A 56,363-nucleotide genomic window follows, 5' to 3' on the forward strand; every position below is an offset into this window, starting at 1 on the left:
GGCTCCCACAGGTTCAGGCTGGAACACAGTATGTGTGTACCCCACAAATACTGTGAGAGCTGGCTCCAACAGGTTCAGGGTGGAACACAGTATTTGTGTACCCCTCAAATACTGTGGGAGCTGGCTCCCACAGGTTCAGGCTGGAACACAGTATTTGTGTACCCCTCAAATACTGTGGGAGCTGGCTCCCACAGGTTCAGGCTGGAACACAGTATTTGTGTACCCCACAAATACTGTGGGAGCTGGCTTGCCAGCGATGAGGCCGGCACAGGCAACACAAAAACTGGCAGCCCAACATCAATCGCCGTAGCATCCCGCCATTGATTTAGCCGAGGTGCCCATGCTCATTCCTTACGACGCCCTTGAAGTCGACACCCTCACCCGCCTGATCGAGGATTTCGTCACCCGCGACGGCACCGACAACGGCGACGACACCCCGTTGGAAACCCGCGTATTGCGCGTGCGCCAGGCGCTGACCAAAGGCCAGGCACTGATCGTCTTCGATCCGGAAAGCGAGCAGTGCCAACTGATGCTCAAACACGACGTGCCCAAGCACCTGTTCGACTGAAAGCCTCAGCGAAGCTTTTCCGTGGCTTGTTTGCGCTGGATCCGCTCATAGACCTCCGAGCGATGCACATTGACTTTTTGTGGCGCTTCGACGCCAAAGCGCACACTGGAACCGTTCACGGACAGAACGCGCAAGGTGATGTCATCACCGATTGAAATCAACTCACCAACGACACGGCTGAGCACAAGCATGAGATTCGTCCTTCAGGGTTAACGAGCCCTGAAGATGCGCGGCTTGCGGCGGCTCTACAATGCGTGGCGAGCAAATCAGTAATGCCCTACGCCGTGCAGCGCGGCCGCCCTTCAGACATTTCCTGCAAATCGTTAAACACGCGTTTTCTCACGCGGCGGAAAAGCGCGGACCAAATAGAATCACGCTGGCACCGATCACGCACAACGCCACGCCGATCCAGTCTGAGCCCAGCGGCCGAACCCGCTCGACCACCGCCAGCCAGCCAATCGAAGCCACGATGTAGATCCCGCCATAAGCGGCGTAGGCGCGACCGGCATAGGCCGCCTCGACGCGCGTCAACAACAGCGCGAACAGGGTCAAACTGAGCAGCGCAGGAATCACCCACAAGGCGCTTTTGCCCTGACGCAGCCACATGAAGAAGGCGAAACAACCGGCAATTTCAAACAGCGCCGCGAGGAAGAACCACAGGTAATTGAGCATTTGCACGTCCAGACAGGGTGACCATTGCGGCCACCCTATCGACGCCAAACGGCGGGGGCAAGTTCAGCCGTTGTTCTGCTTGGCCTTGGCACGCATCTTTTCGGCCATGGCGGTCATTTCGTTGTAGAGCAGTTGCGGATTCTTCTGTTTGATCGCCCAGGCCATGCGGCCCTGCTCGTGAGGCAAAATCATGAACTCGCCGGCCGCCACTTGCTGATAGATGTAGTCGGCGATGTCCGCAGCAGTAATCGGCGAACTTTCCAGCAACTTGCCGACCTGAGCTTTCATGGCCGGGGTCGGGCCACGGAAAGAATCGAGCAGATTGGTCTGGAAGAACGACGGGCAAACCACATGCACACCGACTTCCTGTTGCGCCAGTTCGATCAACAGACTTTCCGACAACGCCACCACGCCAGCCTTGGCCACGTTGTAGTTGCTCATCGCCGGGCCTTGCATCAGCGCGGCCATGGAGGCGATGTTGATGATCTTGCCTTTGCTTTGTTCAAGCAGCGGCAGGAACGCTTTACAGCCCTTGACCACGCCCATCAGGTTGATCGCGATCTGCCAGTCCCAGTCTTCCAGCGACAGCTCGCTGAAGAACCCGCCCGAGGCGACACCGGCGTTATTGACGATGATGTCGATGCCGCCGAGTTTCTCTTCGCAGGCCTGAGCGAACGCGGTGAGCTGGCTGTAATCACGCACATCGCAGCGCTGGATAAAACCGTCGCCGCCCGCCTCGCGGACCATTTTCAGGGTTTCCTGCAGACCGGGTTCGCTGACGTCGGACAAGGCCAGTCGCCAGCCTTCACGCGCCCAGCGCAGCGCGATTTCGCGACCCAGGCCCGAGCCTGCACCAGTGATCATCATGCGATTTTGCATAGCGGACAGCCTTGTTGTTCCGGGAAAGATGCGCCGAGTGTAGCGAAGGAACTGTGTGGGCCCACGCTCCATCAAGTTGCTGAATGGAGGATCAAAAGATCGCAGCCTGCAGCAGCTCCTACATCGATTCCTGCACGAGTTGCCGCAGGCTGCGATCTTTTGATCATTCGCTGTAAAGGAAATAAGCGAGTAATCCAAATACCTTAAAAAAACATTGAATTTTATTTCATCCGCACCGGTCGGAATTTATAAGCCGTCTGGAATTACTTAGTCTCCAGTCGCCCCTTGAACAGCAAGACTTCTCGAACACAATCAACAAGGAAATCGACATGGGCACAATTCTTATCATTATCCTGATCCTGTTGCTGATCGGTGGTCTGCCGGTCTTCCCGCACTCCAGAAGTTGGGGTTACGGTCCTTCGGGCATTATCGGCGTGGTGTTGGTCGTGCTGTTGGTACTGTTGTTACTCGGCAGGATATAAAGATTCAGGCATAAAAAAAGAGGCCCTGTTCAGGGCCTCTTTTTTATTGCGCGGATTTTGCGCTAACGAGCAATCAGTCCGGCTTGCCGTTAATCACACCGGCGGTGTTGTCCATCAGGCTCTTGGTCGCCGTTTGCAGGAACGACTCCAGCTTGAGTTTCAACTCTTCGGTGCGCGGTGCATTCGGCACGATCTCGGCGTGTGGATTGGCACCCAACTGGTACTGCCACATCTTCGGCCCCATTTCCTTGTCTTTCGGCAGCACGAGGATCTGGTCAGCGGTGACGATGGCGGTGGTCTGCTCACTGCCCGACGGCTTGATCACACCGAAACCGGTGTCGCCTTCCGGCAGGTTGAGCAGGTCACGGCCCCAGCACTGATGACGCACTTCGCCACCCAGACGACCCATGATGGTCGGCACGATGTCGATCTGCGTACCCACGGTGTGGTCACGCGTACCGAACTTCTCCTGAATGCCCGGGGCAATCATCAGCATCGGCACGTTGAAGCGGCCCAGGTCCATTTCGGTGATCTGGCGTTCGTTGCCAAAACCGTGGTCGCCGACGATGACGAACAGGGTTTCCTTGAAGTACGGCTCTTTGCGCGCCTTCTCGAAGAACTGACCCAGTGCCCAGTCGGCGTAACGCATGGCGGTCAAGTGTTCGTTGAGCGAACCGCGATCAGTTACGCGCTCGACCGGCAATGGCGTCGGCAGCGCATATGGCGTGTGGTTGGACAGGGTTTGCAGCAATGCGTAGAAAGGCTTGCCGTTTTCCCGCGCCTTGAGCTCGACCAGACCACGGTCGAACATGTCCTGGTCGGATACGCCCCACGTCGGATCGGAGAACACCGGGTTGACGAAGTCGTTACGGCCAACGAAGTTGGTCATGCCCTGGTTGCTGAAGAAACCCGACTGGTTGTCCCAGGCGAAGTCACCGTTGTAGACGTACACGTCGTCGTAGTCACGGGCACTGAGCAACTGCGGCAGACCGGACAGTTTGTGGCTGCCTTCCGGGGTCTGCATCAGGTATTCGAAACCTGGCAGGTTGGGGAAGCAGGCCATGGTCGCGAACATACCCTGGTGGGTGTGCGTACCGTTGGAGAAGAAGCGGTCGAACAGCAGGCCTTCCTTCGACAACTTGTCCAGATACGGCGTGATGTTGCCCGGTGCCCCCAATGCGCCGACCGAATGACCGGCCATGCTTTCCATCAGGATCACCACGACGTTCTTGATCGGCAGGGTCTTGTCGGCCGGCGGCGTGTACTCGCGGCGCACGGCGGCGATGTCGGCATCGACCAGTTTGTCGTCCGGCATCAGTAGCATGTCGCGCACGACTTTCTGCGCTTGTTCTTGCGGCAGCGTGGCTTTCCAGATGTTGTCGCGATCTTCGCCCATGCGGTCCTTGGCGGCGGCGATCAGCGACAGCGTACCGTTGAGGCCGAGCTGGTTGGCGAAGTTCGAGTCGGTGGTGTAGACGTCGCCCCAGCGCATTGGCGGGCCTTGGCGCAGAGTGCCACGGGCCGCGACCACGCAGATCAGCAGGCAGACCACGAATACCGCAAGGCGTGTGTACCACGGCGCCACCTGACGGGTGCTAACGCTGCCACCGCTGAACGGCCCGCGTGGACGCGTGGCACGGTCGGCACCTTTGAATGCCAGAGTCAGAATAACGGTGCCAATCACCCAGGCCAGCAGATAGCGAACCACCGGAAAACCGTACCAGAGCATGCTCATCACGGTTTTCGGGTCTTCTTTCACGTACTGGAACACCAAGCCGTTGAGGCGCTGGTGGAACTCGCGATAGAAGTCCATCTCCATCAGGCCGAGGAACAGCGCGATGCTCGAGGCGATCGTCAGCCACAGACGGAAGAAACCACGTGCAGCCATCGCCCTGGCACTGAACAGTGCCAACACCAGCGGAATGCAGACGTAGACCACCAGGCGCAGGTCGAAACGCAGGCCATTGGCGAAAGCTTCGAGGAAGGTCGAGGCCGGGGTGTCGAGGATCATCTCGCGGTTGTAGACCAGCAGCGCGAGGCGCAGCACGGAAAACATCACCATCATGACCAATGCACACAGCAGCGTGTAGGCCAGATGCGATTTGACGGTCGGTTGCAGCAGGCGAGCAGAAGATCGCTGCTGATTCAGGGCGTCCGGGTTTGCCATGTCGTTTTAGGACCCATTGGAAGTTGAAGTTGCAAAAATACAGCGGCGCCATGCCCTCTGTTGGTCATTCCAGACCCCGGGGCGTGCGCGGTGCGCAAATGTTGCACGATCACTCGCACCATTGCCATTGATTACTGCCCCGCCATCCGACACTTTCATTTAAAGCGGCGGCAGACCGGAACAGCGTGCAAACAGCGCGGGCGAATTGTCTTGAACAGGTTGTGAAAATTTCGTGCAACGCATATCTGGAAACACAATATAGATACAAAGCAAAACGCCCCGACTTGATCGGGGCGTTGTGCTGTCTGCGCGACGATTACTTTTCCGCGCGTTCTTTCAGGGCTTTCAGTGTGTTGAACGGCGCATCAACCACAAACTTGTTGGCGACCATCGCCGGGACACTGCCGCCTGGCTCGGTGTGCACTTGATAGGTCACTTCGACCTGATCGCCTTTCGGTACAAACTTCCAGAAGCCTTTGACCTGAGTGACACGGACAAAACCTTTCTCTTCCGGAATGTACTTCGGCAGACCTTCGAGGTTACGAGTGAGACTGCCATCAGCACCTTCAACCGTGGTGATGTGCAGCACCGAATCACGCGAGGTCACTGGCCACGGCGTGTTGAACTGAGTGTAGGTCCAGCTTTGATCGCCTTCGTGCTTGAGCAGCTTCTGCGACTTGCATTCGTAGATCCAGGCGCAGGCGCCGGAGACGTCTTCCTGCAAGGCGCGCAGTTTGGCAATGGTGGTCTTCATCAGGGTTACACCCTGGTAGGACTTGTAATCAGAACCCGGCACTTCGGCCAGCGAGACCTTGATGCCATCCTGCTCCTTGGCGACCTTCCAGTCCTCAGCCTGAGCGACGGACGTCGCCAGCACAGCAGTCAAACCACACAACACAGCGATACGATGCAGCGAACCCATAGTCTTATTCCTTATTGTTGAAGTTCCGTTCGTTTGACACATCACGCCGCCGTCATTTGCTCCCACCAGCCGATCAATCTGATCGCTTCTTCCGAACTGCTGCCACAGACTTCGACATCAGCAGCGAAGCCGGAACAGACTGCCGGGCGCTCCGGGCGGCCGAAAATGCTGCACAGGTTTTCGACCGAGAGTTGCACGCAACGTTCGCCGGCAGGTTTGCCATCAGGCATGCCGGGAATCGGCGAGCTGATGGAAGGGGCAATGCAGCAAGCGCCACAGCCTTCACGGCATTTCATGACGAACAATTCCTCGCGACGGGCGATGTGTAAAAGGCACGCGGAACAGAGTAACCGCTAAAACGGCTGTTTAAAATTCCCTGAACCGGGGTTTTTACGGATAAGTGAATGTGACTGACCAGTCTCCGACAAAGCGTCTGGTTCGCGGGTCACAGATGCATGGCATTTACTGCTTGAATTCAAAATCCAGCGCCGCACCTTCCACTTCCCGGCGCTCTTCGTTGCGCAGTTGCAACTGCATTTCGTTGCTGAGCAAACGGCCATTGAGCTGGAACCCACTGTTTTTCTCGCCAAAAAACTGCGGCAGGATCGGCTCGCGTTTGGGCAGGACGACGGTACCAGGCGGTTTCAGCTCCTGGACCATGTCCTTGGGCAGGCTCAAGTCCAGTTTGGCTGGCGGCAATTTGGTTTTCACCACTTCGCTGGCAGGTTTCGACTTGGAGGCAATCGGGGTGCGTTTTTTAACGGCTTTTTGCTGCGACTTCTTCGCAGGCGCAGCCTTTTCAACTGCCGCCGATTTTTTTGCTGTGGTCGTCGCTGCCGGTTTTTCCTGAGCCGCAGCCGCCATGACACCAGGCGCATGACTGATCATCAGCAAACAGAACAAAACCCCAGCGGCAGAAAAAATCGCTTTCATGGACCCAACGACACTAACGGCAGAGGGCCATATGCTCGCTTGTTGGACGCCACAAGACAAGCATGTCCGACCGCTCGTTCAGAATCCGCCGGCCGTTTCCTGACACAGTTGGGTCGCCAGCAGGCCCAGCGTCATCAACGCCCGCTCCGCCTCACGGTTCCACGGAATGCCGCAGTTCAGGCGGATACAGTGGTTGAATTGCTCGGTGTTACTGAAAATCAGTCCCGGTGCGATGCTGATGCCCTGCTGCAATGCGCGGACATGCAATTCTTGCGTATTGACTCGCCCCGGCAGACTCACCCAAAGGATGAAACCGCCCGTGGGCCGGGTCATTTGCGTACCTTCGGGGAAGTACTGCTGCACCGCCAACTGGAAGGCACTGAGGTTTTTCCGGTATTCCTGGCGGATGTACCGTAAATGCCGGTCATAACCACCGTTTTCCAGATAGGCGGCAATCGCCATCTGCGTAACGCTACACGCCGAATGCGTGCTGAAGGTCTGCAAACGCTGAATTTCCTGCTGATACTTGCCAGCAATCATCCAGCCGATGCGCACACCGGGCGACAGGGTTTTCGAGAAACTCGAGCAGTAGATCACCCGGTCCAGCCGGTCGTAGGCCTTGAGCGCTTTGGTGCGCCCCTGTTCGAACATCAACTCGCCATAGATGTCGTCCTCGACGATCTGGATATCGAAATCCGAGGCCAGGCGCAGCAGTTGTTTCTGACGCTCTTCGGGCATGGTGCCGCCCAGCGGATTGCTCAGGCGAGTGGTGAGCACCAGCGCTTTGATCGACCATTGATTGGCCGCCAGTTGCAGGGCTTCGAGGCTCATACCGGTGGCAGGATCGCTGGGGATTTCGATGACTTTCAGGCCCAACAGGTCGGCCAGTTGCAGCAGACCGTAATAGGTCGGTGATTCGGCGGCGATCAGATCGCCCGGACGGGTCAGCACTCGCAACGACATCTGCAAGGCATCGACGCAGCCGTGGGTGATCACCACTTCCGAGGGATCAACCACCACTCCGGCGTCGCGCATGCGGATCGCCACTTGTCGACGTAGCGGTTCGAAACCCGGGCTGAACATGTAGCTGAACGCACGCGGACTGTGGAAGCGCGTGACTTTGGCCAATTGCTGATGCAATGCCCGCACCGGCAAGTAATCAACACTCGGTACGGCGGCGCCCAACGGGAAGACACCTTCGCGGCGCGACTCGACCAGCACCTGTTGAATGATGCTGCTGCGCGTAACCAGCCCGGGGCGCTCGACCCGGGCGATATCCGGCGTCGGTGCCGTCAGCGCAGGCGTCTGGTGCACGTAATAACCGGACTGCGGCCGCGCACGAATCAGCCCCTGATCCTCGAGGTTGGCGTATGCCTGCAACACCGTCGCATGGCTGACGTTGAGCTGCGAACTCATTTTGCGCACCGAAGGCACGCGCTCCCCCGGTTGATAGACACCACGGCGAATGTCTCCGGCCAGTTGCTGAGCAATACGTTGGTAGAGCAAGAGATTGGTCATGACGCAGCACTCGATTTCACGGGCATTTTATTCTTGTGTGAAACAATACCGGAACAGTTTAGAAGTGTACTGGGACAGTTGTCACTCTAGTCGACCATACAGTGCAGTGTCTGCCACAACTGTATCGATTTGCGAGCTATTCGACAGACGTAAAAAAGCCCGGTACTGCATGACAGCCCGGGCTTTCCAGAGACGCAACCCTTAGCGGGCGGCGCCGAGCTGGCCTTTTTCGTCGGAGAAAACAATTTCAACGCGACGGTTCTGTGCGCGTCCACGCTCGGAAGCGTTGGCGTCCACCGGGTATTCGTCGCCGTAACCTTCGACTTGAATGCGTTTGTCGTCGATGCCCAGATCCATCAGCACATCGGCCACCGATTGCGCGCGGTCGCGGGACAGTTTGAGGTTTTCCTGTTTGCCGCCGGTGCTGTCGGTATAGCCCTCGATGCGTACCACACGCTTCGGGTTCAACTGCAGGAACTGCACGATTTTCAGGACGACACGATTGGCCGAGTTTTTCAGCTCCGCCTCACCCGTGTCGAACAACACATCACCGAGGGTCATCACCAGACCACGATCGGTCTGCGTGGTGGCCAGCGCGACGATTTGTTCTTCGAGCCATTTGCCCTGTTGCTGCACGCTTAGCAGTTTCGATTCACGCAGGGCCAGTTGCAGACGCTGACGCTCCAGTTCGAGCTTGGCAGCGCGCTCCTCGTTAAGCACCTGATTGGTATGCTCGCGGGCGATTTCGCTGTAGCGCTGGCTCAGGTAGGCGTAATGCACCACGTCCGAACCACTGCCCCAGTAAGTGGACAGGCGATCGGCACGGGCCAGGGACTCACCAGCGCGAATCACGTCTTTCGGCGCAATACGCAGCACGTTGGAGTCTTCCTTGACCTTCTGGAAATCGGCGCCAGCTTCTTGCAAAGCGGATTCGCTGTGTTGCCCGGCGCAGCCGTAAAGGCTGGCGCAACCGGCGAGGATCAGACCACCGAGAACTCTGGGCTTGAGGCTCATTGGGCGTCTCCCAACTGCTTGCGCAAACGGGCGATGCGAGTGTTGAGCACATTCACCTGTTCTTCGCTCTTTTGGGTCAGCACTTTGGCTTCGGCCAGACGCGCATCCAGTTCGGCCTGTTCCGCGCGCATGCGCGCATTGCGGTAGGACTCGTCAGCCATGTTGCCTTTGGCGCGGTTGTATTTGGTTTCGGCCAGTTTCATTTCCGGCACGTCATCAGCGGTGGCGCCTACGGCCTTGGCCTGGGCAATGGTCTGTTCGGTCAGGCGCATTTGTTCAACGGGTGCCGGATCGGTCGCGCAACCGGCCAGGGCCAGAACGGCCACAGCCGCGAAAAGAGGTCGAATACTCACTAAGAATCCCTACTGTTTTGGGGCACTGACAGGTTGTTGCGGCTGTTGCTGCTGCGCCTTCCAGCGCTCGATATTGCGTTGCAGCGCGGCTTCCGTCAGTCCGGACGCGGGCAATTCTGTCATCTTTTTGGCCAACTGTCCGCGCAACCACGGATCGTTGCACGCCGAGTTATGGGAAACCGCGAGGAACAGCCCCGGCCGATCGATGGGTTGCTCAAACGCCAGCAGGTCATTGGCCATACCCAGCGCCTGCGCGGCGGCCATGCCGGAGTAGCGGCCAGCGAGTACATATTCCACTTCACCCAACAGCAATTTCTGAAAGGCCTGAGTGAGGTTTGCTGTCCGGGTCAGGGTCAGATTCTGCTCGGCGAAAGTGCCGAATGCCTGGGTCATACGAGACTTTTCCGACAAGCCACCCGTATGACCGTGCAGGTCGCGGGCTTCACTGTAAGCCAGCGTCGAGCCCTTGCGGGTCCACACCAGATAGTCGTTTTCCAGCAGTGGCGGATGGATGTAGTCGAGATTTTCCAGCTCGGTGAAGGCCAGCGGCGCATCAGCCAGCATGTCCATGCGCCCGCTGCGCACTTCGTCGAGGGCTTGCGAGCGTTTGCCGGCGTAAAGCAACTCGACCTTTATGCCGAGGTCTTTGGCGACTTGTTGCAACAGGTCGGCGCTCGCACCGATCAGTTGTTTGGGGTTCTGCGGATCCTGCCACAGGTACGGCGGCGCGTCCGGGCTGCCGGTGACGACGAGGCGCTCGCACTTGCCGGCAGCCGCAGCCATCCCCGGCAAGAGGATCAATCCTAATAACAACCTGCGGCGCAGATCCATGGCAAAACGCTCCCGCTCAAATCCGAGTCAAAAAAAAGCCCGACCAAAAGGTCGGGCTCTTTATAAGTGAAGCCGCTGGATTAGACCAGCTTCTCCAGCTCAGGTACCGCTTCGAACAGATCAGCCACGAGACCGTAATCGGCCACCTGGAAGATCGGCGCTTCTTCGTCCTTGTTGATCGCAACGATCACTTTGGAGTCTTTCATGCCGGCCAGGTGCTGGATCGCGCCGGAGATACCGACGGCGATGTACAGCTGTGGCGCAACGATCTTGCCGGTCTGACCGACCTGCATGTCGTTCGGTACGAAACCTGCGTCGACCGCGGCGCGCGAAGCACCCACGGCAGCGCCCAGCTTGTCGGCCAGAGCGTACAGGTGTTTGAAGTTGTCGCCGTTCTGCATGCCGCGGCCGCCGGAAACGACGATCTTGGCAGCGGTCAGTTCCGGACGATCGGACTTGGCCAGTTCTTCGCCGACGAAGCTGGAGATACCAGCGTCGTGCGCAGCGCCAACGGCTTCAACAGCAGCCGAACCACCTTCAGCGGCAACCGGGTCGAAACCGGTGGCACGCACGGTGATCACCTTGATCGCAGCGGTCGATTGCACGGTAGCAATGGCGTTACCGGCGTAGATCGGGCGCTTGAAGGTGTCAGCACTTTCTACCGAGATAATCTCGGAGATCTGGTCAACGTCCAGCGCAGCGGCAACGCGCGGCAGGATGTTTTTGCCGTTAGAGGTCGCGGCAGCCAGGATGTGGCTGTAGCCCTTGCCCAACTCAGCAACCAGAGGAGCAACGTTTTCCGGCAGCTGATGCGCGTAAGCGGCATTGTCAGCGTTCAGGACTTTGCTCACACCAGCGATTTTCGCAGCAGCTTCAGCCACGGCGCCAGCGCCAAGACCTGCAACCAGAACGTGGATGTCGCCGCCGATTTTGGCAGCAGCAGCCACGGTGTTCAGTGTGGCCGGAGCCAGCACCTTGTTGTCGTGTTCAGCGATTACCAAGATAGTCATGATCAGATTACCTTCGCTTCGTTTTTCAGTTTCTCGACCAGTTCAGCCACCGACTTGACCTTGATACCTGCGCTGCGTGCAGCCGGCGCTTCGACTTTCAGGGTCTTGTTGGTGGAGGCGGTGGAAACGCCCAAAGCGTCTGGAGTCAGCACTTCGAGAGGCTTCTTCTTGGCTTTCATGATGTTTGGCAGAGACGCGTAGCGCGGCTCGTTCAAACGCAGGTCGGTGGTGACGATCGCTGGCAGTTTCAGCGAAACAGTCTGCGCGCCGCCGTCGATTTCGCGGGTCACGGCAACGCTGTCGCCCGAGACTTCGACTTTCGAAGCGAACGTGCCCTGACCGTAGCCGCTCAGTGCAGCGAGCATCTGGCCGGTCTGGTTGTTGTCGCTGTCGATGGCCTGTTTACCAAGGATCACCAGCTGAGGCTGTTCCTTGTCGACCACAGCCTTGAGCAGCTTGGCCACGGCGAGCGAGGTCAGATCTTCAGCGGATTCGACGAGGATGGCACGGTCGGCACCCAGAGCCAGTGCGGTACGCAGCTGCTCCTGAGCGGTGGTCGGGCCGATGGAGACGACGACGATTTCAGTCGCAACACCTTTCTCTTTCAGGCGTACGGCTTCTTCCACTGCGATTTCGCAGAACGGGTTCATCGACATCTTGACGTTGGCGAGATCGACGCCGGAATTGTCCGCCTTGACGCGAACCTTGACGTTGTAATCCACAACGCGTTTGACAGCTACAAGAACCTTCATGGATTCCTCGTTACTCTCCGGTGAAAAGAAAGTCGCCTAGGCGAACCTGGCGGTTGATGCTCATCAGGCTAAAAGGGCACCTCTAAAAACGCCGACATGGGTGCGGGGTGATTCACGGTGAGAGGAGCTGTGACCGTTCGTCAGTGGTGACTGACAAGTCATGGATCTTCACGCTGTGTAAACTGCGCGCCGGACCTGCGCTGCGCATCACCTTCTACTGCCTGTGCCCTGTCTTTAGAGGTGCTCTTGAAACCGCCAGTCTGCCTACGACGAGCGCAAAACCGCCCGTATCTTGACCGGAACGCCTATTCCGGTCAATACGGCAAAATGGTCGTTCATAAGCCGCGCTTCTTTGATTTCTCTGGGCTGGAGCCAATTCAAACAAACGTTTGTATTGGACGCTCGGAGTGGTGTAGATATAATGCGCCCCCTAGAGAGAAAGGTGGCTTCTCCTTTATCCCCCTTGACGTTAACGTAAAGGCATAACGGATGCGACATCAAACCTCCAAATTAGAAAAAAAACTGTTGAGCCTTGAGTAGGAGATAGCCTGTGGAACGCGAATACATGGAATTCGACGTGGTCATCGTCGGTGCCGGCCCCGCTGGCCTGTCCGCCGCCTGCCGTCTGAAGCAGAAGGCCGCCGAAGCCGGTAAGGAAATCAGCGTCTGCGTGGTCGAAAAAGGCTCCGAAGTCGGCGCACACATCCTGTCCGGTGCTGTATTCGAACCTCGTGCCCTGAACGAGTTGTTCCCGGACTGGAAAGAACTCGGCGCCCCGCTGAACACCCCGGTCACCCGCGACGACATTTTCGTGCTGAAAAACGCCGACAGTGCGCAAAAGATTCCTGACTTCTTTGTGCCCAAGACCATGCACAACGAAGGCAACTACATTATCTCCCTCGGCAACCTGTGCCGCTGGCTGGCCCAGCAGGCCGAGAACCTCGGCGTGGAAATCTACCCGGGCTTCGCCGCTCAGGAAGCATTGATCGACGAAAGCGGCATCGTGCGCGGGATCATCACCGGTGATCTGGGTGTCGACCGTGAAGGTAATCCGAAAGAAGGCCTGTACACCCCGGGCATGGAACTGCGTGGCAAATACACGCTGTTCGCCGAAGGCTGCCGTGGCCACATCGGCAAACAACTGATCAAGCGCTTCAACCTCGACAGCGATGCCGACGCTCAGCACTACGGCATCGGCCTGAAAGAAATCTGGGAAATCGACCCGGCCAAACATCAGCCAGGTCTGGTGGTACACACCGCCGGCTGGCCGCTGGACATCATGGGCACTGAAAACACCGGCGGCTCGTTCCTCTATCACCTGGAAAACAATCAGGTGGTGGTCGGTCTGATCGTTGATTTGTCCTACAGCAACACCTACCTGTCGCCGTTCGACGAATTCCAGCGCCTCAAGCATCACCCGGTGCTGGCTCAGTACCTGGAGGGCGGCAAGCGCGTCAGCTACGGCGCCCGCGCGATCTGCAAAGGTGGCCTGAACTCGCTGCCGAAAATGGTCTTCAAGGGCGGTGCGCTGATCGGTTGCGACCTGGGCACTCTGAACTTCGCCAAGATCAAAGGCAGCCACACCGCAATGAAGTCGGGCATGCTCGCCGCAGAATCTGTGGCCGACGCGCTGTTCGCCGAAAAGGATGGCACAGAAGAGCTGACCACTTACGTCGACGCGTTCAAGAAGAGCTGGCTCTACGACGAACTGTTCGCCAGCCGCAACTTCGGCCCGGCGATCCACAAGTTCGGCGCCATCGTCGGCGGTGGTTTCAACTGGCTGGACCAGAACATCTTCGGCGGTAAACTGCCGTTCACCCTGCATGACACCAAGCCGGACTACGCTTGCCTGAAGCTGGCAGCCGACTGCAAAAAGATCGACTACCCGAAACCCGACGGCAAACTCAGCTTCGACAAACTCAGCTCGGTGTTCATCTCCGGTACCAACCACGAAGAAGAGCAGCCGTGCCACTTGAAGCTGACCGACCCGAGCATCCCGATCAGCAAGAACCTGCCGCTGTACGACGAACCGGCGCAGCGCTACTGCCCGGCCGGCGTCTACGAAGTGATCACCAAGGAAGATGGCGAGAAACGCTTCCAGATCAACGCCCAGAACTGCGTGCACTGCAAGACCTGTGACATCAAGGACCCTTCGCAGAACATCACCTGGGTCACGCCGGAAGGCGCCGGCGGCCCGACTTATCCAAACATGTAAGTCGAAGCGCTGAACATCAAGGCTCCCGAAATGGGGGCCTTTTTGTTGCCTGCGGTTCAGTGCATCACATCAACACCTGTGGGAGCTGGCTTGCCAGCGATGGCGGTGGATCAAGCGACATCTATGTTGAATGTGCCGACCTCATCGCTGGCAAGCCAGCTCCCACACGGACTGTGTAAATCCTCAAGCAGCGCGCTCATCACCCGGACTGCGCTCGAAATAGCGCTTGTACTCGCGACTGAACTGCGACGTACTCTGATACCCCACACGGTGCGCCACCTGCGCCACACCGAGTCCTTCCGCTACCAACAACGTCTGCGCTTTCAACAACCGCAAACGCTTCAGATACTGCACCGGCGACAACAACGTGCTGCGTTTGAAATGCTCATGAAACGTCGAAATACTCATGTTCGCGCAACCGGCCAGGGTCTCGACGTTCAACGGCTCGGTGTAATGCGCATGCAGATGACTGATCGACGCTGCGACCCGCGCAAACTGCCCCTGCTGCTCGACCAGCGCACGCAACACATCGGCCTGCGGCCCACGCAATGCCGTAAACAGCAACTCACGCACTCGCGCCGGCCCAAGAATCTGGCATTCCAGCGGATCGTGCAGACAACTCAGCAAGCGCTCGACACAGCCGCGCATGTCATCGTCGAGCACCACCGAAGTCATCGACTCCGGCGTTTGCGCCGGGATGTGTCGCCCCGGCGCCAGCCCCATGGCCAGCACCAACTCACCGAGCAACACCCGGTCAATCGCCACCGAAACACCCAGCAACGGCGCATCCGGCAAGGCAAAGGTTTCGCACTCGAACGGCACCGGCAGCGCCTGAATCAGATAATGCCCGGCACCGTACTCCATCGTCCGAGGCCCGAGAAACGCCAGTTTGCTGCCCTGGGCGATGATCATCAGGCTCGGCTCGTAAATGTGCGGGCCACGGGCAACGTCGCAACTGGCACGCAGCACCTGCACTCCCGGCAACCCGGTCTGGCTGTAACCATCGCGCAGCGCCAGCGGTTCGATCAGCGAAACCAGCGTGGCATTGGCATCAAGGTGGCGGGTCAATTGCATCGACATGTTCTTCACAAAAATCACGGAAAAAGGGATGAAAGCATCATCGCAGATCCTCTTGCCAATGCGACCGAGCAAACCCGCATGCCGGAGGATTAGGCATGAGACCCGGAGGAATCGTCATGGCCGGACCGTCAGTCGGCGCCCAGAATGCGCCGCCTCACTTGTCACTGCTTTTGCGAGGTTCCACATGTACACCGCCATCGGCTATGCCGCCCAATCGGCCACCACGCCCCTCGCCCCGATGAAGTTCGAACGCCGCAGCCCACGGGCCGACGACGTCGCCATCGAAATCCTCTACTGCGGCGTCTGCCATTCCGACATCCACCAGGCGCGCAACGAATGGGGCATCGCAGTTTACCCGTTGATGCCAGGCCATGAGATCGTCGGTAAAGTCACCGCGATCGGTGCGAATGTCACACAACACAAGGTAGGCGATCTGGTCGGCGTTGGCTGCATGGTCGACTCCTGCCGCACCTGCGAAGCCTGCCAATCGAACCTTGAGCAATACTGCCTCGAAGGTCCGACCATGACTTACGCCACCCCGGATCGGGTCGATGGCAGCAACACCATGGGCGGCTACTCCGACAGCATCGTGGTCAGCGAGCACTTCGTCGTGCGCATTCCTGAAAAACTGGCTTTGGCCAGCGCCGCACCGATTCTCTGCGCCGGCATCACTACCTACTCGCCGCTCAAGCACTACGGCGTCAAGGCCGGCGACAAGGTCGGGATTCTCGGCATGGGCGGCCTCGGCCACATGGGCATCAAGTTCGCCAAGGCCATGGGCGCCGAAGTCACGCTGTTCACCCGTTCAGCGAGCAAGGCTGAAGAAGGTCGCCGTCAGGGTGCCGATCATGTGATCGTCTCCACCGATGCCGAGCAAATGAAAGCCGCTGCCGGTTACTTCGACTTCCTGCTCGATACCATTCCGGTGCAGCATGATCTCAACCCGTACCTCGACACCCTGCGTTTCGACGGCGTGCACATTCTGGTCGGCCTGATCGAGCCGGTTGATCCGCCGGTACACGCTGGCAAACTGGTGATGAGCCGCCGAGTGCTGGCAGGTTCCTTGATCGGCGGCATCGCAGAAACCCAGGAAGTGCTGGATTTCTGCGCTGAACACAACATCACCTGCGATATCGAAATGCTCGACATCCGCCAGATCAACGAGGCTTACGCCCGAATGATCGCCGGTGACGTGAAGTACCGTTTCGTGATCGACATGGCGACGCTCAAGGTTTAAATCTTCAGACCGAGTTCCGCCGAGAGCCGGGCTGTGACCCCTTTGATCAGGGGGATCAGCTCGGCCATTTTTTCCAGCGGCATGTACGGCACGGTGCTGGCGATACTGATCGCCGCCACGATGCCCTTGCTCGCATCCCGAATCGGCGCCGCCACGCAGCGGATCGACGGTTCGTTGTCCTCCAGATCGAACGCGTAGCCACCCGCGACATACTCGATCATGCGCTGCTCAAGCTGTTCCCACGACTGCTGGGGATGCTGCGGCCAGAACTGACTTTTCCCACCCGCCGGCAGGCTGATGTCGTACAGACGCTGCCAATCTTTCGGCGAGTCATCGAGCATCAACGCCTTACCGATACCGGTGCGTGCCAGCGGCATGCGATGGCCGACCCGCGAACGCATTTCCGGGCCGTTGCGCCCCGGATTCTTCAGCAGATACAGCACTTCGTCGCCTTCACGAATGCCCAAGTGCACCGTGTCGCCGGTCAACGCCGACAACTCGTCCAGATACGGCCCGGCCAGACTCACCAGCGGCAACTCTTCGCGCGCCTGGAAACCCAGCTCGATCAGCTTCGGCCCGAGCAGATAACCGACTTGCGGCACCACGCGCAGGTAGCGCTCGTCGACCAGGCAACTGGCCAGACGATGGGTGGTGCTGCGCGTGGTACCGATCAGTCGGGCAATTTCTTTGAGATCACGGGCGCCACTCGCCACTGCCTGCACCACACCCAGTCCGCGCAATAGCGTCTGGGTGCCGGTGGGCGCGGCGTCCTTGGTTTTTTCCGGGGCGTCTTCCTGCATATCCAGCCTTTACCGTTGAGCGAGGGAACGGGCGGCATTATGGTCGCCCGACGCTGACCACTACAACTCGATACGCTCGACCTTGCCCACCAGCAGCACGTAGGACAAAGCACCGATCAGTGCGAGAACCGCGATATAGGTGATCGCCGGGGCAAAGGAATCACCACTGGCGAGGAAACCGATCACGATCGGCGTAGCAATTGCAGACAAGTTACCGATGAAATTGAACACCCCACCAGTCAGCCCGAGCAGACGCGCCGGCGCCAGTGTCGAGACCAGTGACCAGGTGATCGAGGCCAGACCGTTACCGAAAAACGCCAGGGCCAGAAACGCAATCACAAGCGGTGTCGACTCAACAAAGTTGGCACCGATGATCGACGTGGAAATCAGCAATCCGCCAATGATCGGCAACTTGCGCGCAAAACCCACGGTGCAGCCGCGACGAATCAGCAAGTCGGAAAAGAACCCCGAACACAACACGCCAACAAACGCGGCAAGAAACGGCAGCGACGCCAGCAGGCCGGACTTGATGAAGTCCATGCCGCGATATTTCACCAGATAGGTCGGGAACCACGTCAGGAAAAACCACAGTGTCGAGTTCAGGCAGAACTGGCCGAGGTAGATGCCCCACAACTTGCGTTTAGTGAGGACGATGCCGAGGTCGGTCCAGCTGAATTTGGCTTTGACCTTGGCGGTCTCAGCCTGGATATCCACCAGGCCGCCTCCCTCGCGGATCAGATCGATTTCTGCATCGTTGGCGCCCTTGAAATCCCGCGGCTCGCGATACGCCGCGTACCAGATCACCGCCCAGATGATGCCCACTGCACCGGTCGCGACGAACACCATGTGCCAGCCAAATTCATGTTGCAGCCAAGCCAGCACCGGGGTGAGAAACGCCAGACCGACAAATTGCCCCGACGTGTAAAAACCAATCGCCGTGGCGCGTTCACGCTCAGGAAACCACGTCGTCACCACGCGGCTGTTGATCGGATACGCCGGTGCTTCCAGCGCCCCGACCGCCATGCGCAGCACAAACAGCGCGATGAAACTGGCAGCAAAACCGAGCATCACGGTGGCCAGCGACCACAGCAACAACGCGACACTGTAAAGAATGCGCGGCGGCACCCGGTCGACCAGCCAGCCGCCGGGGATCTGCATGGCCGCGTAAGTCCAGCCGAACGCGGAAAAGATCAGACCGACATGGATCGGATCGATACCCAGCTCACTGGTCAGGGCCGGCGCGGCAATCGACAGGTTGCTGCGGTCGAGGTAGTTGATGACCACGGTGATAAACAGCAACACCATGATGAAAAACCGCTTGCGGCTGGGCGTGACTAAAGACGCCTGCCCGGTGAGGGTTTGCGGTTGCATGAGAGATGCCTCTTCTTATGTTTATTTGAGGTCATGACGCAAATCACCCATCCATGGAGATCAAACTGTGGGAGCTGGCTTGCCAGCGATGGCGATGTAACTGTCACATCAATGCTGGATGTGCCGCCGTCATCGCTGGCAAGCCAGCTCCCACAAAGACTTTCGGTGTATCAGGGCAGACTCACCACTCGGCAAAGCTGCCATCGGCATGGCGCCAGATCGGGTTACGCCAGCGGTGGCCGACCGCCGCGCGCTCAATCACGTATTCCTCGTTGATCTCGATGCCCAAGCCCGGGCCGTTCGGGATCTTCACGAAGCCTTTGTCGTAATCGAACACGCGCGGATCCTTCACGTAGTCGAGCAAGTCGTTGCTCTCGTTGTAATGGATGCCCAGGCTTTGCTCCTGGATAAACGCGTTGTAACAAGCTGCGTCCAGCTGCAAACACGCCGCCAGCGCAATCGGCCCCAGCGGGCAATGCAGCGCCAGCGCCACGTCATAGGCTTCGGCCATGTTGGCGATCTTGCGGGTTTCGGTAATGCCGCCCGCGTGGGAGGCGTCCGGCTGGATGATGTCGACGTAGCCTTCGCTCAACACGCGTTTAAAGTCCCAACGCGAGAACAGCCGCTCGCCGAGGGCAATCGGTGTGCTGGTCAACGGTGCCAGCTCTTTAAGCGCTTCGTAGTTTTCGCTGAGCACAGGCTCTTCGATGAACATCAGTTTGTACGGGTCGAGTTCCTTCATCAGCACTTTGGCCATCGGCTTGTGCACTCGACCATGGAAATCGACACCGATGCCGACGTTCGGTCCCACTGCGTCGCGCACGGCGGCAACGTTGGCCAAGGCGAGGTCGACTTTTTCGAAGGTATCGAGGAACTGCAGCTCTTCAGTGCCGTTCATTTTCACCGCAGTGAAACCACGACTCACCGCCTCTTTCGCCGCACGTGCGGTGTCGGCCGGGCGGTCACCACCGATCCACGAATACACGCGGATCTTGTCGCGCACCTGACCACCGAGCAGATCACTGACCGAGACACCGAGGGCCTTGCCCTTGATGTCCCACAGCGCCTGGTCGATACCGGCCAGCGCGCTCATGTGGATGGCGCCGCCACGGTAGAAACCGCCGCGATACAACACCGTCCAGATGTCCTCGATGTTGCGTGGGTCTTTGCCGATCAGGTAGTCGGACAATTCCTCAACGGCAGCAGCAACGGTGTGCGCGCGACCTTCAACCACAGGCTCGCCCCAACCGGTGACGCCCTCGTCGGTTTCGACCTTGAGGAAGCACCAGCGCGGCGGGACGATGAAAGTGGTGAGTTTGGTGATTTTCATCTGCTTGTCTCTCTTATTTGGATGCAGCGCACGCAGCGCCAAAAAAGTCTTAGCGAAGAGCCTTCCACGCGGCCACGTAGGCCTTGGCATTGACCGCAACCTGCTCCGGCGTCATGCCCGGTTTGAACAGCCCGGAACCCAGTCCGAAGCCTTTCACCCCGGCGTCGATAAACGCCTGCATGTTGTCCGGTGTGATCCCGCCGACCGGCGCCAGCACCGTTCCGGACGGCAACACCGCGAGCCAGGCTTTGACGACCGCCGGGCCCATCTGCTCGGCCGGGAACAACTTGAGAATGTCCGCGCCCTCCTCCAGCGCCGCGAACGCCTCCGTCGGCGTGGCAACACCCGGCGACAGGTACAAGCCCGCCGCTTTCGCCGCGCGCAAGACCTTGGCATCGCTGTGCGGCATGACGATTACCTGGCCGCCGGCCTCTTTCACTTGCTCGACCTGTTGCGCGGTCAACACCGTGCCGGCACCGATCAGGCAATCGGCGGGCAAGGTCTTGCGCAGGATGCGGATACTTTCGTACGGCGAAGGGGAATTGAGCGGTACTTCGATGACGCGAAATCCGGCTGCGTAAAGGACTTCTCCGACAGCGGCGGCTTCCTGCGGGTGCAGGCCACGCAAGATCGCGATCAGACCGTTTTGTGCCAGTGCTTGCTTGAGCATGTCAGGCCTCCAGTCAGGGTTAACGGGATGAGGAATCGATCAGTCCGGCGGCCAGCGCCAGTTGCCACAGTCCACGCTCGGTGGCCTGCTCGGCCAGCGTCACCTTGGCGAAACCGCAAGCATCAAGGGCACGGCTATAGCGCGCGCAGAGTTGCGCGTTACCGATGAGGATGATCGAAGGAAGATGCACGCTGTTGCGTCGATGCCGCTGAACCGTGGCGAGTGCCGCCAGTTCATGACCAATCATGAGGCCGGACAGGTAATCCGCTTGCGCCGTCGGGCTGAGTTCACCGGTCAGGCCCAGCGTTCGCGCACTGAATAAATTCGAGAGCACGCCGAGTTCACCGTCCGCCGACAGCGCAACCTGCACGCCCCGGTCAAACGCCTGACCATCGAACGTCGCGCCTTGCTGTTGGGTACGGCCGAGAATGCTGTGTTCGCTGAGCACGGCGAACACTTCGCCGGTCATGAAGGTGTCGAAATGCGTGATGCGGCCATCGACCACTTCCACCCATTTCGAATGGCTGCCCGGCAGGCCGATCAACAAGTCGCTGCCCGCCTCGACCGGAAGATTCTGCAGAACACCGAGGACCTGGGTTTCTTCACCGCGCATCACATTGGGCAAACGCGAACGCTGAATCACACCCGGCACGATGTGCACGCGGGTGCCGCGCAGACTGACCACGGTTTGTAGGGAGTTTCCGAGATTGGCGACGTTTGCCGGCGTCTCGCAGTAGACCGCTTCACGCCAGCCCTGCGCGCTGCCGACCATGCCGCAAGCGATCACCGGCAGATCCGGCTGCGCATCGAGCCAGTCGCCACACACCTCATCAAAGGCCAGTTCAAAACCGTCGGTGCATTCGCGACCGTTGATGACTCGCGGGGTCTTGGGCAGTTGCATGATCCCGCAGGACAGCGCGCGCTGTTCCAGCACCAAGCCGTCCGCCGCGAGTTTGTAAGCACGTAATGAGGTCGTCCCCCAATCGAGCGCGATCAATTGCGCCAGCATCGCTTCACCTGTTTTGTTTTTGGCAGTGAGTGCGACGGACTATAGACCTCCTAAACGTAAAATCTCAATATGTAATTTTGCATCCCATATTATGGGACTGAATCGGTCCAGGGAGTCCATCGCTCAACAACGTCGAGATTCTTGTTGATGATGACCCTCAACGTTTCGTTCTCAATGGATCCAACCTCATGCGTACGGCCTTTCTCGTCAGTTATTCCAGGCTCCAGACGTCCGTCACCGCGGATGATGGTGTATGCCGCAAAGGGTGCCGGGGTTTCCTCTGAACCTGAAACAATCCGCAACTTCGTCTTGCTCGGTGCGAACGAGGCGAGCATGCCGGCGTAGGGCACATCGCTACAGAGCCCGAGGCGATCAATCTGGTCATATCCCAGCGCCAGTTCATAACGCCAGCGCACGATGCACACGGATGCAAGCGGCAGCAATGACCTCGGTCGGTCAGACTGTTTGAGGGAAATACGCGGTGGTGCCACACGGGGATTTTCTATTGCAGCAATGAACCGCGACGTAGGCATGTACATGACTTTCGAGTAATACGCCACGAACGGAAATGCTGTGATAGCTACCTTGCACGGAATGTATTCCTGCGGCTTGAGGATCTGCACCAACTCGACCGGTCTGATGTAGTTGCGGCCGTCATTGATGGCGTGATTCTCGACGCTGATATTGGCGAACATCTCGTACCGACGATCGCCCTCGATCAGGCGCATGCCACTGACGATTCCCGACGCTTCCAAAACGATTTCATGTTCGACGGAAAAGTCTGGATCACCATTCAAGGAGCATTTAATCCAGGTGCCGATCTGCCCTCGTCGGCCATGATCCTCATACAAATCAATCAGGTTTCGGTCTGAGGTGAAACGCAGGTCATAGGAGGAATAATTCTCGTGATTGATCGAGACAAACTCAAGCCTGGCGGGGGGGACATTGAGGTGCAGGCACGATGAACACAATAAAAAACCACCCATCAACAGCCACTTCGCGATACGCAAATTCAATGTTTGACCCTCTGTTCCATAACACGCGCAAACTCGGAACTTGCAATACCGACAGGATGGGATTGGTAAGACTCGGAAAAATACCCCGAGGCACTGAACCGGCAGGCCAAGGCATTGCGCTCTCGTAAAAAAGCCAAGAGCTGTTCCTGTGAAAGAAACGTATTCGAGCCGTCCTCATGATCGCTGTGCACCGATGCCAGACGGGCCGAATATTGATGTTTGCCAAGTGCACCCTGGCGATCCAGTTCATCCACGGCACCGATTAGAAAGTTCGACTGACCGTGTCTCTCATGAAAATCGAGTCTTGCATCCAGATAACACGTCAACGTGTTGTCGTCCTGAATCGTCCTCGAATCACCCTTGAGGATATTCATCAAGTCCGCCTCTGAAGCAAATCGAACTTCAATGGTGCCATTCCCGGGCACATACGCCATGGCAACAAACTCGATGTCGGATCGCGCAATCTCTGGTCTTTCGGCGCAGGCACTGCAAAGCAAAAAACAAATCCCTAAATACCTTTTCAACCCAACATCCTGTCAATTAAATGAACACCTGAAATACCTGACTACGACGATTGCAGATAAGCGCGCAGTAATTACTCACTCGGCTCCATCAGCCTTCAAAACAGACAATATTTCTGCCACCGGCATAAACAACGACCGTGTGTAATACGCTTTGTAACCGGTTGCCATAACGACCACCTTGCAAGGGATACTTTGTTTGCCTTGCAACAACCCTTTCAAGGCACTCTTACTCAGATACTCTGAACTGCGGTATCTGTCGGTATGACTTCTGAAAGAAACACGCGCCAGATAATCAAAGCCGGATCCTGGCGTTGATTGCCGGTTTTCTTCGATCAATCCCATCGCCGCTTGAGCCATCGTGTGTCCAACGGAAAAATCCGTATCATCGGCCAGTGCACAAACAAATACCTGGTCGAAACTGCGGGCATTCTTTTCGCGGGCGAACAGTTCAAGCAGTTCCGTATCCGAATGAAAGCGCACAAGGTAGTAACCACTGATGGTGTGGCCGCTACTGATCGAGTCGAATGCTAACACCGCCGGCCGAATATCATGGGATCGGGCGCAGGACACGCAGAACAGGAACACAACGCTCACCAGTAACCACTTCATGGCATCACTCCCTGTATGTCCGCATATTGCCGGTCACTCATTGACCCAGCGAAGGCTCCACGGGCGTGTAGAAAGGGTTCCAGAAGCATTGCAGGTGTCGTCCGTGAGCGCGCAAAAATGCGCGCGTAGAATGCCGGACCAGAGCACTGGCGACAATCGAATCAATAGCGGATTGCCATTGCGGCACTTTAGCCCTCGGCAAACTCGCGCAGCACTTTGCCATCCATGCGATAGCGCACCCACTCTTCCTGCGGCTGCGCGCCGAGGGATTTGTAGAAATCGATGGCAGGGGTGTTCCACTCCAGCACGCTCCACTCGAAGCGCCCGCAGTCGTTGTCGCAGGCGATTTTCGCCAGGTGCCGCAGCAGGGTTTTACCGGCGCCGCCACCGCGTTGCTCGGGGGTGATGTAGAGGTCTTCCAGGTACAGGCAATTGCTGCCCAACCAAGTCGAATAGCTGAAGAAAAATACGGCGAAGCCGATCGGCAGACCGTCGCGCAGGCAGATCAGGCCGTGGGCGGTGGCGCCTTCGCCGAACAGGCTGCGTTCGATGTCGGCGACGCTGGCGATGACTTCGTGACGGGCCTTTTCGAAATCCGCAAGTTCAGTGATGAAGGCGAGGATTTGCGGTGCATCGCTGGGGGTCGCCGGGCGGATTTCGATCGTCATGGACGGGCCTTGTCGGAATAGGAAAACGCCATACTAAGGCCGCATTGCTTTTGTGGCGAGGGAGCTTGCTCGCGCTTGGCTGCGAAGCAGGCATAATCCAGGAAATGCGATCTGCCTGATCCTCCACATCGATGGGATCCGGGGCCGCTACGCAACCCAGCGGGAGCAAGCTCCTTTACTCAGACGATAAACAGGATGTCTATGTCAGCTACAGCTTTTGCGCCTTTGATGGATCTCGCCGCCGAATTGCTGCCCCACGCTCTGGAACCCTCAGACGACGGCGCTCACGACCTCGCACATCTCCAGCGTGTTTGGCACAACGTGCGTACTTTGCACGCTGAGGAAGGCGGCGACCTGGAGGTGTTGCTGGCGGCCGTGCTGCTCCACGATTGCGTCGCCGTAGAAAAGAACGCGCCGCTGCGTTCACAAGCCTCACGTCTGGCGGCAGAAAAAGCTGCGGCGGTATTGGCAGAAATGAACTGGCCGGAAGAAAAAATCGCCACCGTCGCCCACGCCATCGAAGCCCACAGTTTCTCCGCCAACATCACCCCGTTGACCCTCGAAGCAAAAATCGTCCAGGACGCCGACCGTCTCGACTCGCTGGGCATGCTCGGCGTTGCCCGCACGTTCTACGTCGCCGGGCGCATGGGTTCTGCGCTTTACGACCCGGTGGATCCTGAAGCGAAACAACGCGACTACGATGACAAGCGTTTTTGCCTCGATCATTTCCAGACCAAACTGCTGCACCTCGCCGATGGTTTCCAGACGGTCGCCGGCCAGCGCCTGGCGCAAGACCGGCATCAACGCCTGAAAGGTTTCATGGAGCAGTTCAAGGAAGAGATCGGCATCGTCTAGCGCGTTACTCCGGCGCACGACGATCCTGACTTCAGCAACCTCGGACCTAAGCCCTGCGCCTGACGTGTTATCTAGATGACGCTGAATTTTGCCGCTCAAGGAACCGCGTCATGTCGCCAGCCACACCTCAGGTCTCAGGCAAGCTGTTTGGCCTGTTCTGTCTCGCCAGTTATCTGTTGTCGCTGTCCTACGGCTCGACGTTTTTGCTGTCGTTGTTGATCAGCTCTCGCGGCGGTAACGAACACGACGCCGGCAGTGTGATTTCGGCGGCGATGCTCAGCACGTTTGTGGCGGTGCTGGTGTCCGGACATTTGTCGGATCTGCTCGGTGCGGCGCGTTCGATTGCGTTGTTTGGCGTGCTGTTGGTGGCGGCCAGTCTGGGCTTTGCGCTGACGCCGGGGTTTGGCCAGCTGTTGTTGTTTTTCGGCTTGCTGCTGGGTCTGGGCTGGGGCGTGTTTTACACCTTGGGGCCGATCATTGTCGCGAGCCTGGTGAGTCCGGCGCAGCGGGCCAGATATTTCGCTTTGCTGTCGGGCAGCATGATGACCGGTATCGGCAGCGGCCCGTTGCTCGGACGTGCGGCCAGTGCCATGGGGCTGCCGGTGACATCAGCGTTTTATCTGGCCGCGTTGGCGAGTCTGATTGGCGTGCTGCTGTTCTGGCTGCTCGGGTCGAGATTGCATAGTACTCAAGCCAGCAGCGCGGCAAAAATCACCTGGCGCGCAACCACGCAAGTGCTCGGGTCACGCGCACTGTTCCCGATCATCATGGTGGGCCTGGGTGGCTGCGTGTTCGGTGGTCTGTCGAGTTTCCAGACCAGTTACGCCGCCGCCCGCTCGCTGGATTATTCGCTGTTCTTCCTCGGGTTCATGAGCGCGGCGATCAGCAGCCGGATGCTGATCGCAGGCTTCGTGGTCAAGCGTGATCCGCTGCGTGCATCGTGCCTGTTGTCGGGGTTGATGCTGGCATCGATTGTGCTGTTCGCTTTTGGCGTACACAGCGGTTTCAGTTATCTGCTGGCAGCGCTGATGCTCGGCGTCGGTTACGGCCTCACCTATTCAGTGATCAATGGCCTCGCCGCCAACGAAGCGCCAACCGGCACCACGTCGCAGGCCTTGCTGCTGTTCAGTCTGTCGTACTTCATCGGCGTATTCGGCTTTCCCTTACTGGCGGGGAAAATCATTGTTGAACATGGCATGCCGACGTTGCTGTTGACCGTGCTGCTGGTTGCGCTGGCGAACTGGCTGATCACCGTCGGGCGTTTGTACTGGCGGCGGATCAACGTCAAAACCGTGGCCGCGAGTCAGACCGTTCGTCGTTCATGAGGCACCAATCCATAACGAGAGCAGACCAACGGAGGGTAAGGATTCCAATCACTGGAGAAGCCCTATGATCCCGTCAAGGTTGACCGCTTTCGTATTCAGCGCCCTGCTCTGCCCCGCAGTTTTCGCCGCCACCACGACGGCAGCGGGCACCGGCCCTACCGACCCGACCCCGCCACGAGCCCCCGCCATCAACAGTGCCCCCGGCATGAACACCGATGGCTCGGGCGTGCCATTGATCAACCAGCCCCCCGCCACCGGTACCGATCCGCGCACGCAAGGCAGCGACCCGGGTCGCCAGGGCGGCATGAACACCCCTGATTCCCCAGCAGCACCGGATAACGCCGGTCCCGGCATCGGCTCGAAAACCACCACCGGTGGCTCGGGTTCCGAAGGGTCCGGCCAGTAGTTCGCCGACGCGAGCGTCCTATTCAATCCAATGAAGAGGTAACCATGAACGTCGATAAAAACCTGGAAAAAGAAGTCCTCACTCGTCTGCTGCACGCCCACCCGAGCGGCTTGGGCAAGGAGGTGCTGGACAATTATCGGGGCGAGAAAGTCGTGGCCAGTGCCCTCGCCGCCTTACAGGATCGCGGACTGATTCATCACGGACACGTGACCTGCAACGAGGCCGGCGAACATTCGTTGAACCTGCCGATCAAGCTCAGCGCCGCCGGCGTTGAAGCGGCGCGCAAGCTCGATCTGCAGTAGTACCCGGGCCGTTCGCCGCGCGTGCGGCGGACGGCCAGATCTTTGGGCAGGGCTGGCCAGATCAGAATTTTGCAGTGCCGCTGTCGGCCCCATCGCTGGCAAGCCAGCTCCCACTGGGAGTACGGCTGTACACAAATACTGAGTTCACCACAAAAACCTGTGGGAGCTGGCTTGCCAGCGATAGCGGCGGTTCAGTCGCCGAAAGTCTTGCTGATTAACGCATCAACCTCAGCGCTCCCCGGCGAAGTCGCCGGCCCCCAACGCGTTACCGCCAAAGCCGCCGCCGCATTCGCCCGACGCGCCGCTTCAAGGGCGGACAAACCCTGCGCCAACCCGGCCACAAATACCCCGGCATGCGCATCCCCGGCACCATTGCTGTCTACTGCTTTTACGGCAAATCCCGGTACATGCTGGCGCTCGCCGGCCTGGTGAATCCAGCAGCCCTGCGGGCCGTCGCGCACCACCATCAGCACATCGGCGGGCAGATGTTCGGCGAGACGATCCAGCGCCGCACCGATATCCTCAGTCCCGGTAAAGCGCAACGCCTCGACACTGTTGCTGGTCCACACATCAATGCGCGGCAGCAATTCCTGCATCATTGGCGAATCCGGCGATTCCACCAGCGGGCCCGGATCGAACACCACGTTGATCGAGTCCGGCAACGCCAGCGTCCAGTCAAGCAGCGCCTGCGCCTTGCCCTCATGCAACAGGCTGTAGCCGCTGAGATAAACGTAATCGCCAGCTTCGGCCGCGACGCTGTTCAGATCCGCCTCGGTCACCTCACCTTCGGCGCCGATGTAAGAAATGAAACTGCGCTCGGCCGATGCATCGGTCAGCGCCACACACAAACCGGTGTCGCGCTGCGCAGGCTCAGCGATGCCGATGTGAATGCCCTCAGCGTTCATCGCCTGCCGCGCCAGATCACCGAAACGGCCGCTGCCGTGACGGCCCAGGTAGACGACAGGCAAACCATTACGCACGGCCGCCGCCATCACGTTGAAGCCGCCGCCGGCCTCGAAACCGGCGGATTGCGCCAGCACATCACCGCCAATCTGCGGCAGTTTTTCCACGGCCATGACCAGGTCGATGATGACCTGGCCGGTGTGCAACATCTTAGGCATGGGCATTCTCGACTTGCGCGGCACGGCGATCTTTCGCCCCGCCGAGGACTAGATAAATGCCACCGGCGACCACGAACGTCACGATCCAGCCGAGGCCGTTGTGGCCCAGCCACGAGTCGGACAGAAAGCCCTTGAACCAGACGTTTTCAGCGGTGGTGCCAATGGTGGTGAAGCTGAAACCGAGCACGATGGCAATCGCCCACGCGCCGAACGCGCGCCATTCGATACCGCCGCGATACCAGTAAGCGCTGCTCGGGCTGACATCTAGAAGGTCTTTGGGGCTGTAGTAGTGACGATGAATCAGGTCGACGACGAAGATCCCGACCCACGCAGTGATAGGCACCGCCAGCAGGGAAATGAAGGTGATGAAAGGGCCGTAGAAGCTGTCGGCGATCAGCATGAAGTAGATCGAACCGGCGAAGATCGCGACGATGTCGACCACCACGGCGTAGACGCGTTTGACCTTCAGACCGAGGGTCAGCGTGGTCAAACCGGCGGAGTAGACGGACAGGTTGTTCGACAGCAGCAGGCCACCGAACGCGGTGATCAGATACGGCACGGCCATCCACGTTGGCAGCATGTCGCGGATCGCCACGATCGGATCAGTCGCCGAGGCCAGATCATTGTTGCCGACCGACAGCAAGCCACCGAGGGTGATCAGCAGCACCAGCGGGATGCCCGCACCGAACGCCGCCGACGCCACCAGACGCACGGCTTTGACGCTGCGGTGTTGATAGCGCGACATGTCGGCACCGGCGTTGGCCCAGCCGATCCCGGTGCCAGCGGCCATGGTGCCGATGCCGATGATCATCGCGCTCATCGGTGCGGGCGTGGCGTTGAACACCGCGCTCCAGTCGATGGTGGCGCAGAGGAAACCGCCGACCAGAATATTCAGCGCGCCGAACACGTAGGTGGCCCACTTCTGGATCACCAGCAACGTGGCGTGGCCAAGGCCGGAAACCGCCAAGGTCAGCAGCACAAAAATCGCGATGAAGATCAGCGTCAGCAGCGGCGCACTTTTCGCCTCGACCGGCGAGCCGAACAGGATTGAGCACAGCGACAGCAGCACGAAGGCGGCGGTGGTGGTGTTGACGGTTTCCCAGCCCAGTCGCGACATCAGCGAGACCAGCGTCGGGCCGATATTGCCGCGTACGCCGAAGATTGCGCGCGACAACGTCAGGCTCGGCGCCCGGCCACGACGGCCGGCAATCGAGATGATCCCGACCACGGCGAACGAACCGGCGGCGCCGATGATCGCGACGATGATCGCCTGCCAGATCGCCAGCCCGCGAAACGCGACCAGCGTGGCGCCCAGCGGCAAACCGAGAATGGAAATGTTGGCGGCGAACCAGACCCAGAACAGTTGCAGCGGATGACCGTTGCACTCAGCTTCCGGCACCGGTTCGATGCCGCGGGTTTCCAGTTGCCCGGCGCTTTGCCCGGTGTTTGATGAACTCATGAAAAATGCTCCTGTTTGCCTTTTTTGTGGTTGTGGCAATGACGCATGACGACAAGACATTCCGCCCATCCTGGGCCTGTCTGTGCGATCCATTGCGGGTGATATTCAAGATTTGCGGTGCGCCTATCGCTGGCAAGCCAGCTCCCACAGGTCCAGAGTGAACCTTAAGGTATGCACTATCCCTGTGGGAGCTGGCTTGCCAGCGATGGCGTGAGTTCAATCAGCGCAAAGCCAGCAGCCCCTGCACCAACGGTTCAAGCTCCAGATGATTGACCGCTTTCACCGTTTCAATCATCGGTGCAGGCCAACTCTCAAGGCCCAGGCAGGCCCCGAGCATTGCCCCGAGAATCGCCGCGATGGTGTCGGTGTCGCCACCCAGACTCGCCGCCATGCACAACGCTTCGAACGCGGTCATCTCACCGACCGCCACTTGCTGCGCCAGCGCAAACGAGACCACCACCGACTCCTGCGACGCCACTGAAGTGCCGATCACGTCGTAGAGCAGATCCGCCAGCAGCGCTTTGTCGCTGTCGACGCTGATGGTGCGCGCCCAACTGATGCGCGAAGCAATACGTCCACCGGCCACCCAGTGCCCGTACGCTTCCGCTTGCTGGGCGATTTGCTGACCGAGGTTCAACGCCTCGCCCAGATCCACGCCATTGATCCCGGCAGAGACCACCGCCGCCACTGCCGCCGCACTGGAAATCCCCAGCGTGGTGTTGTGGGTCACCTGACAGGCCTGCACCACCGCCGCAATAAAGCGCTCGGGATCAGCCACATCTGCCGCGATTCCCACCGGAGTAATGCGCATCGCCGCGCCGTTGGTGGTGCCGTAACGCCCGGCCTCTTCCGGCGAATGACCGGCGAGGATCATTTCGATGGCACGTTTGGTCGACGGCCCGAGCAAGTCCTGCGAGCCCTTGGCCTGCATCGCCGCTTCCCATTCGATCAGGCGTTGCGCGAGGATTGCCGGTTCGATACGGCCCTTGCCTTCGACCAGCAACTCGCCGACCAGGATTGCCTGCTCGGTGTCGTCGGTAATCGAGCCTTTGGGCATGTTTGCGGCAATCGGTTGCAGCGGGCCGGCGTCCTGCAGATCAGTAATCTGGCCGAAGCGGGTCTTGATCGTTTCGCGGTTCAGCGATTGCGTCGGCATGCCCAGCGCATCACCGAGGGCCAGGCCATAAAACGCACCGAGGGCACGGTTGAGCGCGGTCATTTCGATTCTCCAAATTGCAGGTGCAGACGGAAGTGCACCGGGTCGAGCAGGCTTTCGACCTGCTCCATGAAGCGGTTCTGTCGGTCGTAAGTGGTGCGCAGAGCCTTGAGAAACACTGTGCCGAGCGGGCGGCCGAGCAGTTCAGCGTCTTCGGCATTGAGCGGTTCAGCGCCGATCCACTGATCGCCGCGCTCGCCGATGTAGCCGTAGGCGGCCAGGGTGATGGTCAGGGAGTTGTCGATCAGACCGACGCGCGGCAGGCTTTCCAGGCCGCCGGTGGCCGGCATCAATGAGCGTTCGAGGGACACCAGCGTGCCGTCATTGGCACGGCGGCGACGGTCGAGGGTAATGAATTTCTCAGTGCCGAAAACGGCCAGCAGATCGGGCCGGGTCACGGCTTCCAGACGCAGCACTTCGGTGTTGATCAGCGCCCCACTGTCGGCCAGCGCCTGCGCCCAGCCGCTACGCTGGTCGAGTACGACACCGTCGAACGTGACGATGGAACCGACACCGCTTTGCGTGGCGATGTAATTGCGCCGCTTCAATTCGGCCAGCGCTTCGCGCAGCGTGCCGCGGCTGACCTTGAATTCCTGAGCCAACTGATGCTCGCCGGGCAATAGAAAGCCGTCCTCCATGAGGCCGCTTTCGATGCGCCGGACGAGTTCGTCGACCACCCGTTGTTTCTTGTCAAATCGTACCTGTCTAATCATGTACAAAGTGATAACCGAAACAGACTTGAACGGGCAAGGAATATTTGGCGGATCGGACAGAAGGCGAGAAGATCAACAGCACCCTCACCCTAGCCCTCTCCCTGTATGTACCGGAGACATGGTGGACACATGTTCGGAGACATGGTGGACGGTTTTAGATCTTCTTACCTGCCGTAACGATCTGCAAGTTCAAGTCGATTCGGGCAATACGATGTCTACTCCAGTAGACATCGTGGATGCCATCTTCCGTCGTTTCCCGGATAGCTACTGACCTCCCATAAAAAGCTTTTCCGACTGTGTATTCACGGTTCCGCCAGTAGATCTCGCCCTTCACCTGAACCTTCCTGACCACATCCCCATCGTCGTACTCCGGCGCCGCGGGCTGCTCCTGATATTCCCGTGGGCTGCTGCTGTAGCGAGTAGCAGGCACCTGCATGTCCAACGCTTGATGTGGACGCTTCTGGTTGTAGATATCACGCCAGATATCAAACGCCCGTTGTGCACCGTTGAGATCAATAAAATGTCGGTCTCGCAGGACTTCATTTTTCAGGCTGCGGTGGAAGCGTTCCAGCTTTCCTTGGGTTTGCGGATGATAAGGTCGAGAGTGCCCGACCTTGATGCCCTGACTCATCAGCCAGACCTCCAGCGCGGTATAAACGCCAGTCTGGTCACCCCAGGGTGAACCGTTGTCCATCGTCATGCGCAAAGGCAGACCATGACGCCGAAAGACCCGGATTAGATGCTCCTGAACGGTTTCACGTCGCTCATCGAGGCAGGCCGCGATACACAGCGAAAACCGCGAATGATCGTCCAGTATCGTCAACGGATGGCAACGTCCCTGAGCCAGGCTGATATGGCCCTTGAAGTCCATCTGCCAAAGATCGTTGGGCGCTTCATGCTCGAAGCGGATAAACGGTTTAATCTCAGCGGCCTTTGAATCAACGCGTGAATGACGCTGTAAAACCGCATGCACGGTACTGACCGAAGGCATTACTGCGCCGCTGTCTTCCAGCACACGTTTGAGCTTGCGAGCGCCCCAAGCCGCGTATTCCTCACTCACGGTCAGAATCTGCTGCTCAACCTCTTCAGCGCAGCGTTTGGGTGACGTCTTCGGTCGTCGAGACTGATCGATCAAGCCCTCTGCACCTGAAGTTTCAAACCTGTTGAGCCATTTGTAGGCAGTGCTTGGGCTGATATTGAATCGGCGGCAAAGCTGCCGGACATTGGCTCCTTCTTGCCGAGCCAAATGCACAAACTCTGAACGAAGCTGCACGGTGGACACCTCTTCCCAGGACACAGGTCATCTCCTTGGTGATGAGCAATGTGTCTATTAAAAAGTGTCCACCATGTCTCCGAACACCTGTCCACCATGTCTCCGGTACATACACTCCCAAAGGGAGAGGGGACTGAATGGGGGATATTGGGGAGGTACGTCGACCTGAAAAGGCTTTGCCGAATCCATAATCGACGGGATTTTTCAGGTCGATGTAGAGCGCAAGACACCTCGGTCAGTCCCCTCTCCCTCCGGGAGAGGGTTAGGGTGAGGGGCTTTTGATCTCAGCGCTGTTTCAGTCGATCGATGACCACAGCCAACAGCAAAATCGAACCACGAATCACATACTGATAAAACGTGTCGATGTTCTTCAGGTTCATCGCATTCTCGATAATCGCCAGAATCAACACCCCGGCAATCACATGCCGAATCATCCCGATCCCGCCGCTCAGCGACACCCCGCCCAACACGCAAGCCGAAATCACCGTCAGCTCGAAACCCTGGCCGATCATCGGCTGCCCGGACGTCATCCGCGACGCCAGAATCACCCCGGCCAGCGCACCAATCACACCGTGCACGGCAAAGATGATGATCTTGGTGCGATCGACGTTAACGCCCGCCAGCAGCGCCGCTTCCTGGTTGCCACCAATGGCCATGGTGTTGCGCCCGTAAGTGGTGTAATTCAGCAGCCAGCCGAAAAACAGGAAGCAGACGATAGTAATCAGAATCGGCACCGGCACACCAAACAACTGACCATTACCGAAGACGAAGAACGATTCCTGCGACACGCCCACCGCTTTGCCGTTGGCAAAAATGTACGCCAGGCCACGAACAATCTGCATGGTCGCCAACGTAGTGATCAACGCATTGACGCGCAATTTTGCAATCACAATCCCGTTGATCAGCCCGACAATCAGACCCATCACCAACGCTGCGCTGACGCCGAGAAACACGCTGTTGGTGTCACGCATCACCACCGCCGCGACCACGCCGGCGCAAGCAATCACCGAACCCACCGAAAGGTCAAAATGCCCCGACGCCAGGCAGTACAACATCGTGCACGCGGCAATCCCGGTGGTGGAAATCGCCAGGCCCAAACCACGCATGTTCAACGGCGAAAGGAAGTTGTCGATCAGCAGCGTGCAGGCCACGAAGATGCCGACGGCTGCCAACAGCATGACCCAGTCATCGAGGAAGCGCCGCATATCCAAAGGTTTGCGCTCGGTCGGCAGGGTTTCTTTCTGGGTTGTCATCATAGTCACCTCTCAGTTCGCCACGCCGTCAGCGCGGTGGCGCGGCAAAGCCAGTTGCAGCAAGTTGGATTCATTGGCCTGGTCACGGCTGACTTCGCCGCGCAGGGCGCCTTCGCAGAGCACCAGAATGCGGTCGGAAATGCCCATCACTTCCATCAGGTCGCTGGACACCACGATCACCGAAATACCCTCGGCGGCGAGGTTATGGATGATCTGGTAGATCTCCGCTTTGGCACCGATGTCGATGCCGCGAGTCGGTTCGTCGAGCAGCAAAACCTTCATCGGCATCGACAACCAGCGACCGAGAATGGCCTTCTGCTGATTGCCGCCGGAAAGGAATTTGATCTGCTGCCCGGCGTGCGGGGTTTTCACTTTCAACGCCTTGATTTGCTTGTCGGCGTTGCCCTTTTCCCACAGCCCGCGAATCAGGCAGCCGAGGCCGGAGTTGGCGCCACGCGCACTGATGTTGATGTTCTCGGCAACGCTGGCGAGCGGAATGATCCCTTCCTTTTTACGGTCCTCGGGGCACAGCAGAATCCCGGCGGCAATCGCATCGCGCGGTGAGCGCAGTTTCAGTTCATGACCACGCAATTCAAGGCGTCCAGCAGTGTTGCGCTCCAGACCACTGAGCAGACGAAACAATTCGGTGCGCCCTGCCCCGACCAATCCGAACAGCCCGAGAATCTCGCCTTTATGCGCCTCGAAACTGATCGGCTCACGCAGGCCCGGGCCGAGCAGGCCGTCGACTTTCAGCGCCACTGCGCCGCGTGGGCGATGGCGGTAATCGTAGATGTCCTGAATGTCACGGCCGACCATGCAGGTCACCAGTTGATCGTGGGTCAACTGGCTCATGTCGTCGAAAGTACGCACGAAACGGCCGTCCTTGAACACCGTGACGGCGTCGCAGATACGGAACACTTCTTCCATGCGATGGGAAACGTAAAGCACCACTTTGCCTTCGTCACGCAAGCGCCCGATGATCGCCATCAACCGATCGATTTCGCGGGCCGAGAGGCTGCTGGTCGGTTCGTCGAAGGCAATCACATGCGCGCCACGCGACAACGCCTTGGCGATTTCTACCAGTTGTCGCTGGCCGAGCGACAAACGGCCGACCTTGGTCTGCGGATCGATCTCATCGGCCAGGCCTTTGAGGCAGTCCAACGCTTGCTGGCGTAACGTACTGCGATTGATCAGGCCGAAGCTGGCCGGCAGGTGACCGAGAAACAGGTTCTCGGCCACGGTCATTTCCGGCACCAGATGCAACTCCTGGTGAATCACCGCGACGCCGCTGCCGATGCTGTCGGCGGTGGATTTGAAGGCCATCGTCCGCTCGCCGATCTGCAACTCGCCGCTGCTCGGAATGTAGGCGCCGCCGAGGATTTTCAGCAGGGTCGATTTGCCGGCGCCGTTTTCACCCATCAGTGCATGGACTTGTCCTGGATGGGCGACGAAGCTGATGCCGTCCAGCGCCTTCACACCGGGGAAGGTTTTACCGATCCCGTTGAAGCGCAGGCTGCCGCCGCCGTTGTCATTTGTCTGTACTTGCGCGTGCATTTGAAACACCTCTTCACACGATCAGACGGCCCGGCTGTCCGGGCCGTTGCGACGTCAGTTCCACAAGCCGATTTTTTCCAGCTCTTGCTTGAAGTTCTCGCGGGTGATCAGGGTGACGTCGTCCATGGCCGTGTACTTCGGGGGTTCTTTGCCGGTGGTGACCCACTCGTACATCATCTCGGCGGTCTTGTAGCCTTCGATGTGCGGGCTTGGCAGCATCGACCCGAAGAAGCCGCTGTTGGGCTTTTTCAGTTCGCCGATGGCGTCAGTGCCATTGATGCCGATGCCGATCACATTGGTCGCGGCAAAACCGGCGGCTTCGGTGGCGCGCACGCCGCCGAGCACGGTGTTGTCGTTCATGCCGCCGATGATCAGGTTCTTCGCCGCACTCGGCAGTTTCACCAGCGCCGAGTTGGTCGCGTCCATGCTGCCTGGCACGTCGAGGGTTTTCAGTGCGGCGAACAGAATGTGGTCTTTCGGCATGCCGGCGTCTTCGAGGGATTTCACCGAGCCGTCGGTGCGCTTCTTGCCGGTGTCGAGTTCGTTGTAGGTGTTGACCACCGCGTAGGTGTCTTTCCAGTCCCAGTTACGTTTTTTCGCTTCGGCGACCATCGCGTTGCCCTGCTTCTGGCCGACTTCGAACGCGGCCATGCCGAGGTACGGCACGTCTTCCATGAACTTGCCGTTGGCGTCGACGAAACGGTCATCGACGGCGATGACTTTGAGGTCATTGAGCTTGGCTTTGGCCATGATGGCCGGGCCGAGCGACACGTCCGGCGGGCAGATCACGAAGCCCTTGGCACCGTTGGCCGCGAGGCTGTCGATAGCCGAGAGGGTTTTCTCGCCGTCCGGTACAGCGATCTTGATCAGTTCAAAGCCCTTGTCCTTGGCGGCTTTCTCGGCGAAAGCCCATTCGGTCTGGAACCACGGCTCTTCCGCCTGCTTGACCAGAAAACCGATTTTCACGGTATCGGCAGCGAGCAGCGCACTGCTCAGGCTGAACGCGGTGACCGCCAGGGCGGCACTGCACAGGGTACGAATCCCGAAACGACGTTTCATAAGCTGACTCCTTGTTATTTTTTTGACCAAATTTTGAAAAGCGTTAAAGCAAGGTTCTGCAAAGCCTGTTGAAAATAGTCATATCGTATGATGATTGGATTTCAAGCGGATTTATCCGCATGGAAGCCGCAGTGTTCAGTCGTGGTACATCACCGAACGACCACCATCGATGGTGATACATGAAGCATTGATAAACGGCGCTTCGTCGCTAGCCAGAAACACTGCCGTCATCGCCACTTCCAGCGGCTGACCGATGCGTTTTGGCGGATGCAGATCAAAGGCGCGTTGGCGTTCGGCGTGCGGGTCGGCAAAGCCGTTCCAGTAATCGACGTTCAGTTGCGTTTCGATGTAGCCCGGGGCGATGGCGTTGACGCGAATGCCCTTGGCCGCATATTCGATGCCGAGTGCGCGGGTCAGTCCAAGCAAGCCGTGCTTGGCCACCGGATACGGGAAGCAACCGGGGATGATGTGGCTGGAATGGGTCGAGGCAATGTTGATGATGCTGCCGACGCCCTGCTCGATCATCTGCGGCAGCACTGCTTTGCAGCCATACCAGGCGCCGTCGAGGTCGATGGCGAAGCAACGATGCCAGTCTTCTTCGGTCATTTGCAGTGGATCACGGAACACATTGACCCCGGCGCAGTTGACCAGCACGTCGATGCGGCCATGCAGTTCGACTGCACGTCTGGCCATAGCGTGAAGATCCTGCTGACGTGACACATCAGTCTTGAGTGCCTGCACGTCAAAGCCCTGTTCGCGCCATTGGGCGGCGACTTTCTCGACCTTTTCCGCCTGAATGTCGCTGATCACCAGTTTGGCTTGTTGCGCGGCGAAGGCTGCAACGATGGCTTCACCGATGCCTTGGGCAGCACCGGTCAACAGCACGACCTTGTTTTGCAGACGCTCACCCTTCGGCGGTGCGGGCACCGGCGGCAGGGAAAGTGGTTCAGCCATGGATCAGGACTCCTGTTCGCAAGCGCAAAAAAACCGGGCATCTGCCGATGTCCGGTCTGGAAGGCGTTTGAAACAAAACAGGCAGGCGTCGCTGACGGCATCGAACCGTTGCGAGACGCGGACTCCATTGGGGAGTGCGATAGACATTCGCTGCATCACTTCACCTGTTTTGTTCTTTTTAAGTGTGAGTGCGTGTTACTGCTGGAGCCGACTATAAACCCGACCGCCAAATAATCTCAATATATAATTTTGCATCCCATATTTTGGGATTTATCCAGCGAATCGCGTACAGAGTTTTCCGGCAATATCCACGCGCATCGACAGCACCGCGCCATCCAGTGGATGGTTGTGCGGACTCTTGGCACTGGTGATGTACAGGGTTTTCAGGTCTTCACCGCCGAACACGCAACTGGTCGGGCGGCTGACTGGCAGATCGATCCTGCGGTCGACCTTGCCTTCAGGCGTCAGGCGCAGCAGGCAACTGCCGTCCCAACGGGCATTCCACACATAGCCCTCCGCATCCAGCGCCGAACCGTCCGGGCCGCCCTGCTGATCCGGGCCGTACCAGACTTGTGCGGCATCGAGATTGCCGTCGGCGTGAATGAAGTAGCAATGGAGCGTGCCGTCGAGGCTGTCACCAAAAAGCAGCGTGGTGCCGTCGTCGCTCCACAGCAGCGTGTTGGGAATCCCCAGACCGCGCAGCAACGGCGTGACACGTTTATCGGGGTCGACACGGAACAATCCACCGGAACGGCGTGTGATCGGCAGATCTTCGCCCTGCTCGCCGATGTTGTTTTGCATGGTGCCCAGCCATAACCGGCCTTGCGCGTCGCAGCGAGCTTCGTTGGGACGATTGCCCGGTTGCGGGTCGGCGACGCAGAACAGGGTCAGGCGCGGTTCGAGTCCAGGGGAGTCGAGATCGAGGCGGTAAACGCCACTGCTCAGGGTCACCAGCGCATCGCCACCGTTGCATGGAATGAACGCGGAAACATGCTCGGGCATTTGCCAGATCTGCACGTTCTGGCCGATCAGGCGCAGGGCCTGTCTACCGGCGATATCGACCCAGTACAGCGCTTGGGTTGGTGCGTCCCAGAACGGGCCTTCGCCAAGTTGGGCGCGGTGCTGGGTGACGGCGGTCCACGGCATATAACTGTCTCCATTTTTCTTGTTTTTACTGTAGGAGTGAGCCTGCTCGCGATCGCGGCGGATCAGTCGAAGCAGCTTTGCCTGATACGACGCTATCGCGAGCAGGCTCACTCCCACAGCCGAATTTGCATTAACTGGCTTTTTTATCGGCCATGACTTTCGGGTAAAAGCGTTTGATTGCCAGGTCTGCGTTGTCGATCAGGGTCATGCACGCCCACACGCCTCGCGCGGCATCCCGGGCGGCGATTGCGTCGGCCATGTCTTTGTGGATCGGCAGGGTGCGGCGCAGTTCATCGGGATCGGCGGCAGAAACTTCGAACGACACCGCTAGCAACGCACCGAGGGCCGGGACCATTTGTTCGATGAACTGATTGTGGCTGGCGGCAAGGATGCATTCGTGGAAGGCCTGATCGGCGCGGTTGTAATCGATGCCGCTGTCGACGGCGCGCTCAAGGGCGTTGTAAGCCAGTTGCACCGCTTCAATCTGTTCCAGCGTCGCGCGCTCACAAGCCCAGCGCACGGCCATCGGTTCAATGGTGCGACGCAGATCGAGCAAGTCATCGACAAAATTTTCCGGTAAGCCATTACGTGACAGCCAACCGACGACTTGCGGATCGAACAGGTTCCAGCGCCGCACCGGCAACACGCGGGTGCCGACCTTTGGCCCGACTTCGAGCATGCCTTTGGCAACGAGAGTTTTGATCGCTTCGCGAATGACCGTGCGGCTGACGCCAAGCTGCTCGCCCAGATCGGCCTCGACCTTCATGGTCTGGCCCGGTTTGACCTGCCCGGCGGCAATCCAGCTGCCGAGCCAGTCGACCGTTGAGGCATGAAAGCTGCTGGACATGGATACCTCAAAGCTGTTTGCGATGGGTCATCAAGCTAATCATCATACGAATAACAGTCAATCGGGATTTTCAGCTGAAACACAAACCCCCTGTAGGAGTGAGCTTGCTCGCGATAGCGGTAGATCAGTCGGTATTTATGCTGACTGATACACCGCTATCGCGAGCAGGCTCACTCCTACAGGGGGTTGTGCGTTTGTCAGGGCTCAAGGCCGATGCGGAAGAACTCGCCGCCACTCCACACCCCGAGCCAGCGCTGGCCATCGATTTCACGGCTCACCGCCAGTTCCACCAGTTGATAGAACACGTTGCGGTGAATCAGCGCTTCGAGGTTAGTGCGTACATGCACGTAAGGCGCCGGCTCTTGCGTCGTCGGATCAATCTCTACCCGGATCGGGTGCTCGGGCCCGGCCTCGGCAGTTTCATCAACGTTGGTGGTGAAGCGCAAAAGCTGCGCCTCACCCTCGCCTTCAACCTCGACGGCAATGGCCACAAACGGCGCATCGTCGACTTTGATCCCGACCTTCTCGACCGGGGTGATCAGGAAGTAATCATCGCCATCGCGGCGAATGATCGTCGAGAACAACTTGACGATCGGTTTGCGCCCGATCGGCGTGCCCAGGTAATACCAGGTGCCGTCCCGGGCGATGCGCATGTCTATATCGCCGCAGAAGTCCGGGTTCCACAAGTGCACCGGCGGCAGGCCTTTGGTTTTGGGGATCTGTCCCAACAGGTCATTGGCTTTTTGCGGGCCACTCATGGCGTACTCCTTGAATTATTGGTCGCCGACTCCCAGCAGGCTGCGCGCGTATTGAGCCAGCGGCGGGCCGATCAGGTCTTCGGGCTTGTTGTCGTGGAACGTCAGTAAACCGCCACGACTCTTGATCCGTGCAGTATCAATCAAATACTGGGTGCTGGTCTCGATCAACATGATCTGAATCACGCCGCCATCGATACCGAGGCGATCCACAGCTTCCTCGTCGAGCCACTCATCGGAGTTGCCGATGCGGTCGTCAGCCTTGGCGAAACGCGTGTACAGCAGGTAGTGCGCACCGGCATCGCGAGCTTCGCCCATGGCCTGATCAAGGCCTTCCGGCGCACGAGCGCGGCGGACCATCGGAAAGTATTCGACGAAGCCCTTGAAGGCCTCTTCAGCCACCACGTTCGGTCGCGGATACGAACCACCCGGCGGTGCGAACGCGCCTTGGGCGATGTAGATAAATGAATCCGGTTGAATGCGGAAGTTGTTCACGCGGCGACTGTCGCTATGATCGAGCAGCCCCGCATCGCTCATCTGATAGCGGGTGCCTTCGGCCATATCGCTGACAGTCATACAGCCGCCAAGCGCCAAAACGGCCAGCAGCAAAACCAGGCTACGCATCCTATTCCTCCAGTGGCCGGTGACGGAAAACCGGCGAATGGCCGTTGGATGCAGCTTTTGCGCCAGTCCTTGAAAATGTGCAGGTATCGAATTTGAAATGACGCCCCAAAGGCCTGAAATGAAGCCTTTGTGGCGAGGGAGCTTGCTCCCGCTCGGCGGCGCAGCCGTCGTGATTTCGGTATCTATGGTGAGCCAGACAGAATCAGGAGGATGGTTTTGGGGTCGCTCCGCAACCCATCGGGGGTAAATCCCCTCACCACAATCAGCCGCCGATGATCTTCATGACAGTCGCGCCGCCAGAGAACGCCACTTCCTGCTTGTCGCCCAAGGCTTTGACCAGCAGACGCTGGAGCGCCGGCAAAGCCTGATGACGCGGCTTGTCCAGCAGATCCCCGACATAGTGACGGTTGCTCGACGACAGGCAGCCATGCAGCCAACCGGTCGACGAAAGACGCAGTCGCGAGCAGGTCCGGCAGAACGGCACACTTTCGTTGGCGATCACACCGAAGTTGCCCAACCCGGGAATGGCGTAACGCACGGCGGTGGCGTCCACCGGTGCGTCGGTTTGCGCGTACTCATAGCGCTCGCCGATCAGCTCCAGCAATTGTTGCAGGCTGACGAACTGCTGCAGGAAAGCATTGGAGTCCTTAGCCAGATGGCCCATGCGCATCAGCTCGATGAAACGCAGCTCATAGCCACGCGCCAAGCAGTAATCAAGCAGCGGCATCACCTGATCGAGGTTCTGCCCACGCAACGGCACCATGTTGACCTTGATCTTCATCCCCGCCGCCGCTGCCTGGTCCATGCCATCGAGCACGGTGGCCAGATCACCGCCACGGGCGATGCTGCGGAATGCATTCGCATCCAGGGTATCGAGGGATACGTTGATCCGGCGCAAACCGGCATCGACCAGCAGCGGCAGTTTTTTCGCGAGGAGTTGACCGTTGGTGGTCAGGCTGATGTCGTCCAGACCCATCTTGCCGACGGCGGTCATGAACGATTCGAGTTTGGGGCTGACCAGTGGCTCGCCACCGGTAATGCGCAGTCGCTCGATGCCAGCGGCTTCGATCAGATACGCCACGCCGCGCGCCATGGCCTCGGCCGACAGTTCATCCTGCGCAGCGACCAGCCGCTTGCCATTGGGCACGCAGTAGGTACACGCGTAATTGCAGGCTGAGGTCAGGCTGATGCGCAAATTGCGAAAACGCCTGCCTTGACGGTCAACGATCATGATCACTCCGGCGATGGAAAATCGAGCGGCTAAAACTTGACTCAGAATTCAAGTTTTAGCAAGCCCTATGCCTGAGTATATTCCTGCGGTACTGCGCCATGTAGCGAAATCATGGCGCAATAAGGCTGCTGAATGATTCAGCTGCTCGGCGTTTCCGGATCACGCTTGCGCTTGTTGCCCATGCGCACGCCGATGTCCATCAAGAACTGGAAGAAACCTTCCTGATCTTCCAGCACGTTGCTCCAGAACGGCGAGTGATACAGCGCCACGGCGCCGTGCACCAGCGCCCAGGACGCGCAGTAGTGGAAGTACGGTGGAACATCTTCGAGCTTGCCTTCGCTGATGCGGCCCTTGATCAACAGGGTCAGGCGTTCGAAGTTCGAGGCACGGATCTTGTGCAGCTCCTCGACCATTTCCGGCACCTGATTGCCCTTGACCACCTTCTCTTCGAGGCGGTCGAACAGGCGATAGCGCTGCGGGTCGCGCATGCGGAATTCGAAGTAGGCACGGGACAGCGCTTCCTTGTCCTTGTCGACATCGGCCGAATGCAGCAGCTCGTTCAAATCGCGCTCGTAATCGAGCATCAGGCGCAGATAGATCTCGGCCTTGGATTTGAAGTGCTTGTAGATCGTGCCTTTGCCGATACCCACGGCATCAGCAATCATCTCGACGGTGACACTGTCTTCACCTTGGTCGAGGAACAGCTTGAGCGCGGTATCGAGAATTTCTTGCTCGCGGCGACGAAACTCACGGACCTTACGAGGTTCTTTGTGCATAAGAAAAGGTCTGAAGGGTCAAAATTCGAAGCCGCGTATTATGCCTAACTTGCGCAAAAATGCACGGATCATCCGACCATATCTGTGTTTCTTGTTCGTTTTGAGAACGTTTTGGGCGCAATGAGAACTCAACTGAAGCGAACGTATTCCAAATTTGTTTAAAAACCCCGACCGCCTCACTGGACTGCACGCCAGACTGATCAATACTTCAACTGTCGGGCGGCATCTCCCCCAAGTGCCGCGCCGATAAAGGTACCAAGGGACCGCGTGCCTTTGTTTTACTCCTAATGGTCTTAACCCGGATTCACCCCCCAGAACCCGGGTTTTTTTTGCCTGCGATTCAGGCTTTTACATGAGCCAATGGGAACAACCGCTTGAAGTTCTCGGTGGTCTGCTGGGCAAAACGCTCGTAGTTTTCCCCACGCAACATCGCCAGAAACTCCGCTACTTCACGTACGTACTGCGGCAGGTTGGGTTTGCCGCGATAAGGGATCGGCGCCAGATACGGCGAATCGGTTTCCACCAGCAGGCGATCCGCCGGGACCTTGCTCGCCACATCACGCAGCGCGTCGGCATTGCGGAAAGTGACAATGCCCGACAGGGAAATGTAATAACCCATATCCAGCGCAGCCTTGGCCATGTCCCAGTCTTCCGTGAAGCAGTGCAGCACACCGGCCTGAGGCAAAGCCGCCTCACGCAGCAGTTCGAGGGTATCGGCGCGGGCGCCCCGGGTGTGGATGATCACCGGTTTGCCGGTCTGTTGCGCCGCTTGCAGGTGCAGACGAAAAGACTCCTGCTGCAGTTCGGCGGCTTCCGGTTCGTAGTGATAGTCCAGACCGGTTTCACCGATCGCCACCACTTTCGGGTGATTGAGTTCGTGCAGCAACCAATCCAGTGCAGGGGCTGCGCCCGGCTGCACGTCCAGTGGATGCACGCCGACCGAGCAATCAACATCGGCATAACGCTCAGCCAGGGCTTTGACATCGGCGGCGTTGTCGGCGCTGACGCCGATGCACAGAAAGTGCCCTACTCCGCGCTGCCGGGCTGCATCGAGTGCGGCATCCAGCGAGCCGTCGTGGGCGGCGAGGTCGAGGCGATCAAGGTGACAATGGGAATCTACGAGCATAAAAAAGACTGCAACTTACATCGTATGAGTAGGACGGTCGGACTTGAGGGCTCCGGCCAGGTGGGTTTCGATGCGACTGCGGGCGGTGTTGTCGCCATCGTTGAACTGCACGCCGACACCCGCAGCGCGGTTACCTTGCGCACCTTTCGGGGTGATCCAGGCGACTTTGCCGGCCACCGGAATCTTCTCCGCCTCCTCCATGAGGTTCAGCAGCATGAACACCTCGTCGCCCAACTTGTAGCTCTTGTTGGTCGGGATGAACAGGCCACCGTTCTTGATGAACGGCATGTAAGCGGCGTAAAGCACCGACTTGTCCTTGATGGTCAGGGACAAAATGCCGTTGCGCGGCCCGGGGCTTATCGGTTCATTCATGTTGACCTCCACTGCTGATGTTCAGAGTCTAGGTACACATTCCTATCTTTGACCAGGCAATCCCGCCCATTGCACCAGCAATGCTTCCAGCAGCAGCGCCGGATTGAGGTTGGCCTTGCTCAGGACTTTCTGCCGCTGGGCGAGAATCCAGTCCTGAATCTCGAGGACTTTACCCTGCGCACTCTTCTGCGCCAGGTACTGCACGACTTTACGCATGTCAGTCAGACCGAGGCCAGCTTCGTCCTGAGTCAGTTGATAGCGCAGGATCAGGCTCGACCAGTCACAGAACCAGTCGAACAGCCGCAGCATCGGAATGCTCTTCCACTCCTCGGCCAGTTGCGTCGGCGACTGCTGCTGCTTGAGCAACTTCTTCACCCCTTCAACCACTTGCGCGCGCTGCTCGCGGACGCCCTGGGACTGAAGACTGACCGCCATCAACGGCGAACCGGCGGCCAGCGTCAGCAGTTCGACACGCTCCTCTTCGGAACAATCCGGCAGCGCCTGCGCCAGCCACTGCAGGCTCATCGCCTCACCCGGCAACGGACAGGCCTGCTGCACACAACGGCTCTTGATGGTCGGCAACAAACGGCTTGGCTGGTGGCTGACCAACAGCAGAACGGTATCGCCCGAAGGCTCTTCCAGGCTCTTGAGCAAGGCGTTGGCGGCGTTGATGTTCATCGACTCGACCGGCTCGATCAAGACCACTTTTCGCCCACCCAGTTGCGCGGTCTGCACCACGAAACTGACCAGATCGCGCACCTGATCGACCTTGATGGCCTTGTCGGCCTCTTCCGGTTCGAGGATGTAATTGTCCGGGTGACTGCCGGCCTTGAGCAGCAGACAGGATTTGCACTCGCCGCACGCTTCGGGTGTCGGGCGCTGGCACAACAGGCTGGCCATCAGTCGCTCGGCCAGCGCGCGTTTACCAATTCCCGCCGGGCCGTGCATCAGATACGCGTGCGCGTGCTGGCTACGTCCGGCCAGTTGCTGCCAGAGACTGTCCTGCCATGGATAGGCCTCAGCCACGGGCCAGCTCCAGCAAGTTCGGGAGCAAGGTATCCAGCGATTGCTGAACCTTGACCAACGGCTGACCGGCATCGATGCGCACATAGCGCGCAGGATCGGCTTCAGCACGCCTGAGGAACGCACTGCGCACCGCTTCGAAAAATGCCCGGCCTTCCAGTTCGAAGCGGTCGAGGCGACCACGAGCACTGGCACGGGCCAGGCCGATTTCCACCGGCAGATCAAAAATCAGTGTGAGGTCCGGTCGCAGATCGCCCTGTACGAAGGCTTCCAGTGCGGCGATACGCTCCAGCGACAAACCACGGCCGCCGCCCTGATAGGCATAGGTCGAATCAGTGAAACGGTCGCAGAGTACGACAGCGCCACGGGCCAGTGCCGGACGAATCACTTCGGCCAGATGCTGGGCGCGTGCGGCAAATACCAGCAACAGCTCGGTGTCCGGGTTCATGACTTCCTCGGCCGGCGCCAGCAGCACGTCGCGAATGCGTTCGGCCAGCGGCGTGCCGCCGGGCTCGCGGGTCAGCACCACTTCGATACCAGCGGCGCGCAGGCGCTCGGCGAGGTATTCGCGATTGGTACTTTTGCCGGCGCCTTCCGGGCCTTCCAGGGTAATAAACAAGCCAGTCACAGGCAGTCCTTAATTCAAAGTCATTGCGCGTTTTGTGGAGCAGCGGCTTCCGGAGTCGGTGCAGACTCCTGCGGCGCAACCTGTGGCAGCGCTTCCGGCGCGGTGTCCGGGGATGCCGCGGGAATTGCTTCATCAGTCGCCGGAGCCGCTTCGGGCGTCGTGACCGGTGCCGGGCTGGAGCGGTAATCCGCACGTCGTTTGAGCTGGAATTCACGCACCGCACTGTTGTGCGCATCCAGATCATCCGAGAACACATGGCTACCATCGCCGCGGGCGACAAAATACAGGCTGGTGCCTTCCACCGGGTTCAGCGCCGCGTGAATCGCTTCACGCCCGACCATCGCAATCGGCGTCGGCGGCAAACCGGGAATCACATAAGTGTTGTACGGCGTCGGCTCCTTGAGATGAGCGCGGGTCAGTTTGCCGGTGTAGCGATCGCCCAAACCGTAGATCACCGTCGGGTCAGTCTGCAACTGCATCCCCAGCGCCATGCGGCGCACGAAGACCCCGGCAATCTCGCCGCGCTCCTGTGGCACACCGGTTTCTTTCTCGACCAGCGAGGCCATGATCAGCGCTTGATAAGGTTCCTTGTAAGGCGCGTCGACGGAGCGTTTTTCCCACTCCTTGGCCAGCACCTCATCGAGACGGTCAAAGGCCTTTTTCAGCAGCTCGGTATCGGAGACCCCGCGCACAAAGCGGTAGGTATCGGGGAAGAAGCGGCCTTCCGGGAACAGGCCCTTGTGGCCAATCTTCGCCATCACTTCGCTGTCGCTCAGACCATTGAGGGTCTGTTCGATTTTCTCGTCTTTCGCCAGCGCGGCGCGCACCTGATGGAAATTCCAGCCCTCGACCAGCGTCAGGCTGTACTGAACCACTTCGCCACGCTTCCACAAGTCGATCAGACCGTTAACGGTCATGCCCGGCTGCATGCGGTATTCGCCGGTATGAATCGGCGTACCGGCGAGATTGAAGCGCCAGTAAATCCGCAGCCAGAACGCGTCCTTGATGACGCCATCGGTTTCGAGCGAAAGGAATGTACGAGTCGGTGTAGAGCCTTTCGGCACATCCAGCAGCTCTTCCTGCGTGATGTTCAGAGGCTGTTCCAGTGCACTGTGAATCTTCCAGGCGCTGGCGCCCAACAGCAGCCCTGCCAGAACCAGTCCGGTTTCCAGCAGCAGCAAAAGTTTACGTCTCACAAATCAGGCATCCAGTAGGGCGCGGGCAATGGTTTGCAGTTTACGGGTGAGCGGGCCAACCGGCCAGCTCAGTGCAGCGTAGGCGCGTACCGGCCAGACGCCATACACGCTGTTACAGACGAAGACTTCATCGGCCCATTGCAGCTGTTCAAGGCTGATGTCGGCCATTTGAGTGGGGATGGCCAATGACTCGGCCTGAAACAATATTTCGGCACGCATCACCCCGGCCACGCCGCAGCGTTTCAGATCAGGGGTAATCAACACACCGTCACGCACCAGGAACAGATTGCTGAATACGCCTTCAATGACCCGACCGGCCTGATCGAGCATCAAGCCTTCGGCATGCTCGCTGTCCTGCCATTCGGCACGGGCGAGAACCTGTTCAAGGCGATTGAGGTGTTTGAGCCCGGCGAGCAATGGCTGTTTGGACAAACGCGTGCTGCACGGAAACAGGCGAATGCCTTGTTCAGCATGAACAGCGGGATAAACCGCAGGCGGATTGCCTTGCAGAATACGTCGGGCCTGCGCCGCAGGATCGGGCGCATAACCACGCAGGCCGTCGCCGCGGGTAAGGATGAGCTTGAGCACGCCCTCGCCCATCGCGGCCGCGTAGTTCAGCAGATCATGGCGAACCAGCTCGATATCAGTCGTGATGGCCAGACGCGTACAGCCTTCAGCCAAACGTGTCAGGTGTCGATCCAACAGCACTGGCTGACCGCAATGCACGGCGATGGTCTCGAACAGACCATCGCCGTAAGCCAGGCCGCGATCTTTCAGCGACAGAGCGTCAGCCGGTTGACCGTCGACCCAGCTGTCCATCAGCCCGCGAACCGGCGGAATGCCAAGGTACCGTTGGTACCGCCAAAACCGAAGGAGTTGGACAGCACGACATCGATGTCCATGTTGCGCGCCGTGTGCGGCACGAAATCGAGATCGCAGCCTTCGTCCGGCTCATCAAGGTTGATGGTCGGCGGTGCCACCTGGCTGTTGATCGCCAGCACACTGAAGATCGCCTCGACCGCGCCCGCCGCACCCAGCAGGTGACCGGTCATCGATTTGGTGGAGCTGACCGCCAGTTTGTAGGCGTGCTCACCGAACACCGACTTGATCGCGTTGGCTTCGGCAAGGTCGCCGGCCGGGGTCGAGGTGCCGTGGGCGTTGATGTATTGCACCTGATCAACGTTGATCTTCGCATCACGCAGCGCATTGGTGATGCAGCGTGCAGCACCGGCACCGTCGGCAGGAGGCGAGGTCATGTGGAACGCATCGCCACTGGTGCCGAAACCGATCAACTCGGCGTAGATGGTCGCACCGCGCGCTTTGGCGTGTTCAAGCTCTTCGAGCACCAGTGCCCCGGCGCCGTCGGACAGCACGAAACCGTCACGGCCCTTGTCCCATGGACGGCTGGCGCGGGTTGGCTCGTCGTTGCGTGTCGAAAGTGCACGGGAAGCACCAAAGCCGCCCATGCCCAGACCGCACGCGGCCATTTCGGCACCGCCGGCAATCATCACGTCGGCTTCGTCGTACATGATGTTGCGCGCCGCCATGCCGATGCAGTGCGTACCGGTGGTACACGCCGTGGCGATGGCGTAGTTAGGTCCCTGTGCCCCCAGGTGGATGGACAGGAAACCGGAAATCATATTGATGATCGAGCCTGGCACGAAGAATGGCGAGATTCGACGCGGGCCCGTCTCATGCAGAGTTCGGCTGGTTTCTTCGATGTTGGTCAGACCGCCGATCCCCGAACCCATGGCCACGCCAATGCGTTCACGGTTGGCGTCGGTGACTTCGAGTCCGGCATTGCGCACGGCTTGAAAGCCGGCGGCGAGGCCGTACTGAATGAACAGGTCGAGCTTGCGCGCTTCCTTGACCGACAGGTATTCCTCGACATTGAAGCCCTTTACCGAGCCGCCAAAGCGGGTGGAATAGGCAGAAAGGTCGGTGTGTTCGATCAGACCAATGCCACTGCGGCCAGCCAGAATGCCCTGCCAACTGCTCGGCACATCCGTGCCCAGTGGCGACAACATACCCATACCGGTGACTACGACGCGTCTACGCGACACAGCACTCTCCTTTTTCAAATGACGATTTTGCATCAGGCCTAAAGAAAAAACCGCACGCCATGATGGCAGTGCGGTTTTTCCATGACAGCAAGCAACGATTACAAACTATTACGCCTGGTGGCTAGTAACGTAGTCGATTGCAGCTTGTACAGTAGTGATCTTCTCAGCTTCTTCGTCAGGGATTTCGGTCTCGAATTCCTCTTCCAGAGCCATCACCAGCTCAACGGTGTCAAGGGAGTCGGCACCCAGGTCTTCTACGAAGGAAGCAGTGTTAACCACTTCTTCTTCTTTAACACCCAGTTGCTCGGCAACGATTTTCTTGACGCGCTCTTCGATGGTGCTCATACCTTGTTTTCACTCCTAATGGACAAATTCAGGCAGCTGGCCAGTGGGTAAGTGTATAGAAAGACTTTTCAGCTTTTCAACTGAAAGCTTCACTCCTCAAACCCTACGGCCCTCTGCCTATAAATAGATTGCAGCTTTATAACGGATTTTAGACAGCTCGTATGACATTTTTTTGAAGCAATCCGTCACATTTTACTTACATGTACATCCCACCGTTCACCGGGATTGTAGCCCCAGTGACGTATGCCGCACCGTCGGATGCAAGAAAAGCGACCACAGACGCGATCTCTTGAGCTTGTCCCAGACGACCCAGCGGAATCTGCGTCTGCAAGGCTTCACGCTGTGCTTCAGGCAGCTCGCGCGTCATATCAGTGTCGATAAACCCTGGGGTTACCGAGTTGACCGTAATCGAACGCGAACCGACTTCACGCGCCATTGCACGGCTGAAACCTTCCAGACCGGCCTTGGCGGCTGCATAGTTTACTTGGCCTGCGTTGCCCATGGCACCCACCACCGAGCCAATACTGATAATTCGACCCCAACGGGCCTTGGTCATACCGCGCAGAACGCCCTTGGACAGGCGATACAGACTGTTCAGGTTGGTATCGATGACGTCATACCATTCGTCATCTTTCATGCGCATCATCAGGTTATCGCGGGTGATGCCGGCATTATTGACCAGAATTGCCGGCGCGCCGAACTGCTCCTGAATGCTCGCGATGACTTTGCTGACCGACTCGTCGCTGGTGACATTGAGTTCCAGACCAGTACCCTGAATGCCATGCTCTTTCAGCGTGGCAGCAATCGCCTCGGCGCCCTTGGCGGAGGTCGCGGTGCCAACCACGATGGCGCCCTGACGGCCCAGCTCCAGTGCGATAGCCTGGCCGATACCGCGGCTTGCACCGGTGACCAGTGCAACTTTACCTTGCAGACTCATGCAAGTTTCTCCTGATTCAGGCTTGCGCTGCGCGAGCGGCAGCGAAAGCGTCTGGGGTATTGAGGTTGGAAGTCGCAACGCCTTCGGCGCAACGCTTGTTCAGGCCGGCCAGGACTTTGCCCGGGCCGCACTCGACCAGATTGGTCGCGCCCTTGGCTGCAAGGGACTGAACGGATTCGACCCAGCGTACTGGTTTGTAGAGTTGTTCGAGCAGATCACGCTTGAGGGTTTCCAGATCGGCCGGCACTTGCGCGCTGACGTTCTGTACCACCGGGATCTGCGGCGCCTGCCAGTCGATGGCGGCGATGGATTCGGCAAAGCGCTCGGCAGCCGGACGCATCAGTTCGCAGTGCGATGGCACGCTCACTGGCAACGGCATGGCACGTTTGGCGCCACGGGCCTTGCAGCCTTCGATGGCGCGCTCAACGGCAGCCTTGGCACCGGCGATGACCACTTGGCCCGGCGAGTTGAAGTTGACGGCGCTGACCACTTCACCCTGCGCCGCTTCAGCGCAGGCTGCCAGCACATCAGCGTCCTCCAGACCGAGAATGGCAGCCATGCCGCCCTGCCCCGCTGGAACCGCTTCCTGCATCAGTTGACCACGGCGCTCAACGAGCTTGACCGCGTCAGCCAACGTCAGGCTGCCGGCAGCGACCAGTGCACTGTATTCACCAAGGCTGTGACCGGCAACAAATGCCGGACGCGCGCCACCTTCCGCCAGCCACAGACGCCACAGGGCAATCGAGGCGGTCAGAATGGCCGGTTGGGTTTTATCGGTTTGATTGAGCAGCTCTTCCGGGCCCTGCTGGGTCAACGCCCACAGGTCATAGCCCAGAGCAGCAGAGGCTTCTTGGAAAGTTTCGAGGATCAGTGGATGTTGCGCGCCCAGCTCGGCCAGCATGCCGAGGGACTGCGAACCCTGTCCTGGAAAGACGAATGCGAGGGAAGCAGACATGTAACAAGCCCCTAATGATCTTGTCGTCGGAAAATGACGCCCCGCTTGGGGACGCAAGAAACTGACAGTTGGATGGCCCTGTGAACCGGGCGGTCACATTTAAGCATTGTCGGACGAAAACGCCTAAGACAACAAATCCTCCAGACGACCGTGGAGGCGCTCGGGAAGATTCTCCTGAATCTCGATCAATGCGCGCTGAATCGCACTCTGAAAGCCCTGAACCCCGGCCGAACCGTGACTTTTCACGACGATACCCTGCAAGCCGAGGAAGCTTGCGCCATTATGTCGCGCCGGCGCCAGATCAGCCTGCAAGCGTTTCATCAGCGGCAACGCCAAGGCGCCGACCGCACGCGAGGCAAAGTTCTTTTTGAACAGCGCTTCGATCCGTGCAGCAATCATCGTTGCCAACCCTTCGCTGGACTTGAGCAGGATATTGCCGACAAAACCGTCACAGACCACCACATCCGCTTCGCCGCGATACAGACCATCGCCCTCGACAAACCCGATGTAGTTGATGCCACGAGCAGCCTGCAGCAGCGTTGCCGCCAGTTTTACCTGCTGATTACCCTTGATGTCTTCGGTGCCGATATTCAGCAACGCCACGCGCGGACGAGCGATACCCAGCGTTTGCGCTGCCACCGAGCCCATCACCGCGAACTGCAATAAATGCTCAGCACTGCAATCGACGTTGGCGCCAAGGTCGAGCAACTGGCAATAACCCTTTTGCGTCGGGATCGCGGCAACCATGGCGGGACGATCAATACCCGGCAGAGTTTTCAAAACGAACCGCGACAAAGCCATCAACGCACCGGTATTGCCGGCACTGACGCAGGCTTGCGCCTTGCCATCGCGCACCAGCTCAAGGGCGACACGCATCGACGAATCCGGCTTGCCACGCAGCGCCTGGGTCGGTTTTTCGTCCATGGTGATGACTTCGCTCGCCGCAACAATCGTCAGGCGCGCGCGATCGACAGCCGATTGGCCATTGATCAATTCTTCAAGAAGGGAGGGTTGACCGACAAGGGTCAGGTGCAGCGAGGGCGTAGCAGAAAGGCAAGCAAGGCTGGCCTGAACAATGCTGCGGGGACCGAAGTCCCCGCCCATTGCGTCAATCGCGATGACTTGAGCGGACAAGTGATTACTCGTCAGCGCCCTTGTCGATCACTTTACGGCCACGGTATACGCCTTCTGGCGATACGTGGTGACGCAGGTGAACTTCACCAGTGGTTTTTTCTACAGACAGAGTGCTAGCCTCGAGAGCGTCGTGCGAACGGCGCATGTCACGGGCAGAGCGGGATTTTTTGTTCTGCTGAACAGCCATAATTGATTAACTCCTAAACGTTTGGGTCACGCTTTAACTGCGCCAATACACTGAACGGGTTGGACCGCGTTACCTCGTCCTCGCTCGGTTCGGGCTCATCTGCTCCCGCCGGCTGCTGGCATTCTTCCGGATGATGAGCAGGCACAATAGGCAAGGCAAGCAGAAGCTCTTCCTCGACCAGTGACTGCAGATCCAATGGATCTTCGCCCAGTTCCAGCACGTCATAACCTTTCGGTAACGACTGGGTATTCGCACCCTCCTTCACCACAGCGTAACTGCATTCGCTATGGATCGGCAGGGTGACCAGCTCAAGACAACGCTGGCAAATCATTTTGACTTCGGTGTCGATAAAGCTGTGGATCACCACAGATTTACGTTCATCTCGTTCAAAAACGAATTTCGCCTGCACCGTACCGACATCGTCGGAAAGCGGGTCGCAGAGTCTCTTCAAATCGGCCAGCAGCAGTTCACCTTGAAGGGTGGTGCCACGGTCAGCCAATTTGCGCGGGTCAACGTGAGGTGGAATCGGGTCATTCAACATAGGCGCAGCATTATAGGGATGCACCCACCCATGTCAAAGGAAATTGTGCCCTGTCCGTCACTTGCGTGCCTCCGTTAGAATTCGCACCTGCCTCAGGAGACGCGAATGCTGCCTTTATTACTTGCTTCAAGCTCGACTTATCGCCGGGAACTGCTCGCCCGTCTGCACCTGCCGTTCGTCTGCAGTTCACCGGATATCGATGAAAGTCACCGCCCGGGCGAGTCGGCCATCGAACTGGTCAAACGTCTCGCCGAACAGAAAGCCCGGGCGCTGGCTGACAGCCACCCCGCTCATCTGATTATCGGCTCGGACCAGGTGGCAGTGCTCGGCGAGCAGATCATCGGCAAGCCGCACACCTTCGAGAAGGCCCGCGAACAGCTTTTGGCCGCCAGCGGTGCCAGCGTGACCTTCCTGACCGGCCTGGCGCTGCTCAACAGCCAGACTGGCCAATGTCAGATCGACTGCGTGCCCTTCACCGTGCACATGCGCCAGCTCGACGAGACGCGCATCGAGCGCTACCTGCGCATCGAGCAACCTTACGACTGCGCTGGCAGCTTCAAAGCTGAAGGCCTCGGCGTAAGCCTGTTTCAATCCACCGAAGGCCCTGACGCCACCAGCCTGATCGGCCTACCGCTGATTCGCCTGATCGACATGCTGCTGGTTGAAGGCGTGCAGATTCCCTGAGCCACAAAAAACCGGCCATCAAGGCCGGTTTTTCCATGCCGCGATTTCTTAGCGCAGCGAAGGCCCGTGGAAACCCATCCACATCGCCAACTGCTCAGCCACGCTTGCACCAAGCTTCTTCGAGAAGCGATCGAATGGCGACTCCTGAACAGTGAAGTCCACCAGCTCTTTCTCGCCAATCACATCACGCGCAACAGAGCTGGCGTTACCCAGACCATCGATCAACCCCAGCGGCAGCGCCTGCTCGCCCGACCAGACCAGTCCGGAGAACAGCTCCGGATGCTCTTTGTCTTTCAGACGATCACCACGCCCCTGCTTGACGCTATTGATGAACTGCTTGTGCGTGGTATCCAGCACGCTTTGCCAGAACGCAGTTTCCTCCGGTTTTTGCGGCTGAAACGGATCAAGGAACGATTTGTGCTCACCCGACGTGTACGTACGGCGCTCGACACCCAGCTTCTCCATGGTGCCGACAAAACCATAACCCGCCGCTGTCACGCCGATGGAACCGACCAGGCTCGCCTTGTCGGCGTAAATCTGATCTGCCGCGCTGGCGATGTAATACGCACCGGACGCACCGAGATCGGAAATCACCGCATAGACCTTGGTATCCGGATGCAGACCGCGCAAACGCTTGATCTCGTCGTAGACATAACCCGACTGCACCGGACTGCCACCCGGGCTGTTAATGCGCAGGATCACACCCTTGACCTTCTTGTCCTCGAACGCCGCACGCAGGCTGCCGACGACGTTGTCGGCACTGGCCGGTTCTTTGTCGGCGATCATGCCGGTAACGTCGATCAGCGCGGTGTAGTTCGGGCCACGGGTGGCGCTCTTTTCCATGTCCATCAACGGCGTGAACAGGATCAGCGCAACAAACAGATAAATAAACGTCAGCAGCTTGAAGAAGATCCCCCAACGCCGCGAACGACGCTGCTCCTGGACGCCGGCCAGCAGGGTCTTTTCCAACAGCTTCCAGCTTTTCTCGTCACCGCCGTCGGCCTCTGCCTTGGCCGGCGCCTTCCATTCATCGGTCATGCCATCCACCCCAGCAAAATCGTATTAAGCCCGCTGACCCAGCCAGGCATGCAATTCGGAAAAACGGTCGATCGACAGGCGCGGCTCGTACTGCTGCAGCGATTCGATCGATTGCGCGCCATAACTGACCGCCACAGATGCCATGCCCGCATTGCGCGCCATCAGCAGATCGAAGGACGAATCCCCTACCATCAGCGCCTGATCGGCACGCACACCACAATGCGCAAGGATCTGCTCCAGCATCAGAGGGTGTGGCTTGCTGGCAGTTTCATCGGCAGCGCGGGTGATATCGAAATAATCTTCCCAGCCATTGGCCTTGAGCACCCGATCCAGTCCACGCCGATTCTTGCCGGTCGCGACGGCCAGGTGATAGCCCTGCTCACGAAAGGATGCCATCGACTCAACGACACCCTCGAACAACGGCGAAGGCACAGCCTCTGCAGCGATGTAGTGATCGGCGTAATACTCGCGGAACGCGATCATTTCCGCATCACTGATCTCGGGATACAACGTGCGAATTGCCTCGGGCAAGCCCAGACCGATGATGCCTTTGACGGCAAAATCGTCGCGCAACTCGAAACCGGAACGCTCGGACGCCGAATGCATCGCCTCGACGATCCGATGAATGGAATCAG

At 58.8% G+C, this 56,363-nt stretch carries 62 protein-coding genes (1 of these 62 running past the window's edge); 9 read left to right on the plus strand and 53 right to left on the minus strand.

Annotated elements, in window-relative coordinates; translation table 11 throughout:
• Positions 1-340 precede the first annotated feature (340 nt).
• A complete protein-coding gene (locus ACVVH8_RS21455; protein WP_003192759.1) occupies positions 341-568 on the plus strand; it encodes a YheU family protein in 228 nt (75 codons plus the stop codon).
• Positions 569-573: 5 nt separating this feature from the next.
• Here ACVVH8_RS21455 and csrA read toward each other — a convergent pair whose 3' ends face one another.
• From csrA to ACVVH8_RS21470, 3 genes are all read right to left on the minus strand, one after another.
• Positions 574-759, minus strand: coding sequence for a carbon storage regulator CsrA (csrA, locus tag ACVVH8_RS21460; RefSeq protein WP_103305648.1), 186 nt, complete (start codon positions 757-759; stop codon positions 574-576).
• 148 nt (positions 760-907) lie between these two features.
• A complete protein-coding gene (locus tag ACVVH8_RS21465) occupies positions 908-1,240 on the minus strand; it encodes a YnfA family protein (protein ID WP_003226957.1) in 333 nt (110 codons plus the stop codon).
• Between the two features lie 63 nt (positions 1,241-1,303).
• A complete protein-coding gene (locus tag ACVVH8_RS21470; protein ID WP_103305647.1) occupies positions 1,304-2,119 on the minus strand; it encodes an SDR family oxidoreductase in 816 nt (271 codons plus the stop codon).
• Between the two features lie 323 nt (positions 2,120-2,442).
• Between ACVVH8_RS21470 and ACVVH8_RS21475 the strand changes: the two genes are divergently transcribed.
• The gene (locus ACVVH8_RS21475) at positions 2,443-2,601 is read left to right on the plus strand and encodes a DUF3309 family protein (protein WP_169432680.1); all 159 of its coding nucleotides are present in this window, start codon (positions 2,443-2,445) and stop codon (positions 2,599-2,601) included.
• Between the two features lie 73 nt (positions 2,602-2,674).
• Here the strand turns inward: ACVVH8_RS21475 and ACVVH8_RS21480 are convergent, their stop codons facing one another.
• The 10 genes from ACVVH8_RS21480 to ACVVH8_RS21525 form a co-directional block, all read right to left on the minus strand.
• Entirely contained in the window at positions 2,675-4,768 is a 2,094-nt protein-coding gene (locus ACVVH8_RS21480; protein ID WP_103305646.1) for an LTA synthase family protein, read from the minus strand.
• Between the two features lie 316 nt (positions 4,769-5,084).
• On the minus strand, positions 5,085-5,690 hold the full coding sequence (locus tag ACVVH8_RS21485; RefSeq protein WP_103305645.1) for an START domain-containing protein: 606 nt from the start codon (positions 5,688-5,690) through the stop codon (positions 5,085-5,087).
• A 41-nt stretch (positions 5,691-5,731) separates the two neighbouring features.
• Entirely contained in the window at positions 5,732-5,986 is a 255-nt protein-coding gene (locus tag ACVVH8_RS21490; protein ID WP_007908349.1) for a YkgJ family cysteine cluster protein, read from the minus strand.
• A gap of 166 nt (positions 5,987-6,152) precedes the next feature.
• Positions 6,153-6,623: a translation initiation factor 2 gene (locus ACVVH8_RS21495; protein WP_103305644.1), complete on the minus strand. Its 471-nt coding sequence runs from the start codon at positions 6,621-6,623 to the stop codon at positions 6,153-6,155.
• Between the two features lie 78 nt (positions 6,624-6,701).
• Complete coding sequence (locus ACVVH8_RS21500; protein WP_475226239.1) at positions 6,702-8,141, minus strand: aminotransferase-like domain-containing protein; 1,440 nt, start codon at positions 8,139-8,141, stop codon at positions 6,702-6,704.
• Positions 8,142-8,342: 201 nt separating this feature from the next.
• Positions 8,343-9,155, minus strand: a complete 813-nt coding sequence (locus ACVVH8_RS21505; RefSeq protein ID WP_401300612.1) for an OmpA family protein — start codon at positions 9,153-9,155, stop codon at positions 8,343-8,345.
• Positions 9,152-9,508, minus strand: a complete 357-nt coding sequence (locus ACVVH8_RS21510; RefSeq protein WP_103305641.1) for a DUF4398 domain-containing protein — start codon at positions 9,506-9,508, stop codon at positions 9,152-9,154. Before ACVVH8_RS21510 ends, ACVVH8_RS21505 begins: the two co-directional genes overlap by 4 nt.
• Before the next feature lie 9 nt (positions 9,509-9,517).
• Complete coding sequence (locus ACVVH8_RS21515) at positions 9,518-10,339, minus strand: substrate-binding periplasmic protein (RefSeq protein WP_103305640.1); 822 nt, start codon at positions 10,337-10,339, stop codon at positions 9,518-9,520.
• Between the two features lie 80 nt (positions 10,340-10,419).
• Positions 10,420-11,349 carry an electron transfer flavoprotein subunit alpha/FixB family protein gene (locus ACVVH8_RS21520; protein ID WP_315447672.1) on the minus strand — a complete coding sequence of 310 codons (930 nt, stop codon included), beginning with the start codon at positions 11,347-11,349 and terminating at the stop codon, positions 10,420-10,422.
• Between the two features lie 2 nt (positions 11,350-11,351).
• A complete protein-coding gene (locus tag ACVVH8_RS21525) occupies positions 11,352-12,101 on the minus strand; it encodes an electron transfer flavoprotein subunit beta/FixA family protein (RefSeq protein WP_007908338.1) in 750 nt (249 codons plus the stop codon).
• Positions 12,102-12,651: 550 nt separating this feature from the next.
• Between ACVVH8_RS21525 and ACVVH8_RS21530 the strand changes: the two genes are divergently transcribed.
• Complete coding sequence (locus ACVVH8_RS21530) at positions 12,652-14,316, plus strand: electron transfer flavoprotein-ubiquinone oxidoreductase (protein ID WP_103306674.1); 1,665 nt, start codon at positions 12,652-12,654, stop codon at positions 14,314-14,316.
• A 183-nt stretch (positions 14,317-14,499) separates the two neighbouring features.
• Here the strand turns inward: ACVVH8_RS21530 and ACVVH8_RS21535 are convergent, their stop codons facing one another.
• Positions 14,500-15,390: an AraC family transcriptional regulator gene (locus tag ACVVH8_RS21535; RefSeq protein WP_103306711.1), complete on the minus strand. Its 891-nt coding sequence runs from the start codon at positions 15,388-15,390 to the stop codon at positions 14,500-14,502.
• 190 nt (positions 15,391-15,580) lie between these two features.
• Here ACVVH8_RS21535 and ACVVH8_RS21540 point away from each other — a divergent pair, with 190 nt between their 5' ends.
• Complete coding sequence (locus ACVVH8_RS21540) at positions 15,581-16,633, plus strand: NAD(P)-dependent alcohol dehydrogenase (RefSeq protein WP_103306675.1); 1,053 nt, start codon at positions 15,581-15,583, stop codon at positions 16,631-16,633.
• Here the strand turns inward: ACVVH8_RS21540 and ACVVH8_RS21545 are convergent.
• From ACVVH8_RS21545 to ACVVH8_RS21585, 9 genes are all read right to left on the minus strand, one after another.
• Complete coding sequence (locus ACVVH8_RS21545) at positions 16,630-17,433, minus strand: IclR family transcriptional regulator (RefSeq protein WP_103306676.1); 804 nt, start codon at positions 17,431-17,433, stop codon at positions 16,630-16,632. The two genes, ACVVH8_RS21540 and ACVVH8_RS21545, sit on opposite strands and share 4 nt — an antisense overlap.
• Before the next feature lie 60 nt (positions 17,434-17,493).
• On the minus strand, positions 17,494-18,804 hold the full coding sequence (locus ACVVH8_RS21550; protein WP_475226241.1) for an MFS transporter: 1,311 nt from the start codon (positions 18,802-18,804) through the stop codon (positions 17,494-17,496).
• 181 nt (positions 18,805-18,985) lie between these two features.
• The gene (gene dgoD / locus ACVVH8_RS21555) at positions 18,986-20,134 is read right to left on the minus strand and encodes a galactonate dehydratase (protein ID WP_007908327.1); all 1,149 of its coding nucleotides are present in this window, start codon (positions 20,132-20,134) and stop codon (positions 18,986-18,988) included.
• 49 nt (positions 20,135-20,183) lie between these two features.
• Positions 20,184-20,804 carry a 2-dehydro-3-deoxy-6-phosphogalactonate aldolase gene (locus tag ACVVH8_RS21560; RefSeq protein ID WP_103306678.1) on the minus strand — a complete coding sequence of 207 codons (621 nt, stop codon included), beginning with the start codon at positions 20,802-20,804 and terminating at the stop codon, positions 20,184-20,186.
• A gap of 19 nt (positions 20,805-20,823) precedes the next feature.
• Positions 20,824-21,813, minus strand: a complete 990-nt coding sequence (locus ACVVH8_RS21565; protein WP_475226244.1) for a 2-dehydro-3-deoxygalactonokinase — start codon at positions 21,811-21,813, stop codon at positions 20,824-20,826.
• Between the two features lie 89 nt (positions 21,814-21,902).
• Positions 21,903-22,829 (minus strand): hypothetical protein, encoded by a 927-nt coding sequence (locus ACVVH8_RS21570; protein WP_475226246.1) that lies wholly within the window; start codon positions 22,827-22,829, stop codon positions 21,903-21,905.
• Entirely contained in the window at positions 22,826-23,353 is a 528-nt protein-coding gene (locus ACVVH8_RS21575; RefSeq protein WP_103306681.1) for a hypothetical protein, read from the minus strand. Before ACVVH8_RS21575 ends, ACVVH8_RS21570 begins: the two co-directional genes overlap by 4 nt.
• A gap of 75 nt (positions 23,354-23,428) precedes the next feature.
• The gene (locus ACVVH8_RS21580; protein WP_475226249.1) at positions 23,429-23,962 is read right to left on the minus strand and encodes a hypothetical protein; all 534 of its coding nucleotides are present in this window, start codon (positions 23,960-23,962) and stop codon (positions 23,429-23,431) included.
• A 188-nt stretch (positions 23,963-24,150) separates the two neighbouring features.
• Complete coding sequence (locus tag ACVVH8_RS21585; RefSeq protein ID WP_103306682.1) at positions 24,151-24,630, minus strand: GNAT family N-acetyltransferase; 480 nt, start codon at positions 24,628-24,630, stop codon at positions 24,151-24,153.
• A gap of 201 nt (positions 24,631-24,831) precedes the next feature.
• On the opposite strand from ACVVH8_RS21585, the gene ACVVH8_RS21590 reads away from it, so the two are divergent.
• From ACVVH8_RS21590 to ACVVH8_RS21605, 4 genes are all read left to right on the plus strand, one after another.
• Entirely contained in the window at positions 24,832-25,485 is a 654-nt protein-coding gene (locus ACVVH8_RS21590) for an HD domain-containing protein (RefSeq protein ID WP_475226251.1), read from the plus strand.
• A 110-nt stretch (positions 25,486-25,595) separates the two neighbouring features.
• Complete coding sequence (locus tag ACVVH8_RS21595; RefSeq protein ID WP_475226254.1) at positions 25,596-26,810, plus strand: MFS transporter; 1,215 nt, start codon at positions 25,596-25,598, stop codon at positions 26,808-26,810.
• A 64-nt stretch (positions 26,811-26,874) separates the two neighbouring features.
• Positions 26,875-27,216, plus strand: a complete 342-nt coding sequence (locus tag ACVVH8_RS21600; protein WP_103306686.1) for a hypothetical protein — start codon at positions 26,875-26,877, stop codon at positions 27,214-27,216.
• A 44-nt stretch (positions 27,217-27,260) separates the two neighbouring features.
• Positions 27,261-27,518 carry a hypothetical protein gene (locus ACVVH8_RS21605; protein WP_016986009.1) on the plus strand — a complete coding sequence of 86 codons (258 nt, stop codon included), beginning with the start codon at positions 27,261-27,263 and terminating at the stop codon, positions 27,516-27,518.
• Positions 27,519-27,709: 191 nt separating this feature from the next.
• Here ACVVH8_RS21605 and ACVVH8_RS21610 read toward each other — a convergent pair whose 3' ends face one another.
• From ACVVH8_RS21610 to ACVVH8_RS21745, 28 genes are all read right to left on the minus strand, one after another.
• Entirely contained in the window at positions 27,710-28,639 is a 930-nt protein-coding gene (locus ACVVH8_RS21610) for a PfkB family carbohydrate kinase (RefSeq protein WP_103306687.1), read from the minus strand.
• The gene (locus ACVVH8_RS21615; RefSeq protein WP_475226257.1) at positions 28,632-30,098 is read right to left on the minus strand and encodes a purine-cytosine permease family protein; all 1,467 of its coding nucleotides are present in this window, start codon (positions 30,096-30,098) and stop codon (positions 28,632-28,634) included. Before ACVVH8_RS21615 ends, ACVVH8_RS21610 begins: the two co-directional genes overlap by 8 nt.
• Before the next feature lie 220 nt (positions 30,099-30,318).
• Positions 30,319-31,317 (minus strand): ADP-ribosylglycohydrolase family protein, encoded by a 999-nt coding sequence (locus ACVVH8_RS21620; protein ID WP_103306689.1) that lies wholly within the window; start codon positions 31,315-31,317, stop codon positions 30,319-30,321.
• Positions 31,314-32,027 carry a GntR family transcriptional regulator gene (locus tag ACVVH8_RS21625; protein ID WP_103306690.1) on the minus strand — a complete coding sequence of 238 codons (714 nt, stop codon included), beginning with the start codon at positions 32,025-32,027 and terminating at the stop codon, positions 31,314-31,316. Before ACVVH8_RS21625 ends, ACVVH8_RS21620 begins: the two co-directional genes overlap by 4 nt.
• Before the next feature lie 154 nt (positions 32,028-32,181).
• Positions 32,182-33,324: an IS481 family transposase gene (locus tag ACVVH8_RS21630; protein WP_213026430.1), complete on the minus strand. Its 1,143-nt coding sequence runs from the start codon at positions 33,322-33,324 to the stop codon at positions 32,182-32,184.
• Between the two features lie 260 nt (positions 33,325-33,584).
• Positions 33,585-34,553 carry an L-arabinose ABC transporter permease AraH gene (araH, locus tag ACVVH8_RS21635; RefSeq protein ID WP_103306713.1) on the minus strand — a complete coding sequence of 323 codons (969 nt, stop codon included), beginning with the start codon at positions 34,551-34,553 and terminating at the stop codon, positions 33,585-33,587.
• Between the two features lie 12 nt (positions 34,554-34,565).
• The gene (araG, locus tag ACVVH8_RS21640) at positions 34,566-36,107 is read right to left on the minus strand and encodes an L-arabinose ABC transporter ATP-binding protein AraG (RefSeq protein WP_475226259.1); all 1,542 of its coding nucleotides are present in this window, start codon (positions 36,105-36,107) and stop codon (positions 34,566-34,568) included.
• A gap of 54 nt (positions 36,108-36,161) precedes the next feature.
• Positions 36,162-37,166: a substrate-binding domain-containing protein gene (locus ACVVH8_RS21645; protein ID WP_103306692.1), complete on the minus strand. Its 1,005-nt coding sequence runs from the start codon at positions 37,164-37,166 to the stop codon at positions 36,162-36,164.
• Between the two features lie 135 nt (positions 37,167-37,301).
• Entirely contained in the window at positions 37,302-38,120 is an 819-nt protein-coding gene (locus tag ACVVH8_RS21650) for an SDR family oxidoreductase (protein WP_315447640.1), read from the minus strand.
• Between the two features lie 270 nt (positions 38,121-38,390).
• Positions 38,391-39,266 (minus strand): SMP-30/gluconolactonase/LRE family protein, encoded by an 876-nt coding sequence (locus ACVVH8_RS21655; protein WP_475226262.1) that lies wholly within the window; start codon positions 39,264-39,266, stop codon positions 38,391-38,393.
• Between the two features lie 130 nt (positions 39,267-39,396).
• Positions 39,397-40,113, minus strand: a complete 717-nt coding sequence (locus ACVVH8_RS21660; protein WP_475226265.1) for a FadR/GntR family transcriptional regulator — start codon at positions 40,111-40,113, stop codon at positions 39,397-39,399.
• 197 nt (positions 40,114-40,310) lie between these two features.
• Entirely contained in the window at positions 40,311-40,871 is a 561-nt protein-coding gene (locus ACVVH8_RS21665) for a DUF1285 domain-containing protein (RefSeq protein ID WP_475226267.1), read from the minus strand.
• A gap of 15 nt (positions 40,872-40,886) precedes the next feature.
• Positions 40,887-41,492: a DUF4823 domain-containing protein gene (locus ACVVH8_RS21670; RefSeq protein ID WP_093435410.1), complete on the minus strand. Its 606-nt coding sequence runs from the start codon at positions 41,490-41,492 to the stop codon at positions 40,887-40,889.
• A gap of 262 nt (positions 41,493-41,754) precedes the next feature.
• Positions 41,755-42,723 (minus strand): GTP 3',8-cyclase MoaA, encoded by a 969-nt coding sequence (locus tag ACVVH8_RS21675; RefSeq protein ID WP_103306697.1) that lies wholly within the window; start codon positions 42,721-42,723, stop codon positions 41,755-41,757.
• Between the two features lie 137 nt (positions 42,724-42,860).
• Positions 42,861-43,499, minus strand: a complete 639-nt coding sequence (locus ACVVH8_RS21680; protein ID WP_007908276.1) for a TetR/AcrR family transcriptional regulator — start codon at positions 43,497-43,499, stop codon at positions 42,861-42,863.
• Positions 43,500-43,839: 340 nt separating this feature from the next.
• Positions 43,840-44,625 (minus strand): TatD family hydrolase, encoded by a 786-nt coding sequence (locus ACVVH8_RS21685; RefSeq protein WP_103306698.1) that lies wholly within the window; start codon positions 44,623-44,625, stop codon positions 43,840-43,842.
• 15 nt (positions 44,626-44,640) lie between these two features.
• On the minus strand, positions 44,641-44,997 hold the full coding sequence (locus tag ACVVH8_RS21690) for a PilZ domain-containing protein (protein WP_103306699.1): 357 nt from the start codon (positions 44,995-44,997) through the stop codon (positions 44,641-44,643).
• A 42-nt stretch (positions 44,998-45,039) separates the two neighbouring features.
• Positions 45,040-46,023: a DNA polymerase III subunit delta' gene (locus tag ACVVH8_RS21695; protein WP_103306700.1), complete on the minus strand. Its 984-nt coding sequence runs from the start codon at positions 46,021-46,023 to the stop codon at positions 45,040-45,042.
• Positions 46,016-46,648: a dTMP kinase gene (gene tmk, locus ACVVH8_RS21700; protein ID WP_475226271.1), complete on the minus strand. Its 633-nt coding sequence runs from the start codon at positions 46,646-46,648 to the stop codon at positions 46,016-46,018. Before tmk ends, ACVVH8_RS21695 begins: the two co-directional genes overlap by 8 nt.
• A 20-nt stretch (positions 46,649-46,668) precedes the next feature.
• A complete protein-coding gene (gene mltG / locus ACVVH8_RS21705) occupies positions 46,669-47,844 on the minus strand; it encodes an endolytic transglycosylase MltG (protein WP_475226274.1) in 1,176 nt (391 codons plus the stop codon).
• Between the two features lie 3 nt (positions 47,845-47,847).
• The gene (gene pabC, locus ACVVH8_RS21710) at positions 47,848-48,663 is read right to left on the minus strand and encodes an aminodeoxychorismate lyase (RefSeq protein ID WP_475226277.1); all 816 of its coding nucleotides are present in this window, start codon (positions 48,661-48,663) and stop codon (positions 47,848-47,850) included.
• A complete protein-coding gene (gene fabF, locus ACVVH8_RS21715) occupies positions 48,663-49,907 on the minus strand; it encodes a beta-ketoacyl-ACP synthase II (protein ID WP_064120373.1) in 1,245 nt (414 codons plus the stop codon). The genes pabC and fabF overlap by 1 nt, the downstream gene beginning before the upstream one ends.
• A 108-nt stretch (positions 49,908-50,015) precedes the next feature.
• The gene (gene acpP, locus ACVVH8_RS21720) at positions 50,016-50,252 is read right to left on the minus strand and encodes an acyl carrier protein (RefSeq protein WP_003175607.1); all 237 of its coding nucleotides are present in this window, start codon (positions 50,250-50,252) and stop codon (positions 50,016-50,018) included.
• A gap of 196 nt (positions 50,253-50,448) precedes the next feature.
• Positions 50,449-51,189 carry a 3-oxoacyl-ACP reductase FabG gene (fabG, locus tag ACVVH8_RS21725; protein WP_025113014.1) on the minus strand — a complete coding sequence of 247 codons (741 nt, stop codon included), beginning with the start codon at positions 51,187-51,189 and terminating at the stop codon, positions 50,449-50,451.
• Between the two features lie 16 nt (positions 51,190-51,205).
• The gene (gene fabD, locus ACVVH8_RS21730) at positions 51,206-52,144 is read right to left on the minus strand and encodes an ACP S-malonyltransferase (RefSeq protein WP_475226281.1); all 939 of its coding nucleotides are present in this window, start codon (positions 52,142-52,144) and stop codon (positions 51,206-51,208) included.
• Positions 52,145-52,267: 123 nt separating this feature from the next.
• Entirely contained in the window at positions 52,268-53,278 is a 1,011-nt protein-coding gene (plsX, locus tag ACVVH8_RS21735) for a phosphate acyltransferase PlsX (protein WP_475226284.1), read from the minus strand.
• Between the two features lie 4 nt (positions 53,279-53,282).
• Complete coding sequence (rpmF, locus tag ACVVH8_RS21740; RefSeq protein ID WP_003179396.1) at positions 53,283-53,465, minus strand: 50S ribosomal protein L32; 183 nt, start codon at positions 53,463-53,465, stop codon at positions 53,283-53,285.
• A gap of 13 nt (positions 53,466-53,478) precedes the next feature.
• On the minus strand, positions 53,479-54,006 hold the full coding sequence (locus ACVVH8_RS21745) for a YceD family protein (RefSeq protein WP_475226287.1): 528 nt from the start codon (positions 54,004-54,006) through the stop codon (positions 53,479-53,481).
• Positions 54,007-54,111: 105 nt separating this feature from the next.
• Here ACVVH8_RS21745 and ACVVH8_RS21750 point away from each other — a divergent pair, with 105 nt between their 5' ends.
• Positions 54,112-54,690, plus strand: coding sequence for a Maf family protein (locus ACVVH8_RS21750; protein WP_401304569.1), 579 nt, complete (start codon positions 54,112-54,114; stop codon positions 54,688-54,690).
• 48 nt (positions 54,691-54,738) lie between these two features.
• Here the strand turns inward: ACVVH8_RS21750 and sppA are convergent, their stop codons facing one another.
• On the minus strand, positions 54,739-55,728 hold the full coding sequence (sppA, locus tag ACVVH8_RS21755; RefSeq protein WP_475226289.1) for a signal peptide peptidase SppA: 990 nt from the start codon (positions 55,726-55,728) through the stop codon (positions 54,739-54,741).
• Positions 55,729-55,752: 24 nt separating this feature from the next.
• Positions 55,753-56,363: the 3' portion of an HAD-IA family hydrolase gene (locus tag ACVVH8_RS21760; RefSeq protein WP_213026282.1), read on the minus strand. It continues 52 nt past the right edge of the window; the window shows 611 of its 663 coding nt (coding positions 53-663); its start codon lies off the right edge, out of view — the gene reads right to left on this strand; the stop codon is at positions 55,753-55,755.

The organism is Pseudomonas trutticola BRTCR10 (genome assembly GCF_056155105.1).

Excerpts from the sequence above, each read along its gene's own strand:
- ACVVH8_RS21625 (WP_103306690.1), bottom strand. The coding sequence starts at position 32,027 with ATGATTAGACAGGTACGATTTGACAAGAAACAACGGGTGGTCGACGAA.
- ACVVH8_RS21560 (WP_103306678.1), bottom strand. The coding sequence starts at position 20,804 with ATGCTCAAGCAAGCACTGGCACAAAACGGTCTGATCGCGATCTTGCGT.
- fabG (WP_025113014.1), bottom strand. The coding sequence starts at position 51,189 with ATGAGTCTGCAAGGTAAAGTTGCACTGGTCACCGGTGCAAGCCGCGGT.
- ACVVH8_RS21660 (WP_475226265.1), bottom strand. The coding sequence starts at position 40,113 with ATGTCCAGCAGCTTTCATGCCTCAACGGTCGACTGGCTCGGCAGCTGG.
- ACVVH8_RS21485 (WP_103305645.1), bottom strand. The coding sequence starts at position 5,690 with ATGGGTTCGCTGCATCGTATCGCTGTGTTGTGTGGTTTGACTGCTGTG.
- ACVVH8_RS21535 (WP_103306711.1), bottom strand. The coding sequence starts at position 15,390 with ATGCAATTGACCCGCCACCTTGATGCCAATGCCACGCTGGTTTCGCTG.
- ACVVH8_RS21500 (WP_475226239.1), bottom strand. The coding sequence starts at position 8,141 with ATGACCAATCTCTTGCTCTACCAACGTATTGCTCAGCAACTGGCCGGA.
- ACVVH8_RS21690 (WP_103306699.1), bottom strand. The coding sequence starts at position 44,997 with ATGAATGAACCGATAAGCCCCGGGCCGCGCAACGGCATTTTGTCCCTG.
- ACVVH8_RS21665 (WP_475226267.1), bottom strand. The coding sequence starts at position 40,871 with ATGAGTGGCCCGCAAAAAGCCAATGACCTGTTGGGACAGATCCCCAAA.
- pabC (WP_475226277.1), bottom strand. The coding sequence starts at position 48,663 with ATGGACAGCTGGGTCGACGGTCAACCGGCTGACGCTCTGTCGCTGAAA.
- ACVVH8_RS21685 (WP_103306698.1), bottom strand. The coding sequence starts at position 44,625 with ATGCTCGTAGATTCCCATTGTCACCTTGATCGCCTCGACCTCGCCGCC.
- ACVVH8_RS21470 (WP_103305647.1), bottom strand. The coding sequence starts at position 2,119 with ATGCAAAATCGCATGATGATCACTGGTGCAGGCTCGGGCCTGGGTCGC.
- rpmF (WP_003179396.1), bottom strand. The coding sequence starts at position 53,465 with ATGGCTGTTCAGCAGAACAAAAAATCCCGCTCTGCCCGTGACATGCGC.
- ACVVH8_RS21520 (WP_315447672.1), bottom strand. The coding sequence starts at position 11,349 with ATGACTATCTTGGTAATCGCTGAACACGACAACAAGGTGCTGGCTCCG.
- ACVVH8_RS21600 (WP_103306686.1), top strand. The coding sequence starts at position 26,875 with ATGATCCCGTCAAGGTTGACCGCTTTCGTATTCAGCGCCCTGCTCTGC.
- ACVVH8_RS21490 (WP_007908349.1), bottom strand. The coding sequence starts at position 5,986 with ATGAAATGCCGTGAAGGCTGTGGCGCTTGCTGCATTGCCCCTTCCATC.
- ACVVH8_RS21505 (WP_401300612.1), bottom strand. The coding sequence starts at position 9,155 with ATGAGCCTCAAGCCCAGAGTTCTCGGTGGTCTGATCCTCGCCGGTTGC.
- araG (WP_475226259.1), bottom strand. The coding sequence starts at position 36,107 with ATGCACGCGCAAGTACAGACAAATGACAACGGCGGCGGCAGCCTGCGC.
- araH (WP_103306713.1), bottom strand. The coding sequence starts at position 34,553 with ATGACAACCCAGAAAGAAACCCTGCCGACCGAGCGCAAACCTTTGGAT.
- ACVVH8_RS21565 (WP_475226244.1), bottom strand. The coding sequence starts at position 21,813 with ATGCTGGCGCAATTGATCGCGCTCGATTGGGGGACGACCTCATTACGT.
- ACVVH8_RS21480 (WP_103305646.1), bottom strand. The coding sequence starts at position 4,768 with ATGGCAAACCCGGACGCCCTGAATCAGCAGCGATCTTCTGCTCGCCTG.
- sppA (WP_475226289.1), bottom strand. The coding sequence starts at position 55,728 with ATGACCGATGAATGGAAGGCGCCGGCCAAGGCAGAGGCCGACGGCGGT.
- acpP (WP_003175607.1), bottom strand. The coding sequence starts at position 50,252 with ATGAGCACCATCGAAGAGCGCGTCAAGAAAATCGTTGCCGAGCAACTG.
- ACVVH8_RS21605 (WP_016986009.1), top strand. The coding sequence starts at position 27,261 with ATGAACGTCGATAAAAACCTGGAAAAAGAAGTCCTCACTCGTCTGCTG.
- ACVVH8_RS21645 (WP_103306692.1), bottom strand. The coding sequence starts at position 37,166 with ATGAAACGTCGTTTCGGGATTCGTACCCTGTGCAGTGCCGCCCTGGCG.
- ACVVH8_RS21610 (WP_103306687.1), bottom strand. The coding sequence starts at position 28,639 with ATGCCTAAGATGTTGCACACCGGCCAGGTCATCATCGACCTGGTCATG.
- ACVVH8_RS21465 (WP_003226957.1), bottom strand. The coding sequence starts at position 1,240 with ATGCTCAATTACCTGTGGTTCTTCCTCGCGGCGCTGTTTGAAATTGCC.
- ACVVH8_RS21745 (WP_475226287.1), bottom strand. The coding sequence starts at position 54,006 with ATGTTGAATGACCCGATTCCACCTCACGTTGACCCGCGCAAATTGGCT.
- ACVVH8_RS21585 (WP_103306682.1), bottom strand. The coding sequence starts at position 24,630 with ATGACGATCGAAATCCGCCCGGCGACCCCCAGCGATGCACCGCAAATC.
- ACVVH8_RS21590 (WP_475226251.1), top strand. The coding sequence starts at position 24,832 with ATGTCAGCTACAGCTTTTGCGCCTTTGATGGATCTCGCCGCCGAATTG.
- csrA (WP_103305648.1), bottom strand. The coding sequence starts at position 759 with ATGCTTGTGCTCAGCCGTGTCGTTGGTGAGTTGATTTCAATCGGTGAT.
- ACVVH8_RS21615 (WP_475226257.1), bottom strand. The coding sequence starts at position 30,098 with ATGAGTTCATCAAACACCGGGCAAAGCGCCGGGCAACTGGAAACCCGC.
- ACVVH8_RS21655 (WP_475226262.1), bottom strand. The coding sequence starts at position 39,266 with ATGCCGTGGACCGCCGTCACCCAGCACCGCGCCCAACTTGGCGAAGGC.
- ACVVH8_RS21670 (WP_093435410.1), bottom strand. The coding sequence starts at position 41,492 with ATGCGTAGCCTGGTTTTGCTGCTGGCCGTTTTGGCGCTTGGCGGCTGT.
- ACVVH8_RS21545 (WP_103306676.1), bottom strand. The coding sequence starts at position 17,433 with ATGCAGGAAGACGCCCCGGAAAAAACCAAGGACGCCGCGCCCACCGGC.
- ACVVH8_RS21620 (WP_103306689.1), bottom strand. The coding sequence starts at position 31,317 with ATGACCGCGCTCAACCGTGCCCTCGGTGCGTTTTATGGCCTGGCCCTC.
- ACVVH8_RS21515 (WP_103305640.1), bottom strand. The coding sequence starts at position 10,339 with ATGGATCTGCGCCGCAGGTTGTTATTAGGATTGATCCTCTTGCCGGGG.
- ACVVH8_RS21675 (WP_103306697.1), bottom strand. The coding sequence starts at position 42,723 with ATGATCGTTGACCGTCAAGGCAGGCGTTTTCGCAATTTGCGCATCAGC.
- ACVVH8_RS21750 (WP_401304569.1), top strand. The coding sequence starts at position 54,112 with ATGCTGCCTTTATTACTTGCTTCAAGCTCGACTTATCGCCGGGAACTG.
- ACVVH8_RS21540 (WP_103306675.1), top strand. The coding sequence starts at position 15,581 with ATGTACACCGCCATCGGCTATGCCGCCCAATCGGCCACCACGCCCCTC.
- ACVVH8_RS21595 (WP_475226254.1), top strand. The coding sequence starts at position 25,596 with ATGTCGCCAGCCACACCTCAGGTCTCAGGCAAGCTGTTTGGCCTGTTC.
- ACVVH8_RS21580 (WP_475226249.1), bottom strand. The coding sequence starts at position 23,962 with ATGAAGTGGTTACTGGTGAGCGTTGTGTTCCTGTTCTGCGTGTCCTGC.
- ACVVH8_RS21525 (WP_007908338.1), bottom strand. The coding sequence starts at position 12,101 with ATGAAGGTTCTTGTAGCTGTCAAACGCGTTGTGGATTACAACGTCAAG.
- ACVVH8_RS21650 (WP_315447640.1), bottom strand. The coding sequence starts at position 38,120 with ATGGCTGAACCACTTTCCCTGCCGCCGGTGCCCGCACCGCCGAAGGGT.
- ACVVH8_RS21495 (WP_103305644.1), bottom strand. The coding sequence starts at position 6,623 with ATGAAAGCGATTTTTTCTGCCGCTGGGGTTTTGTTCTGTTTGCTGATG.
- ACVVH8_RS21680 (WP_007908276.1), bottom strand. The coding sequence starts at position 43,499 with ATGCACAAAGAACCTCGTAAGGTCCGTGAGTTTCGTCGCCGCGAGCAA.
- ACVVH8_RS21455 (WP_003192759.1), top strand. The coding sequence starts at position 341 with ATGCTCATTCCTTACGACGCCCTTGAAGTCGACACCCTCACCCGCCTG.
- dgoD (WP_007908327.1), bottom strand. The coding sequence starts at position 20,134 with ATGAAAATCACCAAACTCACCACTTTCATCGTCCCGCCGCGCTGGTGC.
- fabD (WP_475226281.1), bottom strand. The coding sequence starts at position 52,144 with ATGTCTGCTTCCCTCGCATTCGTCTTTCCAGGACAGGGTTCGCAGTCC.
- ACVVH8_RS21550 (WP_475226241.1), bottom strand. The coding sequence starts at position 18,804 with ATGCAACCGCAAACCCTCACCGGGCAGGCGTCTTTAGTCACGCCCAGC.